This is a genomic window from Arthrobacter zhaoxinii (assembly GCF_024385505.1).
Taxonomy (GTDB): Bacteria; Actinomycetota; Actinomycetes; order Actinomycetales; family Micrococcaceae; genus Arthrobacter_B; species Arthrobacter_B zhaoxinii.
Window position 1 is genome coordinate 341,240 of the sequence record NZ_JANFLT010000005.1, and the last position, 57,671, is coordinate 398,910.

Annotated in this window: 48 protein-coding genes (1 of these 48 cut by a window edge); 22 read left to right on the top strand and 26 right to left on the bottom strand. The window is 65.8% G+C overall.

Going from position 1 to position 57,671, the window contains the following annotated elements; genetic code table 11:
- Window positions 1-34: 34 nt before the first annotated feature.
- From sufD to NNX37_RS09010, 3 genes are read right to left on the bottom strand one after another with little or no spacing between them, the layout of a single operon-like run.
- Window positions 35-1,369 (bottom strand): Fe-S cluster assembly protein SufD, encoded by a 1,335-nt coding sequence (gene sufD / locus NNX37_RS09000; RefSeq protein ID WP_255792091.1) that lies wholly within the window; start codon window positions 1,367-1,369, stop codon window positions 35-37.
- Complete coding sequence (gene sufB / locus NNX37_RS09005) at window positions 1,369-2,844, bottom strand: Fe-S cluster assembly protein SufB (RefSeq protein ID WP_255792092.1); 1,476 nt, start codon at window positions 2,842-2,844, stop codon at window positions 1,369-1,371. Before sufB ends, sufD begins: the two co-directional genes overlap by 1 nt.
- Window positions 2,844-3,635, bottom strand: coding sequence for a helix-turn-helix transcriptional regulator (locus NNX37_RS09010; protein ID WP_407079939.1), 792 nt, complete (start codon window positions 3,633-3,635; stop codon window positions 2,844-2,846). Before NNX37_RS09010 ends, sufB begins: the two co-directional genes overlap by 1 nt.
- A 112-nt stretch (window positions 3,636-3,747) precedes the next feature.
- Between NNX37_RS09010 and NNX37_RS09015 the strand changes: the two genes are divergently transcribed.
- Genes NNX37_RS09015 through NNX37_RS09025 form a run of 3 tightly spaced genes read left to right on the top strand, consistent with a single transcriptional unit; the run spans window position 3,748 to window position 6,475 of the window.
- Window positions 3,748-4,716: an ABC transporter ATP-binding protein gene (locus tag NNX37_RS09015; protein ID WP_255792094.1), complete on the top strand. Its 969-nt coding sequence runs from the start codon at window positions 3,748-3,750 to the stop codon at window positions 4,714-4,716.
- Window positions 4,713-5,456 carry an ABC transporter permease gene (locus NNX37_RS09020; protein WP_255792095.1) on the top strand — a complete coding sequence of 248 codons (744 nt, stop codon included), beginning with the start codon at window positions 4,713-4,715 and terminating at the stop codon, window positions 5,454-5,456. The genes NNX37_RS09015 and NNX37_RS09020 overlap by 4 nt, the downstream gene beginning before the upstream one ends.
- Before the next feature lie 5 nt (window positions 5,457-5,461).
- Entirely contained in the window at window positions 5,462-6,475 is a 1,014-nt protein-coding gene (locus tag NNX37_RS09025; RefSeq protein ID WP_255792097.1) for a COX15/CtaA family protein, read from the top strand.
- A 657-nt stretch (window positions 6,476-7,132) separates the two neighbouring features.
- On the opposite strand, the gene NNX37_RS09030 is transcribed toward NNX37_RS09025, so the two are convergent.
- Window positions 7,133-8,029 (bottom strand): heme o synthase, encoded by an 897-nt coding sequence (locus tag NNX37_RS09030; RefSeq protein WP_255792824.1) that lies wholly within the window; start codon window positions 8,027-8,029, stop codon window positions 7,133-7,135.
- A gap of 480 nt (window positions 8,030-8,509) precedes the next feature.
- Between NNX37_RS09030 and tkt the strand changes: the two genes are divergently transcribed.
- Genes tkt through pgl form a run of 6 tightly spaced genes read left to right on the top strand, consistent with a single transcriptional unit; the run spans window position 8,510 to window position 16,777 of the window.
- Window positions 8,510-10,699, top strand: coding sequence for a transketolase (gene tkt, locus NNX37_RS09035; protein ID WP_255792099.1), 2,190 nt, complete (start codon window positions 8,510-8,512; stop codon window positions 10,697-10,699).
- Between the two features lie 26 nt (window positions 10,700-10,725).
- Entirely contained in the window at window positions 10,726-11,841 is a 1,116-nt protein-coding gene (gene tal, locus NNX37_RS09040) for a transaldolase (RefSeq protein WP_255792101.1), read from the top strand.
- Window positions 11,842-11,847: 6 nt separating this feature from the next.
- The gene (locus tag NNX37_RS09045) at window positions 11,848-13,476 is read left to right on the top strand and encodes a glucose-6-phosphate isomerase (RefSeq protein WP_255792102.1); all 1,629 of its coding nucleotides are present in this window, start codon (window positions 11,848-11,850) and stop codon (window positions 13,474-13,476) included.
- Window positions 13,477-15,021 (top strand): glucose-6-phosphate dehydrogenase, encoded by a 1,545-nt coding sequence (gene zwf / locus NNX37_RS09050; protein WP_255792104.1) that lies wholly within the window; start codon window positions 13,477-13,479, stop codon window positions 15,019-15,021.
- Window positions 15,018-15,953, top strand: coding sequence for a glucose-6-phosphate dehydrogenase assembly protein OpcA (locus tag NNX37_RS09055; RefSeq protein ID WP_255792105.1), 936 nt, complete (start codon window positions 15,018-15,020; stop codon window positions 15,951-15,953). The genes zwf and NNX37_RS09055 overlap by 4 nt, the downstream gene beginning before the upstream one ends.
- A complete protein-coding gene (gene pgl, locus NNX37_RS09060; protein ID WP_255792107.1) occupies window positions 15,950-16,777 on the top strand; it encodes a 6-phosphogluconolactonase in 828 nt (275 codons plus the stop codon). Before NNX37_RS09055 ends, pgl begins: the two co-directional genes overlap by 4 nt.
- Window positions 16,778-16,865: 88 nt before the next feature.
- Here the strand turns inward: pgl and secG are convergent, their stop codons facing one another.
- The 9 genes from secG to uvrC all read right to left on the bottom strand — a co-directional run bounded on the left by secG (window position 16,866) and on the right by uvrC (window position 26,326).
- The gene (secG, locus tag NNX37_RS09065; RefSeq protein WP_255792108.1) at window positions 16,866-17,117 is read right to left on the bottom strand and encodes a preprotein translocase subunit SecG; all 252 of its coding nucleotides are present in this window, start codon (window positions 17,115-17,117) and stop codon (window positions 16,866-16,868) included.
- A 62-nt stretch (window positions 17,118-17,179) separates the two neighbouring features.
- A complete protein-coding gene (gene tpiA / locus NNX37_RS09070; protein ID WP_255792109.1) occupies window positions 17,180-17,995 on the bottom strand; it encodes a triose-phosphate isomerase in 816 nt (271 codons plus the stop codon).
- A gap of 105 nt (window positions 17,996-18,100) precedes the next feature.
- A complete protein-coding gene (locus NNX37_RS09075; RefSeq protein WP_255792110.1) occupies window positions 18,101-19,327 on the bottom strand; it encodes a phosphoglycerate kinase in 1,227 nt (408 codons plus the stop codon).
- Between the two features lie 22 nt (window positions 19,328-19,349).
- Window positions 19,350-20,354, bottom strand: coding sequence for a type I glyceraldehyde-3-phosphate dehydrogenase (gene gap / locus NNX37_RS09080; RefSeq protein ID WP_255792111.1), 1,005 nt, complete (start codon window positions 20,352-20,354; stop codon window positions 19,350-19,352).
- A 238-nt stretch (window positions 20,355-20,592) separates the two neighbouring features.
- Window positions 20,593-21,219, bottom strand: a complete 627-nt coding sequence (locus NNX37_RS09085) for a superoxide dismutase (protein ID WP_255792112.1) — start codon at window positions 21,217-21,219, stop codon at window positions 20,593-20,595.
- A 108-nt stretch (window positions 21,220-21,327) separates the two neighbouring features.
- Entirely contained in the window at window positions 21,328-22,308 is a 981-nt protein-coding gene (gene whiA, locus NNX37_RS09090; protein WP_255792114.1) for a DNA-binding protein WhiA, read from the bottom strand.
- Between the two features lie 10 nt (window positions 22,309-22,318).
- Entirely contained in the window at window positions 22,319-23,335 is a 1,017-nt protein-coding gene (locus tag NNX37_RS09095; RefSeq protein ID WP_255792116.1) for a gluconeogenesis factor YvcK family protein, read from the bottom strand.
- The gene (rapZ, locus tag NNX37_RS09100; protein WP_255792117.1) at window positions 23,335-24,234 is read right to left on the bottom strand and encodes an RNase adapter RapZ; all 900 of its coding nucleotides are present in this window, start codon (window positions 24,232-24,234) and stop codon (window positions 23,335-23,337) included. The genes NNX37_RS09095 and rapZ overlap by 1 nt, the downstream gene beginning before the upstream one ends.
- 82 nt (window positions 24,235-24,316) lie before the next feature.
- Window positions 24,317-26,326, bottom strand: a complete 2,010-nt coding sequence (gene uvrC / locus NNX37_RS09105; protein WP_255792118.1) for an excinuclease ABC subunit UvrC — start codon at window positions 26,324-26,326, stop codon at window positions 24,317-24,319.
- A gap of 122 nt (window positions 26,327-26,448) precedes the next feature.
- On the opposite strand from uvrC, the gene NNX37_RS09110 reads away from it, so the two are divergent.
- Both NNX37_RS09110 and NNX37_RS09115 read left to right on the top strand, forming a co-directional pair.
- Complete coding sequence (locus NNX37_RS09110) at window positions 26,449-28,176, top strand: DUF4041 domain-containing protein (RefSeq protein ID WP_255792120.1); 1,728 nt, start codon at window positions 26,449-26,451, stop codon at window positions 28,174-28,176.
- 206 nt (window positions 28,177-28,382) lie between these two features.
- A complete protein-coding gene (locus NNX37_RS09115; RefSeq protein WP_255792121.1) occupies window positions 28,383-29,486 on the top strand; it encodes a DUF2510 domain-containing protein in 1,104 nt (367 codons plus the stop codon).
- Between the two features lie 40 nt (window positions 29,487-29,526).
- Here NNX37_RS09115 and NNX37_RS09120 read toward each other — a convergent pair whose 3' ends face one another.
- The 6 genes from NNX37_RS09120 to NNX37_RS09145 form a co-directional block, all read right to left on the bottom strand.
- Window positions 29,527-30,195, bottom strand: coding sequence for a lysophospholipid acyltransferase family protein (locus NNX37_RS09120; RefSeq protein WP_255792123.1), 669 nt, complete (start codon window positions 30,193-30,195; stop codon window positions 29,527-29,529).
- Window positions 30,182-30,880: an HAD hydrolase-like protein gene (locus NNX37_RS09125; RefSeq protein WP_255792124.1), complete on the bottom strand. Its 699-nt coding sequence runs from the start codon at window positions 30,878-30,880 to the stop codon at window positions 30,182-30,184. The genes NNX37_RS09120 and NNX37_RS09125 overlap by 14 nt, the downstream gene beginning before the upstream one ends.
- Before the next feature lie 80 nt (window positions 30,881-30,960).
- Window positions 30,961-33,864 (bottom strand): excinuclease ABC subunit UvrA, encoded by a 2,904-nt coding sequence (uvrA, locus tag NNX37_RS09130; RefSeq protein ID WP_255792125.1) that lies wholly within the window; start codon window positions 33,862-33,864, stop codon window positions 30,961-30,963.
- A gap of 201 nt (window positions 33,865-34,065) precedes the next feature.
- On the bottom strand, window positions 34,066-34,482 hold the full coding sequence (locus tag NNX37_RS09135; RefSeq protein ID WP_255792126.1) for a GntR family transcriptional regulator: 417 nt from the start codon (window positions 34,480-34,482) through the stop codon (window positions 34,066-34,068).
- 9 nt (window positions 34,483-34,491) lie between these two features.
- Window positions 34,492-36,441, bottom strand: coding sequence for an ABC transporter ATP-binding protein (locus tag NNX37_RS09140; RefSeq protein ID WP_255792128.1), 1,950 nt, complete (start codon window positions 36,439-36,441; stop codon window positions 34,492-34,494).
- Window positions 36,438-38,171, bottom strand: a complete 1,734-nt coding sequence (locus NNX37_RS09145) for an ABC transporter ATP-binding protein (RefSeq protein WP_255792129.1) — start codon at window positions 38,169-38,171, stop codon at window positions 36,438-36,440. The genes NNX37_RS09140 and NNX37_RS09145 overlap by 4 nt, the downstream gene beginning before the upstream one ends.
- Before the next feature lie 73 nt (window positions 38,172-38,244).
- Here NNX37_RS09145 and NNX37_RS09150 point away from each other — a divergent pair, with 73 nt between their 5' ends.
- Window positions 38,245-38,883 (top strand): MBL fold metallo-hydrolase, encoded by a 639-nt coding sequence (locus tag NNX37_RS09150; RefSeq protein ID WP_255792131.1) that lies wholly within the window; start codon window positions 38,245-38,247, stop codon window positions 38,881-38,883.
- Window positions 38,884-38,904: 21 nt separating this feature from the next.
- On the opposite strand, the gene NNX37_RS09155 is transcribed toward NNX37_RS09150, so the two are convergent.
- The gene (locus NNX37_RS09155; RefSeq protein ID WP_255792132.1) at window positions 38,905-39,684 is read right to left on the bottom strand and encodes a trans-aconitate 2-methyltransferase; all 780 of its coding nucleotides are present in this window, start codon (window positions 39,682-39,684) and stop codon (window positions 38,905-38,907) included.
- Between the two features lie 69 nt (window positions 39,685-39,753).
- Here NNX37_RS09155 and NNX37_RS09160 point away from each other — a divergent pair, with 69 nt between their 5' ends.
- The 3 genes from NNX37_RS09160 to NNX37_RS09170 are packed head-to-tail and all read left to right on the top strand — an operon-like array spanning window position 39,754 to window position 44,109.
- Complete coding sequence (locus NNX37_RS09160; RefSeq protein WP_255792825.1) at window positions 39,754-42,294, top strand: DEAD/DEAH box helicase; 2,541 nt, start codon at window positions 39,754-39,756, stop codon at window positions 42,292-42,294.
- Window positions 42,295-42,304: 10 nt separating this feature from the next.
- Window positions 42,305-42,781 carry a GNAT family N-acetyltransferase gene (locus NNX37_RS09165; RefSeq protein WP_255792134.1) on the top strand — a complete coding sequence of 159 codons (477 nt, stop codon included), beginning with the start codon at window positions 42,305-42,307 and terminating at the stop codon, window positions 42,779-42,781.
- Complete coding sequence (locus NNX37_RS09170; RefSeq protein ID WP_255792135.1) at window positions 42,778-44,109, top strand: alpha/beta fold hydrolase; 1,332 nt, start codon at window positions 42,778-42,780, stop codon at window positions 44,107-44,109. Before NNX37_RS09165 ends, NNX37_RS09170 begins: the two co-directional genes overlap by 4 nt.
- 74 nt (window positions 44,110-44,183) lie before the next feature.
- Here the strand turns inward: NNX37_RS09170 and NNX37_RS09175 are convergent, their stop codons facing one another.
- From NNX37_RS09175 to coaE, 5 genes are all read right to left on the bottom strand, one after another.
- Entirely contained in the window at window positions 44,184-44,369 is a 186-nt protein-coding gene (locus NNX37_RS09175) for a hypothetical protein (RefSeq protein ID WP_255792136.1), read from the bottom strand.
- Entirely contained in the window at window positions 44,332-44,787 is a 456-nt protein-coding gene (locus NNX37_RS09180; protein ID WP_255792137.1) for a hypothetical protein, read from the bottom strand. The genes NNX37_RS09175 and NNX37_RS09180 overlap by 38 nt, the downstream gene beginning before the upstream one ends.
- A gap of 60 nt (window positions 44,788-44,847) precedes the next feature.
- Window positions 44,848-45,969: an NDMA-dependent alcohol dehydrogenase gene (locus NNX37_RS09185; RefSeq protein ID WP_255792138.1), complete on the bottom strand. Its 1,122-nt coding sequence runs from the start codon at window positions 45,967-45,969 to the stop codon at window positions 44,848-44,850.
- 104 nt (window positions 45,970-46,073) lie between these two features.
- Complete coding sequence (uvrB, locus tag NNX37_RS09190) at window positions 46,074-48,152, bottom strand: excinuclease ABC subunit UvrB (RefSeq protein ID WP_255792139.1); 2,079 nt, start codon at window positions 48,150-48,152, stop codon at window positions 46,074-46,076.
- 82 nt (window positions 48,153-48,234) lie between these two features.
- On the bottom strand, window positions 48,235-48,855 hold the full coding sequence (coaE, locus tag NNX37_RS09195) for a dephospho-CoA kinase (RefSeq protein ID WP_255792140.1): 621 nt from the start codon (window positions 48,853-48,855) through the stop codon (window positions 48,235-48,237).
- Window positions 48,856-48,926: 71 nt separating this feature from the next.
- On the opposite strand from coaE, the gene NNX37_RS09200 reads away from it, so the two are divergent.
- From NNX37_RS09200 to NNX37_RS09230, 7 genes are all read left to right on the top strand, one after another.
- On the top strand, window positions 48,927-49,604 hold the full coding sequence (locus NNX37_RS09200; protein ID WP_255792141.1) for an IMPACT family protein: 678 nt from the start codon (window positions 48,927-48,929) through the stop codon (window positions 49,602-49,604).
- Window positions 49,597-50,769 carry a class I SAM-dependent methyltransferase gene (locus NNX37_RS09205; protein ID WP_255792142.1) on the top strand — a complete coding sequence of 391 codons (1,173 nt, stop codon included), beginning with the start codon at window positions 49,597-49,599 and terminating at the stop codon, window positions 50,767-50,769. Before NNX37_RS09200 ends, NNX37_RS09205 begins: the two co-directional genes overlap by 8 nt.
- A 284-nt stretch (window positions 50,770-51,053) precedes the next feature.
- On the top strand, window positions 51,054-52,376 hold the full coding sequence (locus NNX37_RS09210; protein ID WP_255792143.1) for an ABC transporter substrate-binding protein: 1,323 nt from the start codon (window positions 51,054-51,056) through the stop codon (window positions 52,374-52,376).
- A gap of 59 nt (window positions 52,377-52,435) precedes the next feature.
- Complete coding sequence (locus tag NNX37_RS09215) at window positions 52,436-53,419, top strand: carbohydrate ABC transporter permease (protein WP_255792144.1); 984 nt, start codon at window positions 52,436-52,438, stop codon at window positions 53,417-53,419.
- The gene (locus tag NNX37_RS09220) at window positions 53,416-54,333 is read left to right on the top strand and encodes a carbohydrate ABC transporter permease (protein WP_407079940.1); all 918 of its coding nucleotides are present in this window, start codon (window positions 53,416-53,418) and stop codon (window positions 54,331-54,333) included. Before NNX37_RS09215 ends, NNX37_RS09220 begins: the two co-directional genes overlap by 4 nt.
- Window positions 54,333-55,790 (top strand): GH1 family beta-glucosidase, encoded by a 1,458-nt coding sequence (locus tag NNX37_RS09225; protein ID WP_255792145.1) that lies wholly within the window; start codon window positions 54,333-54,335, stop codon window positions 55,788-55,790. The genes NNX37_RS09220 and NNX37_RS09225 overlap by 1 nt, the downstream gene beginning before the upstream one ends.
- A 70-nt stretch (window positions 55,791-55,860) precedes the next feature.
- A complete protein-coding gene (locus NNX37_RS09230; protein WP_255792146.1) occupies window positions 55,861-56,877 on the top strand; it encodes a LacI family DNA-binding transcriptional regulator in 1,017 nt (338 codons plus the stop codon).
- A gap of 371 nt (window positions 56,878-57,248) precedes the next feature.
- Here the strand turns inward: NNX37_RS09230 and rpsA are convergent, their stop codons facing one another.
- Window positions 57,249-57,671, bottom strand: partial view of a 30S ribosomal protein S1 gene (gene rpsA / locus NNX37_RS09235; RefSeq protein ID WP_146362043.1) — the end only. Its footprint extends 1,050 nt past the window's final position; only the last 423 of its 1,473 coding nucleotides appear in the window; its start codon lies off the right edge, out of view; it ends in the stop codon at window positions 57,249-57,251.

Sequence of the window (57,671 nt, forward strand, 5' to 3'; positions counted from 1 at the left end):
GTGCCGGAGTTTTCCGGCACCCGGACTCAGAGTCTCAGTAGGCTCCGGAGGCTTCGAGCTCGCGCTCGACGGCGTCGGTGAGACGCTCTTCCAGGGCAGGGACCTTGATCTGCTGGATGATCTCGGTGAGGAAGCCACGGACCACCAGGCGGCGGGCAGTGTCCTCGGGGATACCGCGTGCCATCAGGTAGAACAGGTGCTCGTCGTCGAACCGGCCGGTGGCGCTGGCGTGGCCGGCACCCTCGATCAGTCCGGTCTCGATCTCCAGGTTCGGTACGGAGTCGGCGCGGCCGCCCTCAGTCAGCAGCAGGTTGCGGTTGACTTCGTACGTGTCGGTGCCTTCTGCTTCCTTGCGGATCAGGACGTCGCCAACCCACACGGTGTGCGCGTCGCGGCCCTGAAGGGCGCCCTTGTACATCACGCGGGACTTGCAGTTGGCCACTGCGTGGTCCACGAAGAGGCGCTGTTCCAGGTGCTGTCCGGCGTCTGCGTAGTACAGGCCGAACATTTCCACGTCGCCGCCGGTGGCGGTGAACTTGGAGGACGGGGTGACGCGCACCAGGTCGCCGCCGAGGCTGACGACGACGTGCTTGAACTTAGCGTCACGGCCGATCTTCGCGTACTGCGCGGAGGCGTGCACGGCGTCGTCGTCCCAGTCCTGGACGGAGACAACGGTCAGTTCCGCGCCGTCGCCCACAACGATTTCCACGTTCTGGGACAGCACTGCCGAACCCTTGTGGTCCAGGACCACCACGCCCTTGGAGAACTTCTCCGCGGTGATGACGATGTGCTGGGCGGCCGGATCCTTGCTGACACCGTTGATGGTCAGCGTTACGCTGCCGTCAATGACGGTTTCGGCGGGGATGGTCACGGAGGTTGCTTCACGGAAGTCCTCCCATGCGGCGGCGGCAACCCGGTCTTCGGGGATGCCGGCCGAACCGATGCGCGCATCCGTACGGGCAATGCTTTCGACCCGCACGCCGTCGGGGGCGACGACGGCCAGCTCGGGAGCCGTTCCGTCGAGGTCCGCGGTGTGCAGTCCGCGCAGGCGCTTGAGCGGGGTGAACCGCCAGTCTTCTTCACGGCCGGTCATTTTGCCGAAGTCAGCACGGTGGAAGGAGGTGGTGCGCCCGGCGCGTGAGCTGTCCGGAATGCCCTCTCCGCCACCGTGGCTGTGGGACTTGCTGCTGTCGCCGCCCAGCGGTGAGGAATCCTCGTTCAGCGGGGAGAGGTTTTCGCCCTCCTCGGTGAAGCCGTCAATGCGTACACGGTTGGTTTCCTTTGGGGAACCTACCTTCGCCTTGACCTCCTCCACTACATTGCTGACCTTTTCGGTCACGGTTTCGACGACGTCGTTAAGCTTCGACATTAACCGACGGCTCCTTCCATCTGGAGTTCGATGAGGCGGTTGAGTTCAAGGGCGTATTCCATCGGCAGTTCACGTGCGATCGGCTCAATGAAGCCGCGCACGATCATTGCCATTGCCTCGTCCTCGGGAAGGCCGCGGGACATGAGGTAGAACAGCTGCTCCTCGCTGACGCGGGAAACAGTGGCTTCGTGGCCCATGGTGACGTCATCTTCGCGGATGTCCACGTACGGGTACGTGTCCGAGCGGGAGATGGTATCCACCAGCAGGGCGTCGCAGCGCACGGTGTTGGCCGAGTGCGTGGCGCCTTCGCGGACCTGGACCAGGCCGCGGTAAGCGGCACGGCCGCCGCCGCGGGCCACGGACTTGGAGATGATGGAGCTCTTGGTGTTCGGGGCAATGTGGACCATCTTGGATCCGGTGTCCTGGTGCTGGCCTTCGCCGGCGAAGGCGATGGACAGGGTCTCACCCTTGGCGTGCTCGCCGACCAGGTAGACAGCCGGGTACTTCATGGTGACCTTGGAGCCGATGTTGCCGTCGATCCATTCCATGGTGGCGCCCTCGTGTGCAATGGCGCGCTTGGTCACCAGGTTGTACACGTTGTTGGACCAGTTCTGGATGGTCGTGTAGCGGACGCGGGCGCCCTTCTTCACGATGATTTCGACGACGGCGCTGTGCAGCGAGTCCGACGTATAGATCGGTGCGGTGCAGCCCTCGATGTAGTGGACGTAGGAATCCTCGTCCGCAATGATCAGGGTGCGCTCGAACTGGCCCATGTTCTCCGTGTTGATACGGAAGTAGGCCTGCAGCGGGATCTCCACGTGAACGCCCTTGGGGACGTAGACGAAGGAACCGCCGGACCACACGGCAGTGTTCAGCGAGCCGAACTTGTTGTCACCGACGGGGATGACGGTGCCGAAGTACTCCTGGAACATTTCCGGGTGTTCCTTCAGCGCCGTGTCCGTGTCCAGGAAGATAACGCCCTGGCGTTCCAGGTCCTCGCGGAGCTGGTGGTACACAACCTCGGACTCGTACTGCGCTGCTACGCCGGAAACCAGGCGGCCGCGCTCAGCTTCGGGGATACCGAGCTTCTCGTACGTGTTGCGGATGTCCTCGGGAAGGTCTTCCCAGGTGTTGGCCTGCTTCTCCGTGGAGCGCACAAAGTACTTGATGTTGTCGAAGTCGATGCCGGAGAGGTCTGCGCCCCAGGTCGGCATGGGCTTGCGTTCGAAGTACTTCAGGCCCTTCAGGCGAAGGTCCAGCATCCACTGCGGCTCGCTCTTCTTAGCCGAAATGTCGCGGACGACTTCCTCACTCAGGCCGCGGCGTGCGGTTGCACCGGCAACGTCCGAGTCGGCCCATCCGTACTCGTATGTACCGATGCCCTCGAGCTCGGGGTTCTTTTCCAGGATGTCTGAAATCACAGACTCCGGCACCAATGAAGGTGCCGTTGGCTTCTGGGTTACTTGATCCGTCATCACGGCCTTTCTTGCTGATGAATGGATGTGGACTGGTTGGTCTCGACGCGCAGTGGAACCTGCGGCGCGGATCGGGTCCGACCCACTGGGATGTGGGTCGTACAAACGTGACCGCCCCGGGAGAGCGTGGACAGTCGGCGGACGTCCACGTCGAGGAGGCGGGCAAAAACTTCGGTCTCCTTGTCACAGAAGACGGGGTAGGCCGTGGCGAGTCCCTGGATGGGGCAGTGTGCCTGGCACAGCTGGACACTGAGCAACGTGCTCTTCCTCGCGGCGGCGCCGATCATGGTGGTTGACGCCACAAAGCCGTCCTTGGTCAGTTCCGCGGCCAGCGCCTGGGCGCGGTCGCCGACGTCGGACCCTGCGGCTTCGACCACGGGACGGTAGCGTTCCTCCATGCGGCCGAAGCGCTCCGCGGCGAAAGCCTCAATCGCCTGCGGGCCGAGCGCGGCACCGAGCTGGCGCAGCGCCTCCGTGGCGATATCGAGGTAGTCGTTGCCCAGGTGCGCCTGGCCCTGCGGGCTCAGCACATAGCGCCTGGCGGGCCTTCCGGCCCCGGAGGAGGAATTGCGGACGAGCTTGACCTGGATCAGGCCCTTCCCGGACAGCGCATCCAGATGGCGGCGCACGGCGGCAGGCGTGAAGCCCAGCCGTTCGCCCAGCTCGGCTGCGCTGACAGGGCCGTGTTCCAGAACCGCACCCAGAACCTTGTCCCGGGTGCGCTCCTCCGCTTCGCGGGCAGCACCGGGTACGGCTGCTGCCTTGGGTTCAGAGTTGCTCACAGAATACACAACACAAGCATGTCCTAATCTGTTCCCTGATTCCACTAAGGCAAGGCTTGCTATTGCCGCAGTGGCGGGGGCGGTTGTCCGTGCGGGCGGCCTGTACTACCTAACGTAGAATATGCAGGTGCCTACCGATGAACCCTGCCTGACCATTAAAGGTCTAATCAAGGACTGCGGCCCGGTTGCTGGTCTCGACGGCAAAATGATCCGTGTGCTCGCCGGCGTCGACTTCACAGCCCGCCGCGGCTCCGTTACTGCCCTGCTCGGCGCCAACGGCGCCGGTAAAACCACCACTCTTGAATGCGCCCAGGGCCTCCAGTCCATTGACGGCGGGGAAATCCGCCTGCTCGGGCAGGACCCCTACCGCGCCGACGCCCACCTGCGCAGCCGCGTGGGCGTTATGCTGCAGGAAGGCGGCCTCCCGCCGTCGGCCCGTCCCGTTGCCCTCCTCGAACACGTTGCCCGGATGTATGAGTCCCCGCGGCCCGTGGCTGAGCTCGTGGAGCGCCTGGGCATCGGCAGCTTTGCCAACACCGGCATCCGGCGCCTCTCCGGCGGGCAGAAGCAGCGCCTGGCGATGGCCGCCGCGCTGATCGGCCGCCCGGAAGTGCTTTTCCTGGACGAGCCCAGCGCCGGCCTGGATCCGCAGTCGCGGCAGATCGTCTTCGAGCTGATCGAGGAGCTGCGGGCCGAGGGCCTCGGCATCATCCTCACGACCCACCTGATGGACGACGCGCAGAAACTCGCGGACTACGTCTACATCATCGACGCCGGCAAGACCGTGGCTTCCGGAACGGTCGCCGAGCTGACCTCCGCCACCGGCTCCCCGGCCGAACAGCGCCTCCTGACGTTCGACGCCGGCCCCGGGCTCGACGTCGTCGGCCTCGCCTCCGGCCCGCTGCGCCACCTGGAGGTTTCCGAAGCTGCGCCCGGCCACTATTCCGTCCGCGGGTCCCTGACTCCGCAGGACCTGGCCGCGCTGGCCGCCTGGTGGGCGGAGCACGGCATCCTGCCGTCCTCCGTGCACATGGCTTCCCGTACCCTCGAGGACGTTTTCCTTGATCTTTCCGGAAGGGCTATCCGATGAGCGCTCCCGCGTCGCTGCCGGCACGCATCCTGAACCAGGGCCGTTACGAAGCCCTCACCATGCTGCGCAACGGCGAACAGCTGATCCTCGCCGTGGTCCTGCCGCTGCTTGCCATGGTGGCCCTGGTGGTCACTCCCCTGCTGGACGGCTACGGAACTCCCCGGATCAACATGGCCGCCCCTGGGATCTTCGCGCTCTGCGCCATGTCCACCGCCTTCACCGGCCAGGGCATCGCGACCGGTTTCGACCGCCGCTACGGTGTGCTCCGCTACCTCTCCACCACCCCGCTGGGCCGGACCGGACTGATTGCCGGAAAGGTCCTGGCCGTCCTGGCCGTCCTGGCCATCCAGGTGGTGCTGGTCTCGGTGGTCGCCCTGCTGTTCGGCTGGGAGCCTGAACTGAGCGGGCTACTCCCGGCTGCGGTGCAGCTGGTCCTGGGTGCGGTGGCGTTCACGGCTTTGGGCCTGCTCGTCGCCGGCACGGTACGGCCTGAGGCCACACTGGCCATCACCAACCTGCTCTGGATCCTCCTGGCGGCCGCCGGCGGTATCATCATCCCGGTAGGCAACCTGCCCGGAGTGCTGCAGCCCTTCATCGAAGTCCTGCCCTCAGCGGCCCTGGGCGACGCCCTGCGCTCGGCCCTGATCGACTCGCAGTTCAATATTTCCGCCACGCTGATCCTTCTGGCGTGGACAATACTGGGCGGCCTCGGTGCTGTCCGCTGGTTCAAATGGAGTTAGCAACCGTGTCACAGACCTCGGCCGGGGTCCCCGCCCGGCAATCGAACAGCCCCGCTGCCGGACCCCTGATCCGCAACCTTGCCTTGGCTTCGCTGGTGGCCAACATCGTGATTGTAGTGACCGGCGGCGCGGTCCGTCTGACGGCTTCCGGCCTCGGCTGCCCCGAATGGCCGTTGTGCACCGCGGACTCCTTGGTGACGACGCCGGAAATGGGCCTGCACGGCATCATCGAGTTCGGCAACCGGCTCCTCACGTTTGTGCTCACGGCCATTGCCTTCGCCACGGTGTTCTCCGTCTGGCGGATCCGGGCCGAGCGCCGCGATCTGTGGTGGCTGTCCATCGCCCTGCTGGCCGGCGTTCCCGCCCAGGCCGTGATCGGTGGAATTACCGTCCTGACCGACCTGAACCCGTGGGTGGTGGGCCTGCACTTCCTTGCCTCGACGGTGATGATCAGCGCGGCCGTGGTGATGGTCAACCGGTCCCGGCTGTCAGCATTGGATCTCCAGGCACGCCATGCGCCGCTGGCGGACAAGAGCCTCCGCCCCGTGCTGGGCGCCATCGGTGTCCTGTCCGCGCTGACCGTGGTGCTGGGCGTTGTCGTGACCGGTTCCGGCCCGCACGCCGGCGACCACGGTGCCGCCCGCAACGGCCTGAACCCGGACCTGGTCACCCGCATCCACGTGGTGCCCGTGTACCTGCTGGTCTTTGCCCTGGCCGTGGCCCTGTACCTGGTCTACCGGCGGGGCGCGGACGCCCGGGTGCGCAAGGCCGTGTCCGTGCTGGCCGTCGTCGTGCTGGCCCAGGCGGCCATCGGGTACGCGCAGCACTTCCTGCACCTGCCGATCGCCCTGGTGGCGCTGCACATGCTCGGTGCCTGCCTGCTGACGGCTGCCGCTGCGCAGGCCGTGTATATCGGTTTCAACAAGCAGGTTCCCGGCGGTGCTGCCGTGGCACTGGCGCAGGCACAGGCTGCCCGGAAGGTTCGGTTTGGCCGGCGCGAACGGACGGGTCGGAAGTAGACCTGCGGTTCCCGACGAAAGGGCCGGACTCCCCCGCGGGGTCCGGCCCTTCTTTTGTGTCCGGGGCTGGGACCCTGCTCCTGGGTCTCCTGGCGCAGGGGGGGGGGGGCGTGCCTGCACAGGGTCCCACGCCCTGGTGCTCCCGTGGCGGGCGTGACCCCACCGGCAACAGGAGTCCCATAGCTTGGGATGCTGTGTGCCCAGGGGGCTGCCTCCCGCACAGGGTCCCACACTTTGGTACTGCTGTTCCGGGTGGGACCCCACCGGCAACATCTGCCACATTGCCTGGGATGCTGTGTACGCAGGGGGGGCTGGCCCTCGCCCGAAGCCACACCATGCCCGGCTGCCGCCCGTCTACTGAGCGGATAACGCGGTTATCCGGTGTCCAAGCCCGTTATCTGCTCAGTAGATGACCGGAGGTACAGCCCGATGAGGGACGTGCTGCTGCAACAGACGTGCAGGACGTTCCGGGTTAGGCGGCTTTAATACTCCCCGCGAGCTCTGCGAGCCGGGAGTTTCGTTGCCGCCGTTCCGGAACGCCCGGAACGCCCGGAACGCCCGGAGCGCGCGTCGCCCCAGACACCCGGCCAGAGGCGCAAGCCCGGAAACAACAACGGCCGGACCCCCGAGGGGATCCGGCCGCCGTAAAGCGGAAAGCTAGACCAGGGCGCTGCCCACGAACGGATCCACGGCCAGGGCCAGGAAGAGGATCGTGAGGTAGCTGATGGAGAGGTGGAAGACCTTCATAGCCGACTTGTCATTGAGCTCTTCACGCTGCGCCCGGGAGTGCAGCCTGTGCGCCTCGGCGATGAACCAGCCGCCGGACAGCAGTGCGGCAATGGTATAGACCCAGCCGGCACCGCCCACGGGAACCAGCAGCAGCGAGCAGGCCACCGTGGCGTAGGCGTACAGGACCACCTGGACGGAGACCAGCTTCGCACCGGCCACAGCGCCGAGCATCGGCACGCTGGCGTTGCGGTAGTCCTCGCCGTACTTCATGGACAGCGGCCAGTAGTGCGGCGGCGTCCACAGGAAGATGATCATGAACAGGATGAAGGCCGGCCATTCCACCTTGTTGGTGACCGCAGCCCACGCAATAAGCACGGGCATGCAGCCGGCAGCGCCGCCCCAGACAATGTTCTGGGTGGTGCGGCGCTTGAGGATCAGGGTGTAGAACACCACGTACAGGAAAATGGCACCGACGCCGAGCAGGCCCGTGAGCGGGTTGGCGCCGAACCACAGCAGGGCAATGGCGACAATGCCCAGTACCCACGCGAAGACCATGGCCTCCCGCGGCGAGACCTCGCCGGTGACCAGCGGACGGTTCTTTGTCCGCTTCATCAGCTTGTCCATATCGCGGTCGATATAGCAGTTGAAGGCGCCGGCGCTGCCGGCAGCCAGTGCGCCGCCGACCATGGTGGCCAGGATCAGGCCCAGGGACGGCAGGCCCCGCTCGGCGAAGATCATGGTGGGCAGGGTAGTCACGAGCAGGAGTTCGATGACGCGCGGTTTGGTGAGCGCCACGTAAGCCCGGGCTTTGCGGCCCGCCGTCATCTTCCCCGTGTAGACCGGAGACTCGGCATGCTGGGTAGTCACGAAGCGATCACTTTATCCAATCTGGAACGAAAAAGTCCGTCCTCATCATAACCTCTATCGGCTGTAGAAATCGAAGCACCGAAGACGCATCCGCCCGCACAGCTGACAGGCTTCCAAACTTCCCGCCACGATGCCCGGCCTGACGCGGCCGGGGCAGGCAGGAAGCAGCCTTAGACGATAAGGTTGGAACGGACCTTTCCTGCGGCCGATTTCGGGCGTGGAACGGTAAAAGCAGCAAGAAGTATTAAGCAGTATCCGCGGCATTGGCTGCGGAACGCGGAACAAGTTATGCCGTGAACGCGGTATCGATTTGCGTCTGCCTTTGGTTGTAGTGGTAAAGGAACCGGACGCACCCCGTTCACGGGGGCTTCCGGGCATGTCCGGTGCTGTACGGTGCCGGTTATCTGCAGAGAGAGGGGCCCGGTAAACGTGCCACATATGGAAGAGCAAGAACTGATCTGGACCGAAACGGACCGCAAGGCAGTGGACACCGTCCGCGTCCTCGCCGCCGACGCCGTGGAGAAGGTCGGCAACGGCCACCCCGGCACGGCCATGAGCCTGGCCCCGGCCGCGTACCTTCTGTTCCAGAAGGTCATGCGCCACGACCCGTCCGATCCGCACTGGATCGGACGCGACCGCTTCGTCCTCTCCCCCGGGCACACCTCCCTGACCCTCTACATCGAGCTCTTCCTCTCCGGCTACGGCCTGGAGCTCGAAGACCTGAAGTCCCTGCGCACCTGGGGCTCCAAGACCCCGGGCCACCCGGAGTACCGCCACACCGACGGCGTCGAAATCACCACCGGCCCGCTCGGCCAGGGCCTCGCCTCCTCTGTTGGCTTCGCCTTCGCCCAGCGCCGCCTGCGCGGCCTGCTGGACGCCGACGCCGCCGAGGGCACCAGCCCGTTCGACCACACCATCTGGGTCATCGCGTCCGACGGCGACCTGCAGGAAGGCGTCACCGCCGAGGCCTCCTCGCTGGCCGGTCACCAGGAACTGGGCAACCTCGTGGTGATCTACGACGAGAACCACATCTCCATCGAAGACGACACCGACATCGCCTTCACCGAAGACGTGCTCAAGCGCTACGAAGCCTACGGCTGGCACACCCAGCGGGTGGACTGGACCAAGACGGGCGAGTACGTCGAAGACGTCAACGAGCTCTACAACGCCCTGATGGCAGCCAAGGCCGAAACGAACCGGCCCTCCATCATTTCCCTGCGCACCATCATCGGCTGGCCTGCACCGAACAAGCAGAACACCGGCAAGATCCACGGCTCCGCCCTGGGCACCGACGAAGTAGCGGCACTGAAGGAAACGCTGGGCTTCGACCCGGCCAAGACGTTCGACGTCGACCCCGCGGTCCTCGAGCACGCCCGCCAGGCAGTGACCCGCGGCGCCGAGACCCACAAGCAGTGGAGCGAAGGCTTCAAGGCCTGGGAAGAGGCCAACGCCGAAGGCTCCGCCCTGCTGGCCCGCCTCGAAAAGGGCGAGCTGCCCGAGGGCTGGGAAGCGTCGCTGCCCGTCTTTGAAGCCGGCAAGGACATGTCCACCCGTGCCGCCTCCGGCAAGGTCCTCTCCGCCATCGGCCCGGCCCTGCCGGAACTGTGGGGCGGCTCCGCCGACCTTGCCGAGTCCAACAACACCACGATTGAGGGCTCCCCCTCCTTCATTCCCGCCGGGAAGCAGACCAACGCCTGGTCCGGCAACCCGTACGGCCGTGTGCTGCACTTCGGCATCCGCGAACACGCAGCGGCGTCGATCGTCAACGGCATCACCATGCACAGCAACACCCGCGCCTTCTCCGGTACGTTCCTGATCTTCAGCGACTACCAGCGTCCGGCCATCCGCCTCGGTGCCCTGATGGGCGTGCCGGCCATCTACGTCTGGACCCACGATTCCATCGGCCTCGGCGAAGACGGACCCACCCACCAGCCGGTGGAGCAGCTCGCCTCCCTGCGCGCGATCCCGGGACTCGATGTCGTCCGCCCCGGCGACGCGAACGAGGTGGCCGTTGCCTGGCGGACCATCCTGGAGAACACCGAGAACCCGGCCGGCATTGTGTTGACCCGCCAGAACATCCCCACCTACGCACGCGGCGAAGGTGCTGCCACGGCCACCGAATTCGGCTCCGCCGACGGTGCTGCCCGCGGCGGCTATGTGCTGGCCGAAGCTGTCCGTGACGGCAGCGTCGTCACGCCCGACGTCATCCTGGTCGGCACCGGTTCCGAGGTCCAGCTGGCTGTTGAGGCCCGCGAAGCACTCGCCGCCGAGGGTGTAGCCGCCCGCGTGGTGTCGATGCCGAGCATCGAGTGGTTCAACAAGCAGGACAAGGAATACCGCGAGTCCGTCCTGCCGAAGGACATCCGCGCCCGGGTTTCCGTCGAAGCGGGTATTGCCCTCGGCTGGCGCGAAATTGTCGGCGACGCCGGCCGCAGCGTCTCGCTGGAGCACTTCGGCGCATCCGCGGACTACAAGACACTGTTCCGCGAATTCGGCATCACCGCCGACGCCGTGGCCCAGGCAGCCCGGGATTCCCTCGCTGCTGTTGGCGGCGGCGGATCCGCGCCCGACGGCACCACCGGCGCATCCTCCGGAGCACAGTCCACCGAGACCGGCGACCAGCAGTAATTCCCCTTAATAAAGGAGCATCAACAATGACTTCCACTCCCACGGCCCGGCTTTCCGAAGCCGGCGTCTCCATCTGGCTGGACGACCTTTCCCGCGAACGGATTGTCTCCGGTTCCCTGAAGAAGCTCATCGATGAGTGGAACGTGGTCGGCGTGACCACGAACCCGAGCATCTTCGCCTCGGCCCTGGCCAACGGCGAGTCCTACGCCGCCCAGGTGCAGCAGCTCTCGCGTTCCGGCGCCGACGTCAACAAGTCGGTCTTCGAGATCACCACCGACGACGTCATCCAGGCCTGCGATGTCTTCGCACCGGTCTACGAAGCAACTAACGGGGTTGACGGCCGCGTGTCCATCGAGGTGGATCCGCGCCTGTCGCGTGACACCCAGGGCACCATCAACGAGGCGAAGGAACTCTTCGACAAGGTTGGCCGCGCCAACGTCCTGATCAAGATCCCCGCGACCCAGGAAGGCCTGCCGGCCATCACCGCCACGCTGGCCGCGGGCATCAGCGTGAACGTGACCCTGATTTTCTCGCTCGAGCGTTACCGCGAGGTCATCAACGCGTACATGCTCGGCATTGAACAGGCGAAGGAGAACGGGCACGATCTGTCCACCATCCACTCCGTCGCGTCCTTCTTCGTCTCCCGGGTCGACGCCGAGATCGACAAGCGCCTCGACGCCGTCGGTTCCGACGATGCCAAGTCCCTGAAGGGCAAGGCCGGACTGGCCAACGCCCGGCTGGCGTACCAGGTCTTCGAAGAGCAGTTCGCCTCCGAGCGCTGGCAGGTGCTGGCAGCAGCCGGCGCCAACGCCCAGCGTCCGCTGTGGGCCTCCACCGGAGTGAAGGATCCGGCCCTGCCGGACACCCTGTACGTCACGGGCCTGGTGGCTCCGAAAACGGTGAACACCATGCCGGAAAAGACGCTGGAAGCCACAGCGGACCACGGCGAGGTCACCGGCGACACGATCACCGGCACCTACACCGAGTCCAACGGCGTGCTGGACCAGCTCGACGGCCTGGGCATCTCCTACAACGACGTTGTGGAGCAGCTGGAGACCGAAGGCCTCGATAAGTTCGTGGTCAGCTGGGGCGAACTCCTGCAGACCGTTCAGAACGCACTGGATACCGCGAAAGAGGCATAGGAAAACATGACCACACTGTCCTTTGAAGCAGCCGGGGCGGCAAGTGCCGCCGTCGACGCCAAGGTGCCCGAACTCGTGGGAGATGAAGTTGCCTCCCGCCTCGTGGCACAGGATCCCACCCTGTGGGGTCCCGATGCCGAAGCCGAGGCGTCCATTCGCCTGGGCTGGCTCAATCCCGGAGAAAGCTCCCGGCCGCTCGTGGGACAGATCGCGGCGCTTCGGGAAGAGCTCGCTGCCGAGTCGGTGACCCGCGTGGTCCTGGCCGGCATGGGCGGCTCTTCCCTGGCGCCCGAGGTCATTACCCGCTCCGCGGGTGTGGACCTGACCGTGCTGGATTCCACCGACCCCGACGTCGTCGCCGCAGCCCTGGGCGACCGCCTGGCGGAAACCGTCATTGTGGTGAGCTCCAAGTCGGGCTCCACGGTGGAGACCGATTCGCAGCGCCGGGTCTTCGAACAGGCCTTCACCGACGCCGGTATCGACGCCAAGTCACGCATTGTGGTTGTCACCGACCCGGGGTCTCCCCTGGACTCGGCGGCCCGTGAGGCCGGGTACCGCGCCGTGTTCAACGCCGACCCCAACGTCGGCGGGCGCTACTCCGCCCTGACCGCGTTCGGCCTGGTGCCCTCGGGCCTGGCCGGAGCGGACATTGAAACCCTGCTGGACGACGCCGAGATGACGGCGGAAATCCTGCGGGACGACGCACCGGACAACATCGGCCTGGAACTCGGAGCGGCACTCGGCGGAACCGATCCGCTGCGCAACAAGATCGTTATTGTGGACGAAGGCTCCGGCCTGGCCGGCTTCCCGGACTGGGCGGAGCAGCTGATTGCCGAGTCCACCGGCAAGCTCGGCACCGGCCTGCTGCCCGTCGCCGTCGAGCCCGGCGCACCGGAGATGGTTTCCGGAGCCGGCGACGTGCTCACCGTCCGGATTGTCCCCGTTGACTCGGAGGCCCTCCCCGAAGGGGACCAGGTGGTGGTCTCCGGCAGCCTGGGCGGCTCCATGATGCTATGGGAGTTCGCCACCGCCGTGGCGGGACGCCTGCTGAACATCAACCCGTTCGACCAGCCCGACGTCGAGGCTGCGAAGAAGGCAGCACGCGGACTGCTGGACGCCACCCCCGAAGCCACGGAGCCCTCCTTCGTGGACGGGTCCGTCGAGGTGCGCGGCCCGGCCGACCTGCTCGGCACGGCACACACCCTCCGCGGCGCGCTGGCCGCCCTGCTCCGCCACCTGGGCACGGACGGTTACCTCAGCGTCCAGGCCTACCTCGACCGTGCCCGGCAGGCAGAGCTCGCCGGCATCCGCCCGGAGCTGGCAGCAGCCACCGGGCGTCCCGTGACCTTCGGCTGGGGTCCGCGCTTCCTGCACTCCACCGGCCAGTTCCACAAGGGCGGGCCGGCGCAGGGCGTTTACCTGCAGATCACCGGCAGGCCTGCCGAAGACGTTTCCATTCCGGACCGGCCCTTCACCTTCGGTGAGCTCATCAGTGCGCAGGCAGCCGGCGACGCTCAGGTCCTTGCGGACCAGGGCCGCCCGGTCCTGCGCCTGCACCTGCTCAACCGCGACGAAGGGGTCCGCGAAATCGAGAACGTCGTGCGCGCCCTGGCAGCAGAAGAAAGCAGCAACTAAATGCGCGCCGAGGAGAAGACAGGGACGGGCAACCCCCTCCGGGATCCACGCGACCTCCGGCTGAGCCGGATCGCCGGTCCGTCCTCCCTGGTGATCTTCGGCGTCACCGGAGACCTCGCACGGAAAAAGCTCATTCCCGCCGTCTACGACCTGGCCAACCGCGGCCTGCTCCCCCCGAGCTTCTCACTGGTCGGCTTCGGCCGCCGCCCGTGGAGCGACGAGGAGTTCGCCGCGCAGGTGAAGGAGTCGGTCCAGGCCCATGCCCGGACCGACTTCGACGAAGGTGTGTGGAAGCAGCTGGCCGAAGGCATTCGGTTTGTTGAGGGCGGTTTCGACAGCGACGAAGCCTTCGAAAACCTCAAGGCGACCCTCGAGGACCTGGACGAACGCCGCGGAACCCGGGGCAACCACGCGTTCTATCTCTCGGTGCCGCCCAAGTCCTTTGAACAGGTCTGCCAGCAGCTCTCCGAGCACGGACTCGCCAAGACGTCCGAGGGCAAGTGGCGGCGCGTGGTCATCGAAAAGCCGTTCGGCCACGACCTGGCCTCGGCCCGGGAACTGAACAACGTGGTGGAGTCCGTCTTCCCCGCCGACTCGGTGTTCCGGATCGACCACTATCTGGGCAAGGAAACGGTCCAGAACATCCTGGCCCTGCGCTTCGCGAACCAGTTGTTCGAGCCGATCTGGAACGCCAACTACGTGGACCACGTGCAGATCACCATGGCCGAAGACATCGGCATCGGCGGCCGCGCAGGGTATTACGACGGCGTGGGCGCGGCCCGCGACGTCATCCAGAACCACCTGCTCCAGCTCCTCGCGCTGACTGCGATGGAGGAGCCCATTTCCTTCAACGCGGAGCACCTCCGCGCCGAAAAGGAGAAGGTGCTGGCGGCGGTACGGCTGCCGGAGGACCTCTCCCGCAGCTCCGCGCGCGGGCAGTACACCGGCGGCTGGCAGGGCGGCGAGAAGGTCACCGGTTTCCTCGAGGAGGAAGGGTTCAACCCGGATTCCAAGACGGAAACCTTCGCTGCGGTCCGGCTGGACATCAATACCCGCCGCTGGGCCGGGGTTCCGTTCTATCTCCGGGCCGGCAAACGGCTCGGGCGCCGCGTCACGGAAATTGCGGTGGTCTTCAAACGCTCCCCCAACCTGCTGTTCCGCGAACACAACGGCGACGACTTCGGCCAAAACGCCGTCGTCATCCGTGTGCAGCCGGACGAAGGCGCCACCATCCGCTTCGGCTCCAAGGTGCCGGGCACGCAGATGGAAGTCCGCGACGTCTCCATGGACTTCGGCTACGGGCACTCCTTTACCGAGTCCAGCCCCGAGGCGTATGAACGGCTGATCCTGGATGTGCTGCTGGGTGAGCCTCCGCTCTTCCCGCGGCACGAGGAAGTCGAGCTGTCCTGGAAGATCGTGGATCCGTTCGAAGAATACTGGGCATCCCTGGATACCCAGCCCGAGCCTTATGCCCCCGGAAGCTGGGGGCCGGACTCCGCCAACGAGCTGCTCGCCCAAGACGGAAGGACCTGGAGAAGGCCGTGATAGTACAACTGCCGGACACCACCACCTCCAAGGTGTCCAAGGAAATTGTTGCCATGCGTGAAAAGGGCGGTGTGGTGACCCTCGGCCGCGTGCTGACCCTGGTGGTGGATACGCAGCCGGACTTCGTCGAGGAGGCCATTGCCGCCGCCAACGAGGCCAGCCGCGAACACCCCTGCCGCATCATCGTGCTGGCCGAGGGCAGCGCGGACGGGAAAACGCGCCTCGACGCGCAGATCCGGGTGGGCGGCGACGCCGGTGCCTCGGAAGTGATTGTGCTGTCCGGGTACGGCGAGCTTGCCGGGGAAAGCGAATCCCTGGTGTCCGCCCTGCTGCTGCCGGACGCCCCGATAGTGGTCTGGTGGCCGCACGGAGTGCCGCAGGATCCCGCGCAGACACCGCTGGGCGCCATTGCACACCGCCGCATCACGGACGCCGCCACAGAGGATGACCCGAAGAAGGCACTGCTGGGACTGGCCGACAGCTATGCGGCCGGCGACACCGATCTCAGCTGGACCCGGCTGACCAACTGGCGCATCCAGCTGGCTGCGGTCCTGGACGGGGTCGGAGCCGCGAAGGTCCGGTCCATCGTCGTCGAGGGCGCCTCGGACTCGGCCAGCACCTTCCTGCTGGCGGCGTGGCTTAAGAAAGCGATGAACGTACCGCTGGAGATTATCGAAGGCCAGGCCGGCACCGGTATCCACCGCGTGATGTTCAGCTGCGACGGCGGAGACGTGGAACTGGCCCGGCCAGACCAGGTCACCGCCCACCTGACCCAGCCGGGACAGCCCGAGCAGCAGATCGCCCTGCCACGGCGCACCCTGCGGGACTGCCTGGCGGAGGAAATGCGCCGGCTGGATCCGGACGAGGTTTTCGGAGAAGTACTCACTGAGGGACTGGCAGCCTGCCTGTCCCAGGAAGGGGCACAGGCATGACGCCCTCCCCCAACGGCGTCAGCATCCATCCGGATCCGCAGGCGCTCGTAGCAACCACAGCCGCACGGCTGATCACCAAGCTCGTGGATGTCCAGAGCCGCCGCGGGGAGGCCACCGTGGTGCTGACCGGGGGTACGGTAGGCATCGCAACCCTTGAGGCCGTGACCGCCAATCCGGCGCGGACGGCCGTGGACTGGACCCGGGTGAACTTCTGGTGGGGTGACGAACGGTTCCTTCCGGCCGGAGACCCGGAGCTCAACTCCCTTCAGGCCCGGCAGGCAATGCTGGACCCGCTCGGCGTTCCCGCTGCCCGGATCCACGCCGTCGCCACGGCCAACGAGGCCGACACGGTGGAAGACGCCGCCGCTGACTATGCGCGGCAGCTGGCCGAAGCCGCCGCCGCGGAGCAGCTCGAGGCCGGGTTTGAACCGCTGGATCCGCGGCTTCCCCGCTTCGACGTCCTGCTCCTCGGCGTAGGCCCGGACGCGCACATTGCGTCCCTGTTCCCGGAAACCCCGGGCGTGCGCACCGTAGGCGCCACCACCGTTGCGGTCCGGGACGCCCCGAAACCCCCGCCGGAACGGATTTCCCTGACATTGGAAAGCATCAACACCGCTTCCGAGGTCTGGCTGGGCGTTGCCGGCAACGACAAGGCCGGCGCCGTCGGCCTGGCCCTGGCCGGTGCCGGAGAAATCCAGGTTCCGGCCGCCGGTGCCCGCGGCCGCACCAAGACCCGGTGGCTGATTGACCAGGCAGCGGCGTCGCAGCTGTCACGGCGTCTCTTCGCGTCCCACGACTCCGACACGGAAGAGGACGAGGACTAGAAGGCCCGGTCCACATACATAAAGGAATGGCCCCCGGAAATATCCGGGGGCCATTCCTTTAGGTATTTCTACCGGTACTGCTTGCCGCCTAGGCTTCGCCGGCGAAGCGCTGGAGCAGTCCCAGAGCCACGATGACCACGCCCCAGGAAATGGCCAGTGCCACCGTGAAGCGGTTCAGGTTCTTTTCCGCAACACCGGAGGACCCAAGGCTGCTGGTCATGCCGCCGCCGAACATGTCGGACATGCCGCCGCCGCGGCCCTTGTGCAGCAGGATGAGCAGCGTCAGCAGCAGGCTCGTGATGGCAAGGAGCACCAGCAGGACGATCTTCAGAATTTCCACTTAGGGCCTTTCGGGTGACTCAGGGAATTGGAGACGCCGCTGCGGCGCCCTTCAGCTGCAGTTCAGTCAGTCACCAGATGTTGTTCGAACCTGACAATATTAGCAAATTCGCCTACATCCAAACTGGCGCCGCCCACCAGCACGCCGTCCACGTCCCGTTCGCCCAGAATGCTTGCCGCATTGGCGGCCTTGACCGAGCCGCCGTAGAGCAGGCGGGTCTTGGCAGCTACGGTGTCGTCGTAAAGATCCGCGATTTCGGCACGGATGGCCGCGCACATTTCCTGTGCGTCGTCGGGACCCGCCACTTCGCCCGTTCCGATGGCCCAGATGGGTTCGTAGGCAATGACGAGGCTGGAAACCTGCTCGGCGTTCAGGCCGGCAAGGTCCTTGCGGACCTGCTCAAGGGTGTGCAGCACATGGTCCCCGGCCTGGCGGACCTCAAGGCCTTCGCCCACGCAGAGGATGGGCACCAGGTTGTGGCGGTAGGCGGCCTTGAGCTTTTCATTCAGCAGCTCGTCGCTCTCACCGTGGACGGACCGGCGTTCGCTGTGCCCCACGAGGACGTAGCTGCAGCCGAGCTTGGCGAGGAACTGGCCGGAGATATCTCCGGTAAACGCGCCGGAATCGTTCGGCGAAAGATCCTGCGCGCCGTATTCCACCTTCAGCTTGTCGCCGGCCACCAGGGTCTGCGTGCTCCGCAGGTCGGTGAACGGAGGGAACACCACAACCTCCACGCGGCCGTAGTCGTGGCGTGCGTCGCTCAGGGTCCATGCCAGCTTCTGCAGCAGGGTGATGCCCTGGACGTGGTCCATGTTCATCTTCCAGTTGCCGGCGATCAGGGGTGTGCGGTCGAACTTGCCGTTCGTGGAGGTGGTCATGGTTACTCCGGTTTCTTGCTCGCGGTGCACCGGCCGTTCAAGGCCGGGCGGGATGGGACATGCAGGTGCGGGCCCGCTTATGCCAGCGGGCCCGCACCGTCGGTTTTACTTGTCGAGGACGGTAAGGCCCGGCAGGGCCTTGCCTTCCAGATACTCGAGGCTGGCGCCGCCGCCGGTGGAGATGTGGCCGAAATCGGCTTCCGAGAAGCCGAGCTTCCGGACGGCTGCCGCGGAATCGCCGCCGCCGACCACGCTGAAGCCGCTGGAGTCCTTCAGCCCCTGGGCAACGGCACGGGTGCCGTTGGCAAAGGCCTCGAACTCGAACACGCCCATGGGGCCGTTCCAGAAGATGGTCTTCCCGCCGCGGATCCGCTCGGCGAAGGCTGCCGCGGAGTCGGGACCGATATCCAGACCGAGGCCGGAGGCACCGAAACGGCTGTTCTCCATGGCGTCGGCAGGAACGGTCTCGACATCTGCGTCCGCAGCGAACTTATCCGCCACCACAATGTCGGTGGGGAGGACAAACTCGCAGCCGACCTCCTTGGCGCGGCTGAGGTAGCCCTTGACGTTTTCGATCTGGTCCGTCTCGAGCAGCGAGGCGCCGACGCTGTAGCCCTGCGCCGCCAGGAACGTGAACACCATGCCGCCGCCCACCAGCAGGTAGTCCGCCCGGTCCATCAGGTTCTCGATCACTGCCAGCTTGTCGGACACCTTGGAACCGCCAAGGACTACGACATACGGCTTCTCCGGGTTCTCGGTGAGGCGTTTGAGCACCTCAACCTCGGTATGTACCAGCCCGCCTTCATAGGCGGGCAGCGCCTCGGCAACGTCGTAGACGCTGGCATGCTTTCGGTGCACGGCACCGAAAGCATCGTCTACGTAGGCGCCGTTGCCCCCGGTCAGGGCTGCCAGCTCCCCGGCCAGAGCCTGGCGCTCGGCGTCGTCCTTGGAGGTTTCGCGCGGATCGAAGCGAATGTTCTGCAGCACCAGGACGGACCCCGCGGCCAGCGAGCCGGCCAGCCCGCGGGCACTGTCGCCTACCACGTCTTCGGCGAACTCCACCGGGAACGGGGAGAGTTCAGCGAGGCGGTCGACGGCGGGACGCAGCGAGTACTTCTCCTCCGGCTTGCCCTTCGGGCGGCCGAGGTGGGCCATCACAATGACCTTGGCACCGTGCTCCACGAGGGTCTGCAGGGTGGGAATCGATGCCCGGATACGTCCGTCGTCGGTAACCCGGCCGTCGTCGAGCGGTACGTTCAGGTCCGAGCGGACGAGGACGTACCTGCCGTCGACGCCTTCGCTGACCAGGTCGGGGAGAGTTTTGACAGTCATTTCTACCTTTACGTGCGGTCGGTTAAAGCTTGGATGCGACGAGCTTGGTGAGATCCACGAGGCGGCAGGAGTAGCCCCACTCGTTGTCGTACCAGCCCACAACCTTCACCTGGTTGCCCATCACGCGGGTCAGGCCGGAGTCGAAGATGCACGAGGCAGGATCGGTGACGATGTCGGAAGAGACAATCGGCTCGTCGGTGTAGCGCAGGATGCCTGCCAGCGGCCCGTTGCCTGCGGTCTTGTAGACATCGTTGATCTGCTCCACCGTGGCTTCCTTGGAAACCGTCACGGTGAGATCGGTGACCGAGCCGGTGGGCACCGGAACGCGCAGCGCGAAGCCGTCCAGCTTGCCGTCGAGGGCCGGCAGGACCAGGCCGATGGCCTTGGCGGCTCCGGTGGTGGTGGGCACGATGTTCAGGGCTGCAGCGCGGGCGCGGCGCAGGTCGCGGTGCGGGCCGTCCTGCAGGTTCTGGTCCGCAGTGTACGCGTGGACGGTGGTCATCAGGCCGCGTTCAATGCCGAACGCCTCGTGGAGGACTTTGGCCAGCGGGCCGAGGCAGTTGGTAGTGCAGGAGGCGTTCGAAATGATGTTGTGGGACGCGGGGTCGTAGTCGCCGTCGTTGACACCCATAACCACGGTGAGGTCGGCGCCCTTGCCCGGGGCGGAGATCAGGACCTTTTTGGCGCCGGCGTCGATGTGCTTTTTGGCGTCCTCGGCCTTGGTGAAGAATCCGGTGGACTCAATGACGATGTCCACGCCCAGATCGCTCCAGGGAAGGTTCGAGGGATCCCGCTCGGCGAGGACACGGATGGTCTTACCCCCGACGACGATGTTGCCTTCGCTGACCTTGACGTCGGCCCCCAGGCGCCCGGTGACGGAATCGTACTTGAGGAGGTGTGCGAGGGTCTCGGGGCTGGTGAGGTCATTCACGGCGACGATGTCGAGGTCGGCGTTCTGCTCCAGGGCGGCCCGGAAGTAGTTGCGGCCAATACGCCCGAATCCGTTGATTCCAACACGAGTAGTCACTGTTCTGTCTCCTTGAGTAGGGGTTCAATCGAGAGCTGTGTGACCTCAGGGTAAGAAGCCACCGGACTGACTGCGGCCTGACACTTCCGCTTGGGTAAACCCTTCCGGCCGCGGCGCCGTGGCCCTGTCCGCCCGGTGCCGGAAAGCACCGGGCGGGACCGGACCTACGGATTTATCTTACGCGTCACAGTCTCCGTACGGACCGGGGCACCCGCAGAATATGCGGCTTTCCGGGGAACTAGGCCGGGACGATGAGGCTCTTGGCGCCGGTGCGGGCGGCCTCGAAGCGGGCTGCGACGTCGGCCCAGTTCACGATGTTCCACCATGCCTTGACGTAGTCGCCCTTCACGTTGGCGTAGTCCAGGTAGTAGGAGTGCTCCCACATGTCGAGCATCAGCAGGGGGATGGTGCCCACGGGAACGTTGCCCTGCTGGTCGTAGAGCTGCTCGATGACCAGGTTCTTGCCCAGCGGTTCGTAGGCCAGGATGGACCAGCCGGAGCCCTGGATGGAGTTGGCCACGGCGTTGAACTGGCCGCGGAAGCCGTCGAAGGAACCGAAGAACTCGTCGATGGCTGCTGCCAGTTCGCCTTCGGGCTTGTCGCCGCCGTCCGGGGACATGTTGTTCCAGAAGATGCTGTGGTTGGTGTGGCCGCCCAGGTGGAAGGCCAGGTCCTTGGAGAGCTTGCCGATGGTGCCGAACTCGCCCTTGTCGCGTGCTTCAGCCATCTGGGCCAGGGCCGTGTTGGCGCCGGCAACGTACGTGGCGTGGTGCTTGTCGTGGTGCAGTTCCATGATGCGGGCGGAAATGTGCGGTTCAAGCGCCGCGTAGTCGTACGGCAGTTCCGGCAGTGTGTACTCGTTCACGAAAATCCTCCGTTGGTGTCGGATCAATGTTCCGGACGGAATTCCCATCCGGAAACTCATCGTGCTGCCGAAAAAGGCAGCAGGCTTAGTCCATCCTATGCAATAACGTTATTCATCCAACATTTCCGGAGTGACACTGGACTCGGTACCCGGAATCCCCAGCTCGGCTGCGCGCTTGTCGGCCATGGCCAGCAGGCGCCGGATCCGGCCGGCGATCGCATCCTTGGTCATGGGCGGGTCCGCCAGGTGTCCCAGCTCGTCCAGGCTGGCCTGCTTGTGCGCCACGCGCAGCTCGCCGGCGTAGCGCAGGTGCTCCGGGACGTCCTCGCCGAGGATCTCCAGAGCACGGTCCACCCGGGCGCCGGCGGCGACGGCGGCCTGGGCGGAGCGGCGCAGGTTCGCGTCGTCGAAGTTGGCCAGCCGGTTGGCCGTGGCCCGCACTTCCTTGCGCATCCGGCGCTCTTCCCAGACCATCAGCGCGTCGTGGGCGCCCATCCGGGTGAGCAGGGCGGCGATGGTGTCGCCGTCGCGGATCACCACTCGGTCCACGCCGCGGACCTCGCGCGCCTTGGCCGAGATGCCGATCCGCCGGGCGGAGCCGACCAGGGCCAGGGCCGCTTCGGGCCCGGGGCAGGTGACTTCAAGCGAGGACGAACGGCCGGGTTCGGTGAGGGAACCGTGGGCGAGGAAGGCACCCCGCCAGACGGCCTCGGCGTCGGCCGCCGAACCGTTGACCACGACGGAGGGCAGGCCCCGGACGGGACGGCCCCGGGCATCGAGCAGGCCGGTCTGCCGGGCCAGGGATTCCCCGTCCTTGACGACGCGCACCACATAGCGGTTGCCGCGGCGCAGGCCCCCTCCGGACACGACAATGATGTCGCTGGCGTGGCCGTACACCTCGGCGATGGCAGCACGCAGCCGGCGGGCGGTGGATGCGAGGTCCACCTCGGCTTCAATGACGATGCGGCCGGAAATGATGTGCAGTCCGCCGGCAAAACGCAGCATTGCCGACACCTCGGCCTTGCGGACTGAGGACTTCTTCACGTCCAGACGTGAAAGTTCCTCTTTTACTGCTGCGGTTAACGCCACAAAAACACTCCTAGTTCTCCCCAAATATATCGTGGAAGGCGGTTGCGAGGCGGAGCGGATCATGGATCGGACGCCCCGATGCTGCCCCCACCTTACCGAAGACCGGACGGCCGCCGAGTTCTGCTACCGCGTCCTCGAAGGCTGCTTTGTCCGCCACCACGGACGGGTCCACCAGTACGGCGTCCACCTTGAATTCCGGCGCGTAGCGGCGGATAACCGCAAGATGGTCCACGGCGCTCATTCCCGACGTTTCGGTTGTCTCGTTGCTGAGATTCATGGTCAGGCACCGCTTTGCGGATGTGGCGCACAACGCATCGCGCAGCTGCGGCAGCATCAGGTGCGGCAGCACGGAGGTGTACCAGGAGCCGGGTCCCAGAACCACCCAGTCGGCACGGTCGATGGCCTCCAGCGCGGCCGGGCAGGCCGGGGCGTCGACCGGCAGGAGCCGGACGTCGGCGACGTTGCTGCGGGCCCCGGCGGCGGCAAGGCTGGCCTGGCCGCTGATGGTTTCAAACACGTCTCCCGCCGCCGTGCGGCGCAGGACGTCCCCTTCAATGGTCAGCGGCACCGTGGACATCGGCAGCACCTGGCCGCGGGCGCCCAGCAGTGCACCGGCCCACTGGAGGCCGGCGACGGGGTCCCCCAGCAGCTCCCAGAGCGTCACGATCAGCAGGTTGCCGAGGGCGTGGTCATCCAGGGAGCCTTCGACGCCGGGCTGGGAGCGGAAGCGGTGCTGCATAACATCGCGCCAGGTGCGTCCCCAGTCGGTGTCATCGCAGAGCGCCGCCAGCGCCATCCGCAGGTCCCCTGGCGGGAGGACGCCCAGCTCGCGGCGGAGACGGCCGGAGGAGCCGCCGTCGTCGGCAACCGTGACAATGGCCGTGAGGTCGGTGGTGAGCAGGCGGAGGGCCGAGAGGGACGAAGACAGGCCGTGTCCGCCGCCGAGGGCGACGATTGATCCGGCCTTGTCCAAGCTTTCCCGTCCGCCCTCGGGAATCACGGGCAGCGGTCCGGTAAGGAAGGACACTATTCGCGCCCCAGATCCCGGTGGTGCGAGCTAACCGTAACGTGGGGAAGCTGGTCCAGCCGCTTGGCCAGTTCCTCCGTGACCGCAACGGAGCGGTGCTTGCCGCCCGTGCAGCCGACGGCGATCGTGGCGTAGTGCTTGTTTTCGCGGCGGTAGCCGTCGATCACGGGTTCCAGGGCCTCAACGTAGCGGTCCAGGAATTCCGCGGTGCCCTTGGCCTGCAGGACGTAGTCGCGGACGTCCTCATCCAGCCCGGTGTGCGGGCGCAGCTGCGGGACCCAGTGCGGATTGGGGATGAACCGGACGTCGGCCACGTAGTTCGCGTCCACGGGCAGGCCGTATTTGAAGCCGAAGCTCATAACGTTCAAGCGCAGGACAATCGGGCCGGACTCGGTGAACAGCTCGGTGACGGTGGTGGCCAGGGCATGGACATTCAGCTTGGAGGTGTCCACCACGATGTCGGAGGATTCCCGCAGTTCCGTCAGGACCTCACGTTCGGCGGCGATACCGTCCAGGATGCTGCCGTCACCCTGGAGCGGGTGCGGGCGGCGGCCCTGTTCAAAGCGGCGGACCAGGGTGGAGTCGTCAGCGTCCAGGAACAGCAGCCGGTAGCCGACGCCGGCCGCCCGCAGGTTCCGCAGCGCCTCGCGGATGTCCTGGAAGAGCTCCTTGCTGCGGACATCGATGACCACGGCAAGCTTCGGGATGGACTGCGGCATCCGGGACACCAATTCGGTGAGGGTCCCCAGCATCAGCGGCGGCAGGTTCTCCACGACGTACCAGCCGTGGTCTTCCAGGGCGTTGGCAGCGGTGCTGCGCCCGGCACCGGACATGCCCGTCACCACGAGCAGCTCCGATTCCTCGGGTTTGACTACGGTTAACCGGTCCTCTTGCGTCATTGCTGTGGTCCCATTCTGATTGCCCTGCTTTATGAAGAAACTCCGAACGGTTCGAAGCCGACACGCCGGTTTCCAAGCCTAGCTAAGTTTCCAGGATTTCGCCGGTGGCCATATTGACCGCCGGCACCCCCGCCGTTTCCTTGTCGGCCAGGCGGCTGCGCAGGTTGGCGGCCATGGCCGGACCGATACCCGGAACCTCCAGCAGCTCGTCCTCGGTGGCAGCCCGCAGTTTCTTCACCGACCCGAAGTGCTTGAGCAGCGCCTGCCGTTTGGACGGTCCCAGTCCGGGCACCTCATCGAGCAGGGACGCGGTCATGGACTTGCCCCGCTTCTGCCGGTGGAAGGTGATGGCGAAGCGGTGCGCCTCGTCCCGGACGCGCTGGAGCAGGAACAATGCTTCGGAAGCACGCGGGAGGATCACCGGGAAGTCGCTGTCCGGAACCCAGACCTCCTCCAGCCGCTTGGCCAGCCCGACGACCTGCACGTCGGTGATGCCCAGGTCCGCCAGGGCTTTCGACGCCGCCGCGACCTGCGGCTGGCCGCCGTCCACCACCACGAGGTTCGGCGGGTAGGCGAACCTGGCCTTGGCCGCCGGGGTCAGGGTGTCGGTCAGCGGCTGGACGTCGCCGTCGCCGTCGCCGCGCTCGTCCGGTAGATCCACCGGGGCATCGGGATCGGCCGCGGGGTCCGCGTTTTCCGCCAGGTAGTTGCGGAAACGGCGGGATATGACGTTGTACATGGAGGACGTATCGTCGCGTGCGGCGTCGCCGGTGATGGAGAACTTGCGGTAGTCCGATTTCTTCGGCAGGCCGTCTTCCGCCACCACCATGGAGGCAACCACGTTGGTGCCCTGCACATGGGAGATGTCGTAGCACTCGATGCGCAGCGGCGGCGAGGGCAGGTCGAGGGCTTCCTGCAGTTCCTGCAGGGCGGCGGAGCGGGTGGTGATGTCCCCGGCGCGGCGGCTCTTGTGCAGCCGCAGGGCATCCGCGGCGTTGCGCGCCACGGTCTCCATCAGTGCCTTCTTGTCACCGCGCATGGGCACCCGGATGTCCACCTTGGCTCCGCGCAGCCCGCCCAGCCACTCGGCGAGTTCCTCGGCGTCCGGCGGGAGGACCGGCACCAGGACCTGGCGCGGAATCCGGTCCGTGGAGTTGGCCTCCCCGTAGACCTGCTGGATCAGGTGCTCCACCAGGTCCGAGGTGTCGTTGTCTTCGACCTTTTCGACCACCCAGCCGCGCTGGCCGCGGATGCGTCCGCCGCGGACATGGAACACCTGGGCGGAGGCTTCGAGTTCGTCTTCCTCCAGCGCGAAGATGTCTGCGTCGGTGTCTTCGCTGAGCACCACGTTATTGCGCTCGAACACCTTCCTGAGCGCGGAGATGTCATCCCGGAGCCGGGCGGCGGTTTCGTAATCCAGTTCCGCGACGGCGGCCTGCATTTCCTTTTCGAGGCTGGAAATGAAGCGTTTGCCTTCGCCGGCCATGAAGTCGCACAGCTCGGCGGCGAGCTCGCGGTGGTCCTCGGGGCTGATCCGTCCCACGCAGGGGGCCGAGCACTTGTCGATGTAGCCGAGCAGGCACGGCCTGCCGGTGCGTTCGGCACGCTTGAAGACGCCGCTGCTGCAGGTGCGGACGGGGAAGACGCGGAGCAGGGTGTCCAGGGTTTCCCGGATGGCCTTGGCCGGATAGAACGGTCCGAAGTAGCGGGTGTCCTTGCGCCGGTCCCCGCGCATGACCTGGGCGCGCGGGTACTTCTCCCCCATGGTCACGGCGAGATAGGGGTAGGACTTGTCGTCCCGGAACATGATGTTGAACCGGGGATTGAATTCCTTGATCCAGGTGTATTCGAGCTGCAGCGCCTCCAGTTCGGTGCCGACCACCGTCCATTCGACGCCGGCGGCGGTGTGCACCATGGCCCGGGTCTTGGGCAGCAGCCCGCGGGGGTTCGCGAAGTAGGAGTTCAGGCGGGAGCGGAGGTTTTTGGCCTTGCCCACATAGATGACCCGGCCGTGCTCGTCCCGGAACCGGTAGACGCCCGGTGCCGTGGGGATCTCCCCTGTTTTCGGCCGGTAGGTTGCTGGATCTGCCACTTCTCCATCCTACGTTCGCCGGCGGGCTGCCCCGGACGCCCGTGCGGGGTTTCGCGGGCCGCTGAACCGGCGGGTGCGCTATCCCTGCGTTTTTTGTCGGACGTCCGTTATATGGTCCTTCTATGCCCCATGTTTCGCTGCCCAAAGGGGCAAATGCCCTCATCGCATCGCCTGTTCACCGCGGACTCCGGATGGAGCTTCACTGGACCGCACAGTCCGGCACCCAGGAAGTGGACCTGTTCATCCTCCTACTTGATGCCAACCGGCGGGTAACCACCAACGCGGACATTGTCTTTTATAACCAGCCGGATTATCTGGGCGGTGCTGCCCGATATCTAGGGAGAAGCGATACCGCAACGGGGCATGCGCACAAAGCAGAGATTTTTCTTGACCGCCTTCCCAAGGAGGTCCATACCATTGCGGTGGCGGGTGCCCTGGATTCAGAAGAGTCGCGATTGGGCGGACTATCTTCGCTGGAGCTCACACTGTCTGCAGACTCTGGAACCCTGTTCAGCATCCCATGCGAGGGTTTATCCACTGAACGCGTTGCCGTTGCGGGTGAAATCTACCGGCGTAACGGCGAGTGGAAGGTCCGCTCGGTATCGCAAGGGTGGACTGGAGGGCTCCCGGATCTGCTCAGGCACCACGGGGCGGTCCTTGATGACGGCTCAGCGGAGCAGAAATCTGCCGTCGATGGCTCGGGCGTGGTGAATCCCCCGGCTTCTGTTCCTGAGCCGGATCCCGCAGGGCTCGCGCACCTTCAGGACCTGAACCACCAAATTCGTGAGCGGGAAGCCGTATTGGCAGAGCTCGAGTCGCGGATAGTTGAAACACGTGAGATCAACCTCCTGCAGGATCTGGGTATCTATGACTTCGCCCATCCGCTCGAGGACGCCGTCCAGTACAAGGACCGCTTGTCTCAGCTAAGGGTCTCCATCAAGGAAGTTGTGAAAGAACGGGCGGTCACCGGGGCTACTAATTGGGCGGTGAACGGAGACATAAAAAAGGGTGCCCAGATGGTAAAGGAACAGTGCAAGCTGATGTTGAGGGCCTACAACGCCGAAGCGGACAACTGTGTACGCACCGTCCGTGCTCACTCGCTTGACGCAAATACGTCACGGCTTGAACGTGCAAAAACGTCCATTGAAAAACTCGGGAAGAGCATGGCGATTGCGATCACCGACGACTATCACCGGCTGCGGTTGGATGAGTTGAAGCTGACTGCTGATTACCACGCGAAGGTAGCCGCTGAACGTGAAACGCAGCGTGCACTCAGGGAGGAAGCGCGCGAGCAGGAAAAGGTGGAGAAAGAGCTGCAGAAGGCACGCGACAAGATGGAGCAGGAGCGTGACAAGTACCTTGCAGCGCTGGCCATCGCGGTCGACAGCGGTGAACCCGACGCCGTCGCCGCCATGCAACAGTTCGTTGAGGAAGCGGAGGCCAAGCTTCGTGACATTGAAAACCGTCAGGCCAACGTGCGCACGGGTTATGTCTACGTCATCTCCAATCTTGGCGCCTTTGGGGACCGCATCGTGAAAATCGGGATGACCCGGAGGCTAGAGCCCACTGAACGCATTCGAGAACTGAGTGGCGCCGGCGTACCGTTCCTCTACGACATACATGTCCTTTTCTTCAGCGAGGACGCGGCGGCCCTGGAGACCCAGCTCCATCGGGAATTCGAGTCCCGGCGGGTGAATAAAGTCAATCTCAGACGTGAGTTCTTCTATGCTTCCCCTGCAGAAGTAAAAGAAGCGGTCAAACGGCTGGTGGGCGTAACCACTCTGGAATTCAAGGAAGAATCGGAAGCCAGCGAGTTCAGGCTCAGCCTGTCACTAACGGAAGGTGTGTAGTGGGATTTAAGAAGAGCACGTCAATCAGACTGATGCCGGGGGTGACCGTTCGGGTTTCCAACACAGGTGTCAGTGCCTATGCAGGGCGGACAAAGGTGGCTGGCACATCTGCGTCGTCACGAAGGCCTGCCGCGCGGACCGCTCCTCGCCGCAACCCTGCGCCGGCTCCCGCGACCAGGCCGGCGCCTGCGCCTAAACCCGGCCTGTTGGCTCCGAAGGAAGAGAAGGCACTCTATGCCTACGCGATCTCCCAGCAGGTTCCCGGGCTTGATCCCCAGGTGATGCAGCATCCCGTGTACGGACATGCCGCCGCAGCACTATTGGGACTCCAGCAGTTTCGAGCAGGCAATGACGAGGCCTGCGCGGCGCAGCTGCGGAGCGTGATCCACGGCCCGGCACCGATTGAAACCAACCCGTTCGTCCTTAAATACCTGTCCGGATTCATTTTCGACTTGGAGATAGCCGGCGGCGTGATTGTGAGTCTGCCGTTGACGAGCGCCGCGTTGACGTTGGTCCTGGCTGAAGCTCTGCAGTCGTTGCAGAGGGATACTGAGGCAATCCAGTACGTCGAACAGTTGGATCCGACCTACCCTGCATTGCTAAGCCTTACCGAGCTCTATGCTGACCGGCAGGACTGGGAGGAAATTCTGCGATTGACGGACCGCGTGCCTGTAGATTCCGAAGTCACTGCACTGCTGGCCATCCTAAGATCACAAGCTCACCTCGAACTCGGTCAGATGGTCGCAGCAAAGGAGTGTCTGAAACCGCTGACGGCCAGCAAGAAGCACTCCGAAAATATTCGCTTCAAAGCCTTGGTGCACCGTTCCAATATCAGTCTGGCAGAGAAGGCTTACGGGCGGGCCGTCGCAGATCTGGAGAAGATCCTGGCCGAGAATTCCCAGGTGCGAGGAATCCGTGAAGCGATTGCTGAAATAAATCAGGCAAAACTTGACGCCGAGAGTCAGAAGGCTAACGCTGCAGCGGAAAAAGCTGCCGAGACACAGCGCCTTCGCGACCAGAAAGCCGCTGAGGTAGCACGCCGGCGTGAAGAAAAAGCCGCTGACGCCCAGCGCCTTCGAGCCGAAAAATCAGCTGCGAAACTTGCTCAAAATAACGCGCCGGTGATTCAGACCGGAGTGATCAGCCTGAGTGACGACGATGCGGATACGCCCTCGGAAGACCAGGCCTTGGATACAGCGAACGAACCAATGGGTAAGTCACCCGGCTTTTACCCTGATCCCGAAGGAGTGGCGCCCTTCCGCTACTGGGACGGTGACTCCTGGACCTCACGGGTGCGCATGACGCAGTAGCCCGGGCAGGCCTACGATCCTCACAGCGCCTCGGCCCTTCCTACCCCTCCGGCCGGTTCCGGTTGTAGCTCTCGGACCGCTGCTGGCCGCTGAGCTCGGCAATCGCCTCCATGACCCGGTCCGTGGCCTGCCGGCGGGCCGGCAAAGCGTGGTCGGGACCGGTCTTCTGGAAGTACAGCGGCTGCCCCACCTTCAGGGTGAAGTGCCCGGGTTTGACCGTTTTCTTCCCGGCAGGCTGCAGCTTGTCGGTGTCGATGAGCCCGACCGGGACCACCGGCGCCCCGGAGGTCAGCGCCAGCCAGCCGACGCCGGTGCGGCCGCGATAGAGCAGCCCGTCGCGGGAGCGGGTGCCTTCGGGGTAGATTCCGACCCCGCCGCCCTCTTCCAGGATGTCCAGCAGCGTCTTGAGCGCGGCAACGCTGGCGGCCTGCTGGTCGCGCTGCACCGGAATGGACCCGACGCCTTCAAAGAAGCTCTTCATGGCGAGCCCCTTGAGGCCGGTGCCCGTGAAGTATTCGGCCTTGGCGAAGAACCCCACGCGGCGGGGAAGCAGCGCCTGCACCAGGACACTGTCCAGGAAGGACTGGTGGTTGCAGGCGACGATAAACGGGCCGCTGGCCGGAACGTGCTCCAGTCCGGTGATCGTAGGCCGGCAGAGACCGGCAACAAGCCCGCGGGTGCTTGCCCGGGTCAGGTTATACAGAACCATGGAGTGCCGCTCCGTTCCGCGTGTAACCCAGCACTGCATCGGGAAGTTCCCCGGCGCTGTCCACGACGACGGCGGCCCCGGCGGCTTCCAGCTCGCCGTCGGCGGCGAAGCCCCAGGAAACGCCGATGCAGTCAATGCCGTTGGCGGCGGCACCCTCGACGTCGTGCCGGCGGTCGCCGATCATCACGGCCAGGTCATAGGACCCGGCATGCCGCTCCAGGGCTGCGCGGATGATGCCGGCCTTGCCGTTGAGCGCGGCTGCGGCAAGCTCGTCGGCCGGGGAGCCGTGCACGGAGGAAAACAGATCGCCCATGCCCTGCACACCGAGCAGTTCCACCGCCAGGTGTTCGGGTTTCTGGGTTGCCACGGCGACGGTGCCCTCACGGCGGAGCCGTTCGACCGCTCCGATGATGCCGGGGTACGGACGGCTCTGCCCCATGCCGGTCTGCCGGTAGCCCTGCCGGTAGTGCGCAATGACGGCGTCCAGACGGTCTTCCGGGACGCCGGCAATGTCCCGCAGGGAGGTCATCAGGGACGGGCCGACCATGCGGTGCAGGTCCGCCTCGGAGGGCACGGGAAGCCCGCAGGCCGCCAACGCGGAACTGATGCCGCCCGTGATGGCACCCGCCGGGTCCACCAGCGTTCCATCAAGATCGAAAAGCACCAAGAGCCGGGGAGAAGTCACGGGCCTAAGTTTGGCATATCCCGGCGGGCTAAGGGAAAAAGATATGCCCGGCACAGTATATGTGCCGGGCAGGTATCCCGTTACGGGTTGAGGATTTCCGCCAGGAACGTAGCGGTGTGGCTGCCCTCAACCTTGGCGACCTTCTCCGGGGTGCCGGAGGCCACCACCTTGCCGCCGCCGGTGCCGCCGTCGGGACCGAGGTCAATGATCCAGTCGGCACTCTTGATGACGTCCAGGTTGTGCTCGATGGTGATCACGGTGTTGCCCTTGTCCACCAGCCCCTGCAGGACCTCCAGCAGCTTGCGGACGTCTTCGAAGTGCAGGCCCGTGGTGGGCTCGTCGAGGACGTAGATGCTGCGGCCGTTGGAGCGCTTCTGCAGTTCGCTGGCGAGCTTCACGCGCTGTGCCTCGCCGCCGGAGAGCGTGGTGGCGGGCTGGCCCAGCCGGACATAGCCCAGGCCCACGTCCACCAGCGTGTTCAGGTGCCGGGAAATCGGACCGAAGGCGGCGAAGAACTCCGCGGCTTCCTCGATCGGCATGTCCAGCACCTCGGCGATGTTCTTGCCCTTGTAGTGCACCTCCATGGTTTCCCGGTTGAACCGGGCGCCGTGGCACACCTCGCACGGAACATACACGTCGGGCAGGAAGTTCATTTCGATCTTCAGCGTGCCGTCGCCGTGGCAGGCCTCGCAGCGCCCGCCCTTGACGTTGAAGGAGAAGCGGCCCGGCAGGTAGCCGCGCACCTTCGCCTCGTTGGTCTCGGCGAAGAGCTTGCGGATGTGGTCCCAGACACCGGTGTAGGTGGCGGGGTTGGACCGCGGGGTCCGTCCGATCGGGCTCTGGTCCACGTGGATGACCTTGTCCAGCTGCTCCAGGCCCTCCACGCGGGTGTGCCTGCCGGCCACGTGCTTTGCGCCGTTGAGCTTGTTCGCCATCGTCTTGTAAAGGATGTCGTTGATCAGGGTGGACTTGCCGGAGCCGCTGACGCCCGTGACGGCAGTGAAAACGCCCAGCGGAACGTCCACGTTCAGGTTCTGCAGGTTGTTTTCCCGCGCCCCGACGATCTTCAGCTGGCGGGACTTGTCCACCTTGCGCCGCTTCGCCGGGATTTCGATCTTCTTCCGGCCGGAGAGGTACGCGCCGGTGATGGACCGCTCGTTGGTCAGCAGCTCGGCCAACGGTCCGGAGTGCACCACCTCGCCGCCGCGCTCACCGGCGCCGGGGCCGACGTCGACAATCCAGTCCGCTTCCTGGATCGTGTCTTCGTCGTGCTCCACCACAATCAGGGTGTTGCCCAGGCTGCGCAGCCGGATCAGGGTGTCGATCAGGCGACGGTTGTCCTTCTGGTGCAGGCCGATGGACGGCTCATCCAGGACGTACAGCACGCCGACGAGACCGGAGCCGATCTGCGTGGCCAGGCGGATGCGCTGGGCTTCGCCGCCGGACAGCGTGGCCGCCGGGCGGTTCAGGCTCAGGTATTCGAGGCCGACGTCGAGCAGGAAGGTCAGGCGGGCCTGGATTTCCTTCAGCACCTGGTTGGCAATCTGCGCTTCGCGTCCGGTGAGGACCAGGGTGTTGAGGAAGTCCGCGGCTTCACGCAGCGGCAGGGCGCTGATCTCGGCGATGTTGCGGCCGTTGATCAGCACGGACAGGGACGCCGGGTTCAGGCGCGCTCCCCCGCACTCGGGGCAGGCAATTTCCCGCATGTACTCTTCGTACCGGTCGCGGGCGTGGTCCGACTCGGTTTCCTCGTGCTTGCGGTGGATGTACTGGATGACGCCTTCGAAGCCGGTGCTGTACTTACGTTCGCGGCCGAAGCGGTTCCGGTACTGGACCACCACCTTGTGGTCCTTGCCGTGGAGCACTGCCTCGCGCACCTTAGCCGGCAGCTTCTTCCAGGGGGTGTCCATGGAGAAGCCCATGTCCTTGGCCAGGCCGTCGAGCAGCCGGTTCCAGTACTCCGTGGTGGCGGTGCCCAGGGACCACGGGGCGATGGCACCCTCGGCCAGGGACTTGGAGGGGTCCGGAATGATCAGGTCCTCGTCCACTTCCAGCCGGGAGCCGATGCCGGTGCAGACCGGGCAGGCGCCGAACGGGTTGTTGAAGGAGAATGACCGCGGTTCGATTTCGTCGATGGCCAGCGGGTGCTCGTTCGGGCAGGCGAGGTTCTCGGAGAAGGTGCGGGTACGTTCGCTGCTGTCCTCGGGCAGGTCCACGAAGTCCACCACCACGCGCCCGTCGGCCAGGCCGAGTCCGGTTTCCACGGAGTCGGTGAGCCGCTGCCGGATGCCGTCCTTGGCCACCAGACGGTCCACGACCACTTCGATGTTGTGCTTGTACTGCTTGCCGAGCTTCGGCGGATCGGACAGCTGGATCTGCTTGCCGTCCACCCGGGCACGGGAGTAGCCCTTGGCAGCGAGTTCCTTGAACAGGTCAACGAATTCGCCCTTCCGGCCGCGGACCACCGGGGCCAGGATCTGGAAGCGGGTGCCCTCTTCCAGTTCGAGGAGCTGGTCCACGATCTGCTGCGGCGTCTGCCGGCTGACGGGCTCGCCGCAGACCGGGCAGAAGGGCCGTCCCACACGGGCCCAGAGCAGGCGCATGTAGTCGTGGATCTCGGTGATGGTGCCGACCGTGGAGCGCGGGTTCTTGCTGGTGGACTTCTGGTCGATCGAGACGGCGGGCGAGAGGCCCTCGATGAAGTCGACGTCGGGCTTGTCCACCTGGCCCAGGAACATGCGCGCGTAGGCGGAGAGGGACTCGACGTAACGGCGCTGGCCCTCGGCGAAGATGGTGTCGAACGCCAGGGAGGATTTGCCCGAACCGGACAGGCCGGTGAAGACGATCATGGCGTCCCGCGGAAGGTCCAGGTCAACGTTGCGGAGGTTGTGCTCGCGCGCGCCTTTCACTACCAGACGGGAAAGGTCATTGGCTTTATGCGGCACGAACGTGGTGTCCGCCGTCGGAAGAGTCGATTTAGGCACGTTTTCCACTCTAGTTCAAACGCCGATTCGAAAAAGTATTCGACCCCCCGGGTTTCGCCGCGGGCGAAGCGGAACGGGTGCACGGAGCTGCCGGGGCTGCATCGCGCGCGCACGCGATCCCAAGGTTGGGGCTGTTGTTATCCCTGAGGTGCCACCGGCACCAGCAGCACCACCCGGTGGGATGCTGTGCTGTAAACCGCTCTAGCCCAGCGCAGCCCGCACGAGGGATACGGCGTCGTCATCCGAGACGCCGTTGGCCCGTACCGTCTCGGCATACGCGGCGGCGGCTTCGGCCACCCGGCCGCGGCTGCTGTCACCGTTCGCGGCGATGACCGTGCCGGCGCGGGACCGGGTGGTCACCACCTGCGCCTGCTCCAGTTCGCGGTAGGCCTTGGCCACGGTGTTCACTGCCAGTCCCAGGTGTCCGGCCAGCGCACGGACCGGAGGCAGCCGCGTCCCGACGGCGAGGCGGCCGTCATTCACGCCGTCCAGGATCTGCAGGCGCAGCTGTTCATACGGGGGAACCGAGCTGGAAGCGTCTATCCGGACCTTTGCCAGCACGCCGGGGTCGTTGCCGGCAGGGGGCGCTTCGGATCCGGGCTTTGTGTCAGGCGTCATGCTGCAATGCTAATGCCCGGCAGGATCGGCAGGCTCCTCCGCGGTCTCCGCCGGGCCGGCGAACTGGGAGCGGTAGAGCTCGGAGTAGAAACCCTCGGCCGCCAGCAGTGCCTCATGCGGGCCCTGCTCCACGATCTGCCCGTCCCGCACCACCAGGATGATGTCCGCGTCCCGGATGGTGGACAGGCGGTGGGCAATCACGAAGCTGGTGCGGTCCTGACGCAGGGCGTTCATGGCCAGCCGGATCGCGACTTCGGTGCGGGTGTCCACGGAACTGGTCGCTTCGTCCAGCACCAGGATGGACGGGTTCGAAAGCCAGGCCCGGGCGATGGTCAACAGCTGCCGCTGGCCCTGGCTGAGCGCCCCGCCGTCGTACCCGAGCACGGTGTCGTAGCCCTCCGGCAGGGAGCGGACGAAGTGGTCCACGTGGGTGGCCTGCGCCGCAGCGACAATCTGCTCCTCGGTGGCGCCGGGTGCGCCGTAGGCCAGGTTCTCCCGCACGGTGCCCTCGAACAGCCAGGCGTCCTGGAGCACCATGCCGATGTGGCTGCGCAGTTCCTCGCGGCCGAGCCGGGCAGTGTCCACGCCATCGATCGTGATGCGGCCGGCGTCCACCTCGTAGAACCGCATCAGGAGATTGACCAGGGTGGTCTTGCCGGCGCCGGTGGGGCCCACGATGGCCACGGTCTGCCCCGGCTCGGCGGTGAAGGACAGATCCCGGATAAGCGGCGCGTCGGGGCTGTAACTGAAGGACACGTCTTCAAAGGCCACCCGTCCCCGGACGGTCTCGAGGTGTTCGGGCCGCTCGGGGTCCGGATCCTGCTCCCTGGCATCCAGCAGTGCGAACACGCGTTCCGCGGAGGCGACGCCGGACTGGAGCATGTTGATCAGCCCGCCGAGCTGGCCCAGCGGCTGGCTGAACTGGCGGCTGTACTGCACGAAGGCCTGCACGCCGCCGATGGACAGCTGCCCGCCGGCCACCTGCAGGCCGCCGACCACGGCCACCGCCACATAGTTGAGGTTCGAGATGAACATCATCGCCGGCATGATGATGCCCGAGACGAACTGCGCGCGGAACGCGGAGCGGTACAGGCGGTGGTTGGCCGGGGCGAATCCCTCGATCACCCGTTCCTGCTGGCCGAAGGCCTTCACGACGTCCTGGCCGGTGAACATTTCCTCGATGTAGCCGTTCACCTCGCCGGTGGATTTCCACTGGGTCTTGAACTCCGCCTGCGAGCGCCGGGCAATGAGCACGGTGACCAGGGCGGAGACCGGCACGGTGATCACGGCGATCAGGGCCAGCAGCGGGGAAATGGAGACCATCATTGCCAGCACGCCGATGATGGTCAGGACCGAGGTGACAATCTGGGTCAGGCTCTGCGAAAGGGTCTGGGCCAGGTTGTCGATGTCATTGGTGACGCGGCTCAGGACGTCGCCGCGTGACTGCTGCTGGAAATGGGACATGGGCAGGCGGAACAGTTTGCCGTCGACGTCGCGGCGCAGCCGGTACATGGCGTTCTGGACAACGCGGGCGGTCACCCGTGCCTGGAACCAGCCGAACGCGAACGCCGCGAGGTAGATTCCCAGCACGCCGAGCAGGATGCCGCCGAGCCGGGCGAAGTCCAGTCCCTGCCCGGGGACCACGTCCATGACCGCAAGCATGTCCGCCAGTTCCCGTTCCCCCGAGTCCCGCAGCGTCTGTACCTGGGCGTCCTTGGACATCCCCGCCGGCAGGGACTGCCCGATGAACCCGTCGAAGATGACGTTGGTGGCCTCCCCCAGGATCCTCGGTGCACTGACCGCGAGCGCCACGGAGACGACGGCGGCAGCCAGTACCGCCGCCACCCGTACCCGGTCCGGTGCCATCAGCCCCAGGATCCGCCGGACACTGGCGGCAAAGTTCTCCGGCCTGGCCGTTGCAGGAGCCCCCGGGCGTCCCCGTACCCCCGGGGTGCTCATGCGACTTCCTCCGCGGTCAGCTGCGACGCGACGATCTCCCGGTAGGTGTCCGAGGACTCCATCAGCTCGGCATGGGTTCCCTGCCCCGCTATCCGTCCTTCCTCCAGCACGATGATCCGGGCGGCGTCGGTGATGGTGTTCACCCGCTGGGCGACCACGATGACCGTGGCGTTCCGGGTCTGCGGCTTCAGCGCCGCCCGCAGCCGGGCGTCGGTGGCGAAGTCGAGGGCGGAGAAGCTGTCATCGAACAGGTAAATGGACGGCCGGACCACCAGGGCGCGGGCAATGGCCAGGCGTTGGCGCTGTCCCCCGGAGAAGTTGGACCCGCCCTGCTCCACGCGGTGTTCCAGTCCTCCCTCGGACGTCCGCACGAAGTCCGCCGCCTGCGCGGTCTCCAGCGCCTCCCAGAGCTCAGCGTCGGTGGCCTCCGGCCGGCCGAAGCGCAGGTTCGAGGCAATGGTGCCGCTGAACAGGTACGCCCGCTGCGGCACGAGGCCGATGCCGCGCCGCAGTGAGGAGAGCGTGACGCCGGCAATGTCCTGCCCGTCCACGTCGATGCTGCCGGACGTGGAGTCGAGCAGCCGCGGAACCAGATGCAGCAGTGTGGTCTTTCCTGCCCCGGTGGAACCGATGATGGCGGTGGTCTCCCCCGGCAGGGCTTCGAAACTGAGGTTGAACAGCACCGGGTCCTCCGCCCCCGGGTAGCTGTAGCCGACATCCGTAAAGGTGAGCCGTCCGCCGTCGTACGCCAGCTCTCCCGCCCCGGGGGCATCGGAGACGCTGGTCCGGGTATCCAGCACCTCGAAGATCCGTTCGGCACACACCGCGGCGCGGGGAAGCATCATGATCATGAACATGGACATCATGACGGCCACGAGGATCTGCATGATGTAGGCGATAAAGGCGGTGAGCGCACCGATCTGCATCTGTCCGGCGTCGATCCGGAAGGCACCGAACCAGACCACCGCGACCGTGGCGAGGTTGGCGATCAACATGGCGGCGGGAAACAGCAGGGCCAGCAGCTGGCTGACCCGCAGCTGCGTCTGCGTGAGGTCCCTGTTCGCTCCGGCGAAACGGTCCTGCTCGGAGTGCTCCCGGATGAAGGCCCGGATGACGCTGATGCCCATGATCTGTTCCCGCAGCACCGAGTTGACCCGGTCGATCTGCCGCTGGGCGCGCCGGAACAGGGGAATCAGCCGCCGCAGGACCAACCCGATCACCAGGAACAGGGCGGGCAGGATCAGCAGCAGGATGCCGGAGAGCGGAATGTCCTGGTTCAGGGCCAGCAGGACCCCGCCCACACCCATGATGGGAGCCGAGACCATCATGGTGAAGGTCATCAGCAGCGTCATCTGCACCTGCTGCACATCATTGGTGGTGCGGGTGATCAGTGACGGCGGCCCGAACAGGCCGACTTCCCGGGAGGAGAAGGTCTCCACGTTGGTGAACAGCGCTGCCCGGATATTCCGGCCGGCGCTCATGGCCACCCGGGAGGCAAGATAGGTGGCCGCAACCGAACACACGACCTGGCCCGCCGTGACGGCAAGCATCCATCCGCCTACCTGCATGATGACGCCGGTATCCCCGGTGACCACACCGCGGTCAATGATGTCGGCGTTCAGGGTGGGCAGATACAGCGTGGCGACGGTCTGCAGCAGCTGCAGGAGAACGACGGCGGCCACCGCGCCTTTGTAGGGGGCGAGGTTTTCCCGGACCAGCCTCAGAAGCATCCTTGCAACGTACGCCCGTCCGCGAGCGCAGACAATAGGTCCCCTGCGCCGAGTGCCTCGCTAGACTGGCGGCATGGAGGATCTGGAGAACATCACTATCCGCAGCGTGTCCGTCAGCGACATGGACAACAACGTCTACCTGCTCACCGGCAAGGCGTCCGGCGCGCAGGTGCTTATCGACGCCGCAGCCGACTTCCCCGCCATCCAGCGGCTGCTGGCTGACGGGGCGCAGGATGCCGCGGTCCCGGCGAAGCTGGAACTGGTCATCACCACGCACAGCCACTGGGACCATGTCCGGGCGCTCGCCGAAACGGTGGCGGCCACCGGCGCGCGGACCGCAGCCGGCACGGCGGACATCCCCGACATTGAGGTGCCCACGGTTGTTCCCCTGGACCACGGGGACACCGGCACGTTCCCCGACTTTGAGCTGGAGGCGATCTCGCTGCGCGGCCACACCCCGGGTTCCGTGGCCCTGCTCTACCGGGACCCGCACGGCCCCGCCCACCTGTTCACCGGAGATTCCCTCTTCCCAGGCGGGCTGGGCAACACGCAGAAGGATCCGGAGCGCTTTGCGCAGCTGTACCGCGACGTATTCGAACGTGTGTTCGATTATCTTCCGGATGACACCGTGGTGCACCCCGGTCACGGCGCCGGCACCACCCTGGGCGCCGAGCGGCCGCACCTGCGGGAGTGGAAAGAGCGCGGCTGGTAGCAGCCGCGGTCCGGTTTGCCGCTAGGCCGCCTTCCGGCCCACCATAAAGAGCCGCCGGAACGGGAAGACGGTTCCCCAGGCGTGCTGCGGGTAGGCCGTCCGCAGCAGGGAAGCGTATTCGGCCTCGAAGGCGGCAAAGTCCTCGGCGGACAGGGCGTTGATGACCGGACGCAGGGCTGTGCCCCGCACCCATTCCAGTACCGGATCCTCACCGGTCAGGACCTGGGCGTAGCTGGTTTCCCAGACATCCGCCTCGAACCCGGCCTCGGTGAAGAGGGCCAGGTATTCCTCCGGCTCGTCCACGGCGTCGGCATGGCGCAGCACCCCGTCCAGCTTCGGCACCCAGGCGGCGCTCGCCGCCAGTTCCCGCATCAGCACATGGGAGGGCGCGGTGAAGTTGCCCGGCACCTGCACCGCCAGCCACGCGCCGGCGTCGAGCTGCTTGGCCCACCGCCGCAGGAGGTCCCGGTGGCCCGGCACCCACTGCAGTGCGGCGTTGGAGACCACCACATCCGTGCCGGGCTCCGGGTTCCAGTCCTCAATCCGGCCGTGCACAAAGTCCAGGTTCGACGGCGCATCCTCCAGTGTCCGGGCGGCGTCGACCATGTCCTGCGAGGAGTCCAGGCCGGTGACCTGCGCCTGCGGCCAGCGGGCGGCGAGCGCTGCGGTGAGGACGCCCGTGCCGCAGCCAAGATCCACCACGCGCGCCGGGGAGGATGCGGCAACCCGGGCCGTGAGGTCGAAGAAGGGGCGGTCGCGGTGCGAGGAGAACTGTGTGTACTTTTCGGGGTCCCATTTCATGCCGCAGAGCCTACCCGCCGCATCCGGCGGAAAACGGGATCGGCGCGGCCCCGTTAGTCTGGTATGGACATGAAACTTCTTGAGCAGCTTGCCTCCGGCCCGTCCAGCACCCGCACCGTTGATCCCGACGAGACCTACACGTCCTTCCTGGAGTGGGTGGAAAGCCGCGGTATGTCCCTGTACCCGGCGCAGGATGAGGCAGTCATGGAACTGGTGACGGGCAACAACGTCATCCTTGCCACCCCCACCGGGTCCGGTAAGTCGATGGTGGCGATCGCCGCGCATTTCTACGCCATGGCACAGGACGAGCGCAGCTACTACACGGCGCCCATCAAGGCCCTGGTGTCGGAGAAGTTCTTCGCGCTGTGTGAAATCTTCGGTGCTGAGAACGTCGGGATGGTCACCGGCGACTCCTCGGTGAACAAGGACGCCCCGATCATCTGCTGCACAGCGGAGATCCTGGCCAACATCGCCCTGCGCGAAGGCGCCGACGCAGACCTGGGCACCGTCATCATGGACGAGTTCCATTTCTACTCCGATCCGCAGCGCGGCTGGGCCTGGCAGGTTCCGCTGCTGGAGCTGCCGCAGGCCCAGTTCCTGCTGATGTCCGCCACCCTGGGCGATATGACCCGGATCGCCAATGAGCTCAGTGAACTCACCAACCGGGACACCGTCACGGTCTCCTCCGTGCAGCGGCCCATTCCCCTGCACTACTACTACGTGGAGACCCCGGTCCAGGAATCCCTGGAGGAACTGCTGGCCACCAAGCAAGTGCCGGTCTACGTAGTGCATTTTTCCCAGATCGAAGCCATTGACCGGGCCCAGGCCCTCATGAGCATCAACGTCTGCACCCGCGAGGAAAAGGACCGGATCGCCGAGCTGATCGCCGGCTTCCGGTTTGCCCCCGGGTTCGGCAAGACCCTGAACCGGCTGGTCCGGCACGGCATCGGCGTGCACCATGCCGGCATGCTGCCCAAGTACCGGCGCCTGGTGGAGCAGCTGGCCCAGGCCGGCCTGCTGAAGGTCATCTGCGGCACCGACACCCTGGGGGTCGGCATCAACGTGCCCATCCGCACCGTGCTGATCACCGCCCTGTCCAAGTACGACGGCACGCGCACCCGGCCCCTGAAGGTCCGTGAGTTCCACCAGATCGCCGGACGCGCCGGGCGGGCCGGGTACGACACGGCAGGCACCGTCGTCGTGCAGGCACCGGAACACGTGATCGAAAACGTCAAGGCCATGGCCAAGGCACACGCCAAGTTCGGTGACGACCAGAAGAAGCTGCGCCAGGTGGTGAAGAAGAAGCCGCAGGCCGGTTTTGTCTCCTGGGGCAAACCGACCTTCGAGAAGCTGGTGGACGGCACTCCGGAACCGCTGACCTCCAGCTTCAACATCACCCACTCCATGCTGCTGAACCTGCTGGAGCGCCCGGGGGATCCGTTCACTGCGGCCAAGAAGCTGCTGACCAACAACCACGAGACCCGGTCCTCGCAGCTGGCGCTGATGAAGAAGGCCCTGAGCATCTACCGGGAACTCAAGACCGCCGGCATTGTCGAGGTGCTGCCGGAGCCCGACGCCGACGGCCGCACCGTCCGCCTGAAGGTGCACCTGCAGCCGAACTTCGCCCTGAACCAGCCGCTGTCCCCGTTTGCCATGGCCTCCCTGGAGATCCTGGACCCGGACAGCCCGTCCTACGCTCTGGACGTGGTCTCCGTGATCGAAGCGATCATGGAAAAGCCCCGCCAGGTGCTCTCCGCCCAGGAGAAGAAGGCACGCGGCGAAGCTATCGCTGCCATGAAGTCCCAGGGCATCGAGTACGACGAGCGGATGGCCCTGCTGGAGGAAGTGAGCTACCCGCAGCCGCTGGCCGAACTCCTGGAGCAGTCCTTCGAGGTGTACCGCTCCGGCGCTCCCTGGCTGGGCGAGTTCGAACTCAGCCCCAAGTCGATTGTCCGGGACATGTACGAGCGGGCCATGAGCTTCGGCGAGTACGTGCAGTTCTACTCCCTGGCCCGTTCCGAAGGCGTGCTGCTGCGCTACCTCTCGGACACCTACAAGGCCCTGCTGCACACCGTGCCGCCGGAGCGGCTGCGAGAAGACCTGGAAGACATCATCGAATGGCTGGGTGAACTGGTCCGCCAGACCGACTCCTCCCTGCTGGACGAATGGGAAGAGCTGACCAGCGGCATCAACCCCGATGCCTCGAACGAGCCGCTGCTTCCGCCGGTGCCGGACCGCCTGACGGCCAACGTCCGGGCGTTCCGGGTCATGGTGCGCAATGAGATGTTCTCCCGGGTGAAGCTTTTCGCCGACGAGGATGACCGCGCCCTGGGAGAGCTCGACGGCGACGCCGGCTGGGACGCCGACCGCTGGGCGGACGTCCTGGACGCGTACTTCGAGGAACACGAGGATATCGACGACGGCCCGGACGGCCGCGGACCCAACCTGCTGATCATCAAGGAACTCCCCGGCAAATGGGAGGTCCGGCAGATCTTCAAGGACCCGGCCAACCACCTGGACTGGGGCATCACCGCCGAAGTGGACCTGGCGGCGTCGGACGAGGCCGGCAGCCCCGTCATCAAGGTGATCTCCGCCGGACGCCTGGATTAGGCTGGAGCCCATGCAGATCCGTCCCGCACGCCGGGAAGACGTCCCCGTCATCCTTGAGCTGATCCACGACCTGGCCATCTACGAAAAAGAACCGCACGCGGTGAAAAATACCGTGGAGGCGCTGGAAGCGAACCTCTTCGGGGAGCATCCGGCCATCTTCGCCCATGTGGCGGTGGACGGGGGCACGGTGCAGGGGTTCGCCCTGTGGTTCCTGAACTACTCCACCTGGGAGGGTGTGCACGGCATCTATCTCGAGGACCTCTACGTCCGGCCCGAGGCCCGGGGCAGGGGCATCGGGAAGGCGCTGCTGCGGACGCTGGCGGAAACCGCCGTCGAACGCGGCTACGCCCGGGTGGAATGGTGCGTACTGAACTGGAACGAACCCTCCATCGGCTTCTATCGGTCCCTGGGCGCCGCGGCGCAGGACGACTGGACCACCTTCCGGCTCACCGGAGACGCGCTCGCCTCCTTCGGGGGCCGGTCATGAGCGTCCCGGTCCCGCACATCCCCGTCCCCCACGCCGCCTCGCGCAGCTACCCGGTGCGCGGAATGAACGTGACGGACCACCGGTTCACGGTGCCGCTGGACCACTCGGATCCGGACGGCGAAACCATTACGGTCTTTGCCCGCGAATATTCCGACGCCGAACTTTCCGCAGCCGAAGTGCAGGACCTGCCGTGGCTGCTTTACCTGCAGGGCGGCCCGGGCGGCAAGGGCAGCCGGCTGCTGCAGTTCGGCGGCTGGACGAAGGCCGCTTCCAAGCACTTCCGGATCCTGATGCTGGACCAGCGCGGGACCGGGCTCTCCACTCCGGCGGACCAGCAGACCCTGCCGCTGCGCGGAGACGCCGCGGCGCAGGCCGCGTATCTCGCCCGTTTCCGGGCCGACTCGATTGTGGCCGATGCCGAGCTGATCCGGCAGGCCCTCGGCTCCGGACCGTGGAGCACGTACGGGCAGAGCTACGGCGGCTTCTGCACCCTGACCTACCTCTCCTTTGCCCCCGGTGGTTTGAAGGAATGCCTGGTGACCGGAGGCCTGGCCCCGTTGACCGGGCCGGCGGACCGCGTCTACGAAGCGACGTTCCGCCGGGTGGCCGCACGCAACGCGGAGTACTTCTCCCGCTACCCGGAGGACCGGGAGGCCACCACCCGGATTGCCCGGCACCTGGAGTCCGTCCCGGAGTTCCTCCCCACCGGGGAGCGCCTGACCGTGCGGCGGTTCCAGATGGCCGGGTCCTACCTGGGCGGCAACACCCGGGTGGACGGCCTGCATTACCTGCTGCAGGAGGCGTTTGTCCCCACCCCGGACGGGGACCGGCTCTCGGCCACCTTCCTGGAAGCTGTCCACGGACTGGTCAGCCGCGCGGCGAATCCGCTCTACGCGGTGATGCACGAGTCGATCTACGGCCAGGGCGAAGCCACCAACTGGGCGGCGGAGCGCGTACTGCAGTCCTTCCCGGAGTTTGAACCCACGGCGCCCCAGCCGCTGTACACCGGCGAGATGGTCTACCCCTGGTACTTCGACGAGGACCCGGCACTGATCCCGCTTCGGGAAACCGCCGAGCTGCTGGCCCGGAAATCCGACTGGGGTCCCCTGTACGACACCGCGCAGCTGGCACGCAACACCGTGCCCGTGGCCGCCGCCGTCTACACGGATGACATCTACGTGGACCGGGACCTCTCCCTGGAAACCGCCGCAGCCGTGCAGGGGCTGAAGGTCTGGGAAAGCGCCGACTTCCACCATGACGGCATTGCCGACGACGGCGAAGCGATTTTCACCCGGCTGCTGGGCATGGTCCGCGGCGCGGACGGGTAGTCCGGCATAATGAAGCAGGTCCCCGGCAGACGCCGGGGACCTGCTTCATTTTTCCTGATGTTGTCCTGGGGCCGCTACAGCGGCCGGTCGGCCAGTTTCCGGACCCAGTCCGGGGTGGGCTTGCCGAGCTTGCGGTCAGTGGTGAGACGGAGCCGTGCGGCCCGGATCTGCACCCGTTCGCGGTCCCGGTCCCGGTCAGGCTGATCGGCGCCCCGCGGGGCCTTACCTCCGTGTGCCAGCGGCAGTGCTGCTGTTGTCATCGTCAGCCTCCTCCGTTCCGGGTCCGCTCGTGATGATTTCATTCTGGCCCATATCGCCGTTCGAGTCCACTAACGCCGTCAGCGGGCGCGCCCAGGCAATGCTGATGATCGCTGCCTCTTCGGCACCGGCCAGGTCGCTCTGGGCCAGCAGATCCAAAACGCCCAGGCCGGTTTCCTGCCGCCGGGGATCCTCCGACAGGGACGCTTCGATGGCCCACTGGGCACGGGTCCACCACTCCGACCGCTGATCCGCTTTCCGGCGCTGCTCCAGGGTTTTCCATCCGATGAAAAAGGTCAGGGCACCCGCAAGCAGGACAGCCAGCGGGCCCAGCGCGGCGACAATTTCCCACCAGGAGGTGGCACTGTCTGCCGGAAGCGCCGGAAGCGCCGGCGGGGACGGCGGGGAGGTGAACTGCATGCTTCCACCGTAGCGCCGGCCGCCGACATTCCCGGCCGACCCGGCCGGCAGCCCCGTCGGTCAGGCCCTAGTGAAATCGATGATTCCGCGGATATTGATGCCCTCACGCATATCGTTGTAGGCCTCGTTGATCTCGTCCAGGGAGTACCGCTTGGTGATCAGCTCGTCCAGCTTCAGCCGGCCGGCCTGGTAGAGGCGCAGCAGCATCGGCATCGCCTCCCGTGGGGACGCCATGCCGTAGAGCGCGCCCTGGATGCGCTTCTGGTACATGGCCAGGGTAAAGGCGTTGATCCCCGGGATCTCGTCGTCGGTGTCCTTGCCGATCCCGGTGACCACAACGGTTCCGCCCTTGCGGATGGCACCATATGCCCGGCCGATGTCGGCACCCGTGACGACACCGATGCAGATAATCGCCGAATCCGCTCCCTGGCCGTTGGTGACGGACCGAACGAAGGCATCGGCTTCATCGAAGTCCGCGAAGACCTCAGTGGCGCCGAACTGCGGGGCAAAGTCCTTCTTGGCCGGTGCCGGATCGACCACCACCACGTGGGCGGCGCCGGACAGAGCGGCCCCCTGGACCGCATTCATGCCGATGCCGCCGGCGCCGATGACCAGGACAACGTCCCCTCCCCGGACATGTGCCGCGTTGGTCGCCGAGCCGAACCCGGTGGCGACGCCGCAGGCCACCAGGCAGGCAACCTCCAGCGGTACTTCCGGGTCGATTTTCACGACGGACATCTGGTCGTAAACCTGCCACTGCGCGAAGGTGCCCAGAGTGCTGACCGTACCCACGTCCGTTCCGTCGGAGTGCATCCGGAAGCCGCCCGAAGGCTGGTTCCCCTCGAGGATGATTGCTCCGTAGTCGCAAAGGTTCTGCATTCCCGCGGCGCACCAGCGGCACTTCCCGCAACCGGGGATGAAGGCCGTGACAATGTGGTCGCCCTCGGCCAGGTCATGCACCTCGGAGCCCACCTTGCGGACAATGCCGGCGCCTTCATGGCCGCCGACCATCGGCGTCATGCCGGTCTGGATATCCCCGGTGACGAAATGGTCATCGGAATGGCAAAGGCCGGTGGCCACCATCTCCACCAGGACCTCGGTGGGTCCCGGTTCGTCCAGGTCCACCTCCTGAACGGTCCATTTGCCGGGTGCTTCCCACAGAACTGCTGCACGTGTTTTCATCCTGGTCCTCCACATCGTTGTGATTGGAGTGGCAGGCTACAGCAGCAGCACCGCAGTGTTCGCAGGTACTCCTACGGGTCTTCCGTCCCGCGTGGACCGGCGGCCTACGCGTGTCCGGCGGACTGCATCTGGCGCAGTTCCTTCTTCAGGTCCCCCACCTCGTCGCGGAGCCGCGCCGCGAGCTCGAACTGCAGCTCGGCGGCGGCGGCATGCATCTGCTCGGTCATGGACGCAATGAGCGTGGTGAGGTCCTCGGCCGGAGCGGCGGCGAGGCCGTCCTTCCGGACCCCCTTGCCCTTGCCCTTCGTCTTCTTCTTCGCGGCCTCTTCCAGGAGCGCCTTGGTGTCGGCGTCCTCGCGGGCCAGCTGGTCCGTGATATCCGCGATCTTCTTGCGCAGCGGCTGCGGGTCCACGCCGTGCTTCTTGTTGTAGGCGACCTGGATCTCGCGGCGGCGGTTGGTTTCATCAATGGCCTTGGCCATGGAATCGGTGATCCGGTCCGCGTACATGTGGACCTCGCCGGAGACGTTACGGGCGGCACGGCCGATCGTCTGGATCAGGGAGGTGGAGGAGCGCAGGAAGCCCTCCTTGTCGGCGTCGAGGATGCTGACCAGGGATACCTCGGGAAGGTCCAGGCCCTCACGCAGCAGGTTAATGCCGACCAGCACGTCGAAGGTGCCCATCCGCAGTTCGCGGAGCAGTTCCACGCGGCGCAGGGTATCGACGTCGGAGTGCAGGTATTCCACCTTGACCCCGTGCTCCAGCAGATAGCCCGTGAGGTCCTCCGCCATCCGTTTGGTGAGCGTGGTGACCAGCACGCGCTCGTCCCGCTCGGTGCGGGTGCGGATTTCGCCGAGCAGGTCATCGATCTGGCCCTTGCTGGGCTTCACCACCACCTGCGGGTCCACCAGGCCGGTGGGCCGGATGATCTGTTCCACGTAGCCGTCCGCCTTGGACAGTTCGTATTTGCCGGGGGTGGCGGACATGTACACGGTCTGGCCGATCCGCTCCAGGAACTCGTCCCACTTGAGCGGACGGTTGTCCATGGCCGAGGGAAGCCGGAAGCCGTGGTCCACCAGGGTGCGCTTGCGGGACATATCACCTTCGTACATGGCACCGATCTGCGGAATGGTGACGTGGGATTCGTCCACCACCAGCAGGAAGTCATCCGGGAAGTAATCCAGCAGGCAGTGCGGGGCGGTGCCCGGGCCGCGGCCGTCGATATGCCGCGAGTAGTTCTCGATGCCGTTGCAGAAACCCATCTGCTGCATCATTTCCAGGTCGTAGGTGGTGCGCATCCGCAGCCGCTGGGCTTCCACCAGCTTGTTCTGGGATTCAAGTTCCTTCAGCCGCACCTGCAGCTCGTCCTCGATCTGGCGGATGGCACGGTGCATCCGGTCCTCGCCGGCCACATAGTGCGACGCCGGGAAGACGTACATTTCGTTCTCTTCATGGATGACGTCGCCGGTCAGCGGATGCAGGGTGTAGATGTTCTCGATCTCGTCGCCGAAGAATTCCACGCGGATCGCGTTTTCCTCGTACATCGGAATGATTTCCACGGTGTCGCCGCGCACCCGGAAGGTGCCGCGGTGGAAGTCCATGTCATTGCGGACGTACTGCATGGCTACGAAGCGGCGCAGCAGGTCATCACGGTTCATCTGCTGGCCCCGGCGCAGCGTCACCATCGCCTCGATGTACTCTTCCGGGGTGCCCAGGCCGTAGATGCAGGACACGGTGGCCACCACGATGACGTCACGGCGGGTCAGCAGGGCATTGGTGGCCGAGTGGCGCAGGCGTTCGACTTCCTCATTGATGGAGGAGTCCTTCTCGATGAAGGTGTCCGTCTGCGGAACGTACGCTTCAGGCTGGTAGTAGTCGTAATAGGAGACGAAGTATTCCACCGCGTTGTTGGGCAGCAGCTCCCGGAATTCGTTGGCCAGCTGGGCGGCCAGCGTCTTGTTCTGGACCATCACCAGCGTTGGGCGCTGAACCTGCTCCACCAGCCAGGCCGCCGTCGCGCTCTTACCGGTACCGGTGGCGCCCAGGAGGACAACGTCCTTCTCGCCCGCGTTGATCCGCTCGGCGAGTTCCTTGATGGCGGTGGGCTGGTCACCGGCGGGCTTGTAGTCACTGATGACCTCAAACGGTGCCACTACTCTCTTGATGTCCTGCGCAAGACTCATGGGTTTAAAGCTACTCCGCTCTGCGGACAGCCGTGGTCCGCTTTGCTAGCGGCTGAACGGGGAATGCCCGCCGGTCCTGGCCCTACCGTGCCGCCCGGGTCCGGGCGGCATTCAGCGGCACCAGCCGGGTTTCCCAGAGATCCCGTACGGCCGCAGCCAGCTCCTGCTCGGTGCCGGTGTTGTGCAGCACAACGTCGGCGGCTTCGGCCCGCTGCTCCGCGGTGGCCTGGGCGGCGATCCGGGCCCGTGCGGCGTCGGGCTCCATTCCCCGCATCCGGACCATGCGGTCCAGCCGGACATCCTCGGGTGCCTCGACAACGAGGACAAAATCGAAGTTCCCGGCCTGGCCGGTTTCCACCAGGAGCGGGATGTCCTGGACCAGGATCCCGTCCGCGGGCACCTCGGCCGCCAGCTCCGCGGCACGGGCCCGGACCAGCGGATGGATAATACCGTTCAGCACCTTCCTGCGCTCCTCGTCGCCGAAGACCACGGCGGCCAGCGCCGCCCGGTCCAGGGAACCGTCGGCAGCCAGGATGGCGGGGCCAAAAGCCTCGACGACGGCGGCCAGGCCAGGTGTGCCGGGCTCCACCACTTCCCGGGCCAGGGCATCGGCGTCCACCAGCACCGCCCCGCAGTCCACGAGGGTACGGGCAACCAGGGATTTTCCGGCGGCGATCCCGCCGGTGAGTCCAACCTTGAGCATGCCCCCACCCTACCGCCGGTGTCCCCGCTGCGGCCGGCACGGACACCGGCGGCGGCCACTAGACTGGAAAGGTGAGCGATATTGACGCGGCGGCGGGGCGCTACACCACCATCGCCGCAGAGCACCGCTCCGAACTCGAGATAAAACGCTCCCGCTTCATCACCGTGCTGCGGCGCACTGAAACCGAGGAGCAGGCCCGTGCCCTGGTGGCGGACCTGCGCCGGGAGTTCCATGACGCCCGGCACCACTGCAGCGCCTTCGTGCTCGGCCCGGCCCGTGAGGTCCAGCGCTCCAGCGACGACGGCGAGCCTTCCGGCACCGCCGGCATCCCGATGCTGGAGGCACTCACCAAGCGGGAAACGTTTCGCGGGGCCACCGACCTCAGTGATATCACCGCGGTGACCGTTCGGTACTTCGGCGGCATCCTGCTTGGTGCCGGCGGACTGGTCCGTGCCTACTCTGAGTCCGTCTCCTCCGCCCTTGCCTCCGCGCCTCTGCTCCGGCGGCGCCGGATGCAGCTTTACGGCATTCCCGCAGGACACTCAGCGGCCGGACGGCTGGAAAACGATCTCCGCACGGCAGGCGTCAGCGTGCTGGGAACGGAGTACTCGGCCGCAGGTGCCTCCATCAATGTCGCACTGCCGGACACCCCGGAAGCTCTGGCGGCCTTCCACGCACGTCTCGCCTCCTTGACCGCCGGAGCCTCCGAGCCGGTCCCCCTAGGAACAGAATGGATTGACCGTGACTGACCCTGTACCGGGCCGGACCGACTTTGATTTCGCCCGGCTGCGCCGCCGGCCTGACGTGGAGGCCCCCAACCTCCAGGCCTGGGACGCTGCGGACCGGCTCCTGCTGGACACGGCTGCCGCCGACCTCGAAGCGGCGGCGGACGCCGGCCGGCCGGGCGGCGTCGTCGTCATCGGCGATGCCTACGGTGCCCTGACCCTCGGAGCGGCGGCCGGTTACGGGCTGCGCAGCCTCCGCGTCCATCAGGATCCGCTGAGCGGTGAACAGGCGCTGGAGGCAAACGCCGCGGAGCTGGGGCTGGCGGACGCGTTTACGCACCATGCCCTCACGGCACCGCTCGTGAAGGGCGCCCGTGTGGTGCTGCTGCGGCTGCCGCGCTCGCTGGCGGCACTGGAAGAGATTGCGGCACTGGTCGCAGCCTCCGCCGCGCCGGACGTCACTGTGTACGCAGGGGGCCGGATCAAGCACATGACTCCGGCCATGAACGAGGTTCTGGCGCGCTGGTTCGGCTCGGTGACGGCAGGGCTCGGGCGGCAGAAGTCTCGCGTCCTGACTGCAGCCTCTCCCCTGCCGCCGGAGCAGCGTCCGGTGACGCGTTTTCCGGTGTCCCAGCGGCACGACGTCGGGCTGGCGCAGCCGCTGGAACTCTGGGCCTACGGGGCGGCGTTCGGCGGGGCCGCGCTGGACCCGGGCACCCGGTTCCTGCTGCCGCATCTGGCCGGGGCCCGCGCAGCCGAACACGCCGTGGACCTGGGCTGCGGAACGGGAACCATTGCTGCGTACCTGGCGCTGACGCGTCCGGGCCTGCGGGTCCTGGCAACGGATCAGTCCGCCGCGGCCGCCGCGTCCGCCGAGCGGACCCTGGCCGCCAACGGCGTGGCTGACCGCGCCGTCGTTGCCCGTGCCGATGCCCTGGCTCCGCTTCCCGATAAGTCCGAAGACCTGGTGGTGCTGAACCCGCCCTTCCACGTCGGGGCGGCGGTGTATGCCGGCATTGCCCTGAAGCTCTTCGCGGACGCCGGCCGCGTCCTCAAACCGGGCGGGGAGCTGTGGGCCGTCTGGAACAGCCACCTGTTGTACAAACCCGCCCTGACGCGGCTGGTGGGGCCCACCCGCGAGGTTGCCCGCAACCCGAAGTTCACAGTTACCGTCAGTACCCAGCGCTAAACGCGCGCCCTGGGAACGGAACCTCCCGCCGTTCCGGTTCCTTCACAGCGACACGCCCAAACCACCTGAGAGAGCGCTCTCTTGACAGTGATCCACATCACTCCTAGGCTGTGGACCAAGTCAAGAGAGCGCTCTCTCGGTATGGAGTCTGATCCGGCTGGGCGTCTGACCCCGTTTCATCCACATAAAGTCCCGCCTCCGCGGATCCCCGCCCAGAGCACCATAACGGCACGGTCCACTGCCCGGGATTATTACTTGCTCTACCCACACACAAAGGAGTGACCGTGAAGAATTTCCGACATCCCGCGGCGGCAATCGCAGGTGCCGCCGTAGTGGCACTGCTGGCCGTAGGCTGCGGCGGCGGCGGCGGCGAGGATGAGGCGGCAAGTGCCGACAATCCCGTTGAACTGACCGTCACCACCTTCGGCACCTTCGGCTATGACGATCTCTACGAAGAGTACGAGAAGGCCAATCCCGGAATCACCATCAAGCCCACCAACATCGACACCGGCGGCAACGCGCGCACTGACGCGTTCACCAAACTGTCCGCCGGCTCCGGCCTGAGTGATGTTGTAGCCATCGAAGAAGGTTGGCTCGGGGCCATCATGGAGGTCTCCGACAAGTTCGTTGACCTCAACGAGTACGGTGCCGAAGACATCAAGGACCGCTGGGTGGACTGGAAGTACGAGCAGGGCACCGACAGCGAGGGACGGGTGATCGGTTACGGCACCGACATCGGCCCCGCAGGCATGTGCTACAACGGCAAGCTGTTCGAAGCCGCCGGCATGCCCAGCGACCGCGAGTCCGTTGCGGAGCTCTTCGGCGGCGAGGACGCCACCTGGGAAACATACTTCGATCTCGGCCGCGAGTACCACGAGAAGACCGGGAAGCCCTGGTTCGACCAGAACGGCTTCGTCTGGAACTCCATGGTCAACCAGATGGACGAGGGCTACTACACCGCCGACGGTGAACTCAACATCGAAGGCAACAAGGAGATGGAGGACAAGTTCGCCCAGCTGGCTTCGGCCACCCAGGACGGCCTGTCAGCCAACCAGGAAGAATGGAACTGGGGCAACGGCCAGGGCTTCCTGGACGGCTCGTTCGCCACGTTCGTCTGCCCCGGATGGATGCTCGGCACCATCCAGAGTTCCATTGAATCGGCAGGCGGCGGCACCGACAGCGGCTGGGACTTCGCCGATGTCTTCCCGGGCGGTGCCTCCAACTGGGGCGGCGCATTCCTCTCCGTTCCGGAAACCTCAGAGCACAAGACCGAAGCTGCAAAGCTCGCAGCATGGCTGACCCACCCGGACCAGCAGGTCAAGCAGAGTGCTGCAGCGAACAACTTCCCCAGCACGCTTGACGCACAGAAGGAACTTGCTGAGGCTGCTGCGCCGAACGAGTACTTCAACAACGCGCCAACCGGAGCAATTCTGGCCTCCCGCGCAGAAGGCGTCATCGCGCAGTTCAAGGGTCCTGATGACTCAGTCATCCAGGAGAACGTCTTTGGCCCCGCCCTGGATCGCCTGGAAACGGGCGACACCGATACGGAAGGCGCCTGGGCGGAAGCGCTCAAGCTCCTCGACGAGCTGGTTATCAGCAACAACTAGCACCATCGACCGGGGGCCTTCGGCAGGACCGAAGGCCCCCCTTGGAGTTCGAGAGTCCTATGACCACTACACTAAGCCGTCCCGACACGGCCAGCCCGGAGATCCCCCGGCCCACCTTCCGTCAACGTCTGCAGGTCTGGGACGTCAAGGCTTCCCCTTACCTGTACGTCTCCCCCTTCTTCATCGTTTTCGCGATTGTGGGGTTGTTCCCGCTCCTGTTTACCTTCTATGTCTCGGTGCACGACTGGCATCTGCTCAAAGGGCAGGGCGAGTTCGTGGGGCTGCAGAACTTCCGGGACGTGCTGGGCGACCGGTTCTTCTGGAACTCGATGCTCAACACCTTCAGCATCTTCCTCCTCTCGGCCATTCCGCAGCTGGCAGTGGCGCTGTTCCTGGCTGCAGTGCTGGACCAGCAGCTGCGGGCGCGCACCTTCTGGCGCATGAGCATCCTGCTGCCCTACGTGGTGACTCCGGTGGCCGTGGCCCTGATCTTCACCAACATGTTCGGTGAGGAGTACGGGCTGATCAACAACCTGCTGGGCAACCTGGGCATCGACCCCATCCTCTGGAAAACGGAGACGCTTCCCAGCCACTTTGCGATCGCCACGATGGTTAACTGGCGCTGGACCGGGTACAACGCCCTGATCCTCCTCGCAGCAATGCAGTCGGTTCCGCGGGATATCTACGAATCGGCCGCGCTGGACGGTGCCGGTCCCTTCCGCCGGTTCTTCAGCATTACGCTTCCCAGCATCCGCCCCACGATGATCTTCGTGGTGATCACCTCCACCATCGGCGGACTGCAGATCTTCTCCGAACCGCGGCTGTTCGACGCAGTGACGGCCGGCGGAAGCCAGCGCCAGTTCCAGACCACTGTGCTTTACCTCTGGGAGATGGCCTTCCAGCGCCAGAACTTCGGCGAGGCTTCTGCCATTGCCTGGCTCCTGTTCCTGATCATCGTGCTGGTAGGCCTGGTCAACTTCATGATCTCCAAGAGCATCGCCACGGCGGACACAAAACCCCGCCGGGTTAGGAGCAAGCGATGAGCGTTATGCAAAGAGCCCGTGCCATACCCGGCACCGGCATCGACTCCGGGTCAGGAAAACCGGTACGGAAATCCCGGAAGGGCGTGTCGCTGGTTGACGGCCGCCGCCCGGGCTTCCTCACCTACGGGATCCTCTTGGCTTTCCTCATCGGATCCGCCTACCCGCTGTGGTGGTCCACCGTCATAGGCAGCCGCTCCAACGAGGCGCTGGGCCTGGACTGGCCCCCGCTGCTGCCGGGAGGAAATTTCTGGAGCAATGCCGCCGAGGTCTTCGACACGGTGCCGTTCTGGAAGGCACTCGGTAACAGCATCCTGATTTCCGGGACGATCACCGTTTCCGTGGTCCTTTTCTCCACCCTGGCAGGCTACGCCTTCGCCAAGCTCAAGTTCCGCGGCAACGGCATACTGATGGTGACGGTGATCGCCACCATGGCCATCCCGACACAGCTGGGCATCATCCCCTTGTTTATGGTGATGCAGCGGCTGGGCTGGACGGGTGAGGTCGGTGCCGTCATCGTGCCCAGCCTGGTCACCGCGTTCGGGGTCTTCTTTATGCGCCAGTACCTCGTGGACACCATCCCCGACGAGCTGATTGAATCCGCGCGCATGGACGGGGCCAACATGATCAAGACGTTCTGGCATGTTGCCCTGCCCGCCGCGAGGCCTGCCATGGCCATCCTCAGCCTGTTCACGTTCATGATGGCGTGGACTGATTTCATGTGGCCGCTGCTGGTGCTGGGCACCAGCAATCCGACGCTGCAGACGGCACTGAGCCAGCTGCAGTCTGCCCGGTACGTGGACTACTCCGTGGTCCTGACCGGTGCCGTCCTGGCCACCATCCCCCTGCTGATCCTCTTTGTTTTGGCAGGGAAACAACTTATATCCGGAATTATGCAGGGAGCAGTGAAGGGTTAATGACGAACAATATGCCACAGCGGAACAGCTGGCCGGACGGTTTCATCTGGGGATCAGCTACCGCTGCCGCACAGATTGAGGGTGCGGCCTGGGAGGACGGAAAGGAAGATTCCGTCTGGGACGCCTTCTCCCGCATCCCGGGACGCACGCTCAACGGCCACACCCCGGAGACCGCGGTGGACCATTACCACCGGATGCCGGCCGACGTCGCCCTCATGAAGGAACTCGGCCTGGACTCCTACCGGTTCTCCACCAGCTGGGCCCGGGTCCGCCCGGGAGACCGCAGCACCAACGCCAAGGGGCTGGACTTCTACTCCCGGCTGGTGGACGAACTCCTGGAAGCGGGAATCCTGCCCTGGCTGACCCTCTACCACTGGGACCTGCCGCAGGCACTGGAGGAAAAGGGCGGGTGGGCGAACCGCGACACGGCCTACCGTTTTGCCGAGTACGCCAATGATGTCTACACCGCCCTGGGCGACCGGGTGCAGCACTGGACCACGTTCAACGAACCGTTCTGCTCCTCCCTGCTGGGCTACGGCTCCGGCGTCCACGCGCCCGGCCGGCAGGAACCCCGTGCGGCCATCGCTGCCGTGCACCATCAGCATCTGGCGCACGGCCTGGCCGTCGCCGAACTCCGAGACCGCGGCGCCCAGCAGCTGGGCATCACACTCAACCTCAGCAACTCCATCCCCCTCGACGCCGCGGATCCGGTGGACCTGGAAGCGGCCCGGCTCTTTGATTCCCTGCAGAACCGCATCTTCCTGGACCCCATCCTTCGGGGTGCGTACCCGGAAGACACCCTGACGGATCTTGAGCCTTTCGGCCTGCGCGAAGTCATCCTCGACGGGGACCTGGAGATCATCGGGACTCCGATCGATTTCCTGGGCGTGAACCATTACCACGACGACCAGATCAGCGGGCACCCGGACACGAGTGGTGCTGACGGCCATTCGGGAGGCTCGGGCCGGCCGGTGGCCTCACCCTGGATCGGTGCCGAACACATCACCTTCCCCACCCGGGGACTTCCCCGGACCGCCATGGGCTGGGAGGTCAACCCTGACGGGCTGCGCAGGCTCCTGGTCCGGCTGGGCGAGGAATACCCGACGCTGCCCCCGCTCTACGTCACCGAAAACGGCGCGGCCTACAACGACGCCGTGAGCACGGACGGATCGGTGCATGACCCGGAACGCACCCAGTTCATCCTGGACCACATCGCCGCCGTCGGGCGTGCCGTTGACGCCGGCGCGGATGTGCGCGGGTACTTCGTCTGGTCGCTGCTGGACAACTTCGAGTGGTCCTGGGGCTACAACAAGCGGTTCGGGATTGTGCGCGTCGATTACGACACCATGGCGCGTACGGTCAAGGACAGCGGCCACGCCTACAGTGCCCTGATTGCTGAGCTCCGCGGCACGGGTACGCATGGGCGCCGGGCTGCAGAAACCGCACCGGTTGCCTAAGTGACCGTAAACTGGGGGCCGGCCTGCTTTTTCCGCCGGGCGGAACCGAAGTCAGTACAGGGAGATAAGAATGAGTGCTGAACCCGGCAGCAGGCCGGCCCCCACCCTGGAAATGGTGGCCGCACTGGCCGGCGTTTCCCGCGCCACCGTGTCCCGCGTGGTCAACGGATCGCCGTCCGTCGCTCCGCACCTGGCCGAGTCCGTTGAGGAAGCCGTCCGGACGCTGAACTACGTGCCCAACCGTGCCGCGCGGACCCTGGCCATTCGGCGGACGTACACGGTAACCCTGCTGGTGCCGGAGTCTACCTCCAAGGTGTTCGCCGATCCGTTCTTCGCCACCGTGGTTGAAGGCGTCACCAAGTACCTGAACACCACCGACTACATGCTCAACATCGTCACCTCCTCGGAGGCCGATCCGGAGAAGACGCGCCGGTATTTGATGGGCGGCAACGTGGACGGCGTGCTCGTGGTTTCCCACCACAGCGGGGACCACTCCTGGGCCAGCCTGACGCACTCACTGCCGGTTGTCTTCGCCGGGCGGCCGCTGGTCAACGCCGACGAAAGCTATTTCGTGGAGGTCGACAACGAGGAAGGCGCGGTGGCGGCCACGACCCGCCTGGTGGAGGGCGGGCGACGTCACATCGCCACGATCGCCGGCCCCCAGGACATGCCGCCGGGCGTGGACCGGCTGGCCGGATGGCGCGCCGCGCTGGCTGCGGGCGGCCTGGACGACGCCCTGGTGGAAATCGGGGACTTCACCGTGACGTCCGGGGCGGCAGCCATGCGCCGCCTGCTCGAGCGGGACAAGCCGCTGGACGGCATCTTTGTTGCCAATGACCAGATGGCAGCCGGAGCCTACTCGGTCATCAAGGAGCGGGGCCTGCGCATCCCCGAGGACATCGCCGTCGTCGGCTTTGACGATGACTACTTTGCCACCAGTGTCAGCCCGGCCCTGACCACCATCCACCATCCCATCTCCGCCCTGGGGGAAAAGATGGCGGAGCTTCTTGTGGAACTCATCGAAGGCCGGCCGGCGGCACGCGTCTACCGGCTGCCCACTTCCCTGGTGCCCCGGGATTCTGCCTGAGGTCAGCCCTCGCCGTCGTCCAGCATCTGCGCGAACTCATCAGGGGTGACGATCCTGATGCCCAGCTGCTGGGCCTTGAGGAACTTGCGGCTCCCTGGGTGATGCGGCAAGGCCGTTGGCTGTTTCGTAGGCAAGGACCGCGGCGCGGAGGCGGTCGAAACGGTCGGCGGACATTTCCTCGACGTCGGTTCGCTCATAGGCCCTGGCCGCGGAAAGGGCCCGGGCTACGGACTGCTCGTAGTTCCCGGCCGTAATCTCCGGCCAGGCAGGTGAAAGACACGCCCGCACACAAAAGCGGACCCCCACCAAAGTGGAGGTCCGCTGATGGCGGTTACGCGGTCCGGGTTACCGGACTGCGGAACCTGGGGGAATTAGTTTCCCGTGAGCTTCTCGCGCAGTGCAGCCAGGGCTTCGTCGGAAGCCAGCGTGCCGGCACCCGTCTCTGCAACGGCAGGCTCGGAGGAGTAGCTGGTGGTGCCGGAATCGTTGGATTCCGATGCAGCAGCGATGTCCTCGGAGTTGTGCTGGGCGACCTGCTTCTTGTGGGCTTCCCAACGGGCCTGGGCGTCAGCGTACTGCTGCTCCCAAGCGGCGCGCTGGGTCTCGTAGCCTTCGAGCCATTCGTTGGACTCGGGGTCGAAGCCCTCCGGGTACTTGTAGTTGCCGGCTTCGTCGTACTCTGCGGCCATGCCGTACAGAGCCGGATCGAATTCGGTGCCCTCGGGATCGACGCCCTCGTTGGCCTGCTTGAGGGACAGCGAGATGCGGCGACGCTCAAGATCGATGTCGATGAC

Excerpts from the sequence above, each read along its gene's own strand:
- sufD (WP_255792091.1), bottom strand. The coding sequence starts at position 1,369 with ATGTCGAAGCTTAACGACGTCGTCGAAACCGTGACCGAAAAGGTCAGC.
- tkt (WP_255792099.1), top strand. The coding sequence starts at position 8,510 with ATGGAAGAGCAAGAACTGATCTGGACCGAAACGGACCGCAAGGCAGTG.
- NNX37_RS09160 (WP_255792825.1), top strand. The coding sequence starts at position 39,754 with ATGAAACTTCTTGAGCAGCTTGCCTCCGGCCCGTCCAGCACCCGCACC.
- NNX37_RS09030 (WP_255792824.1), bottom strand. The coding sequence starts at position 8,029 with ATGACGGCGGGCCGCAAAGCCCGGGCTTACGTGGCGCTCACCAAACCG.
- NNX37_RS09135 (WP_255792126.1), bottom strand. The coding sequence starts at position 34,482 with ATGACGCCTGACACAAAGCCCGGATCCGAAGCGCCCCCTGCCGGCAAC.
- NNX37_RS09150 (WP_255792131.1), top strand. The coding sequence starts at position 38,245 with ATGGAGGATCTGGAGAACATCACTATCCGCAGCGTGTCCGTCAGCGAC.
- NNX37_RS09120 (WP_255792123.1), bottom strand. The coding sequence starts at position 30,195 with ATGGTTCTGTATAACCTGACCCGGGCAAGCACCCGCGGGCTTGTTGCC.
- NNX37_RS09155 (WP_255792132.1), bottom strand. The coding sequence starts at position 39,684 with ATGAAATGGGACCCCGAAAAGTACACACAGTTCTCCTCGCACCGCGAC.
- NNX37_RS09110 (WP_255792120.1), top strand. The coding sequence starts at position 26,449 with ATGCCCCATGTTTCGCTGCCCAAAGGGGCAAATGCCCTCATCGCATCG.
- NNX37_RS09215 (WP_255792144.1), top strand. The coding sequence starts at position 52,436 with ATGACCACTACACTAAGCCGTCCCGACACGGCCAGCCCGGAGATCCCC.
- tal (WP_255792101.1), top strand. The coding sequence starts at position 10,726 with ATGACTTCCACTCCCACGGCCCGGCTTTCCGAAGCCGGCGTCTCCATC.
- NNX37_RS09175 (WP_255792136.1), bottom strand. The coding sequence starts at position 44,369 with ATGACAACAGCAGCACTGCCGCTGGCACACGGAGGTAAGGCCCCGCGG.
- NNX37_RS09225 (WP_255792145.1), top strand. The coding sequence starts at position 54,333 with ATGACGAACAATATGCCACAGCGGAACAGCTGGCCGGACGGTTTCATC.
- rapZ (WP_255792117.1), bottom strand. The coding sequence starts at position 24,234 with ATGACGCAAGAGGACCGGTTAACCGTAGTCAAACCCGAGGAATCGGAG.
- NNX37_RS09020 (WP_255792095.1), top strand. The coding sequence starts at position 4,713 with ATGAGCGCTCCCGCGTCGCTGCCGGCACGCATCCTGAACCAGGGCCGT.
- NNX37_RS09230 (WP_255792146.1), top strand. The coding sequence starts at position 55,861 with ATGAGTGCTGAACCCGGCAGCAGGCCGGCCCCCACCCTGGAAATGGTG.
- NNX37_RS09075 (WP_255792110.1), bottom strand. The coding sequence starts at position 19,327 with ATGACTGTCAAAACTCTCCCCGACCTGGTCAGCGAAGGCGTCGACGGC.
- NNX37_RS09165 (WP_255792134.1), top strand. The coding sequence starts at position 42,305 with ATGCAGATCCGTCCCGCACGCCGGGAAGACGTCCCCGTCATCCTTGAG.
- coaE (WP_255792140.1), bottom strand. The coding sequence starts at position 48,855 with ATGCTCAAGGTTGGACTCACCGGCGGGATCGCCGCCGGAAAATCCCTG.
- NNX37_RS09185 (WP_255792138.1), bottom strand. The coding sequence starts at position 45,969 with ATGAAAACACGTGCAGCAGTTCTGTGGGAAGCACCCGGCAAATGGACC.
- tpiA (WP_255792109.1), bottom strand. The coding sequence starts at position 17,995 with ATGACCACCTCCACGAACGGCAAGTTCGACCGCACACCCCTGATCGCC.
- NNX37_RS09045 (WP_255792102.1), top strand. The coding sequence starts at position 11,848 with ATGACCACACTGTCCTTTGAAGCAGCCGGGGCGGCAAGTGCCGCCGTC.
- pgl (WP_255792107.1), top strand. The coding sequence starts at position 15,950 with ATGACGCCCTCCCCCAACGGCGTCAGCATCCATCCGGATCCGCAGGCG.
- NNX37_RS09180 (WP_255792137.1), bottom strand. The coding sequence starts at position 44,787 with ATGCAGTTCACCTCCCCGCCGTCCCCGCCGGCGCTTCCGGCGCTTCCG.
- zwf (WP_255792104.1), top strand. The coding sequence starts at position 13,477 with ATGCGCGCCGAGGAGAAGACAGGGACGGGCAACCCCCTCCGGGATCCA.
- NNX37_RS09145 (WP_255792129.1), bottom strand. The coding sequence starts at position 38,171 with ATGCTTCTGAGGCTGGTCCGGGAAAACCTCGCCCCCTACAAAGGCGCG.
- uvrB (WP_255792139.1), bottom strand. The coding sequence starts at position 48,152 with ATGAGTCTTGCGCAGGACATCAAGAGAGTAGTGGCACCGTTTGAGGTC.
- NNX37_RS09220 (WP_407079940.1), top strand. The coding sequence starts at position 53,416 with ATGAGCGTTATGCAAAGAGCCCGTGCCATACCCGGCACCGGCATCGAC.
- NNX37_RS09170 (WP_255792135.1), top strand. The coding sequence starts at position 42,778 with ATGAGCGTCCCGGTCCCGCACATCCCCGTCCCCCACGCCGCCTCGCGC.
- NNX37_RS09015 (WP_255792094.1), top strand. The coding sequence starts at position 3,748 with ATGCAGGTGCCTACCGATGAACCCTGCCTGACCATTAAAGGTCTAATC.
- NNX37_RS09140 (WP_255792128.1), bottom strand. The coding sequence starts at position 36,441 with ATGAGCACCCCGGGGGTACGGGGACGCCCGGGGGCTCCTGCAACGGCC.
- sufB (WP_255792092.1), bottom strand. The coding sequence starts at position 2,844 with ATGACGGATCAAGTAACCCAGAAGCCAACGGCACCTTCATTGGTGCCG.